Raw genomic sequence first — 56541 nt, forward strand, 5'->3', positions numbered from 1 at the left:
CGACGTCCGCGGGGGTGGACAGCGCCTCCTCCCACTGCGACAGCACGTGACCGTCGACGTAGTCCGTCCGCACGCCCCACTTCGCGAAGATCTCGTCGAAGATGACGAGGCTCGACCCGAAGAGCGCGCGCGCCGCGACGATGCGCGACCCGGACCGCACCAGCGCCGCGAGCGCCGTGAACACGGCAGACATGCCGGACGCCGTCGCGTAGCACGCCTCCGCGCCCTCCAGGAGGCGCAGACGCTCCTCGAACGTGTGCACGGTGGGGTTGCCGTACCGCGAGTAGACGAACCGGTCGAGCTCTCCCTGGAACGCGGCCTCGGCGTCCGCCGCGCGGTCGTACGTGTAGCCCTGGGTGAGGAACAGCGCCTCGGACGTCTCCTGGAACTCGGTGCGCGCGTGACCGCCGCGCACGGCGAGCGTCGCGGGGCGGGCGCTCGCGGGCAGGGGCTTGCGGCCGGAGCCGCCGGGCACGCTCCCGGGCACGGCCGCGCTCACCGGGCGGCCTCGTCGAACGTCGTGGTGGGCAGCCCGCGGACCTTCCAGCCTTCGACGTCCCGCAGGCCCGAGAATCCCTGGGCCCCCTCGAAGCCCTCGAGCACGTTGTACGACGGCCCGAGCCCGGCGGCCGTGGCCGCGCGCGCCGCGCCGATCGACCGCTGGCCCGAGCGGCACAGGAACACGACGGGACGCTCGTCGCCGGGCGTCAGGCCCGCCTCGACGAGCTGGTCCAGGAACCGCGGGTTGGGGCCCGTCGGGGTCACCCACTCGTCGAACACGACGTCGCGACCGAGCTCCGTGGCGTCGGGCACGCCGATGGTGCGCCACTCGCCCTCCGTGCGGACGTCCACGAGCACGGCGCGCTCGTCGTGCGCGAGCAGGTCCCACGCCTGCTGCGGGGTGAGGTCGCCGGCGTAGCCGACGGCGGGTCGCGCGTCGGGCAGCGCCGACCCCGCTGCCGACGCCTGCTGGGACTGGTCGCTCATGAGAGTCCTCCTCCATCGATCGTGGCAGTAGCACCCTGCGCCCGGCCGCCGAGGCGGTCCGGGGGGTTGCTGCGGCGTCGACGTGCCACGTCACTCGGCCGCTCCGGATGGTTGGCTCGGATCGTACGCCACGCGTCCGACGCGCGGAACGCCCGTCTCGGGGACCGGCGTCGGGGCGGGGGTGCCCGACGCCGCGCGGCCCCGGCCGCAGCCCCCGGCGTTGCATGCCACGTCCCGCCATCCGAGACGCCGTGACCACCGGTTGACACGCTGCGGTGCTCACGGACATCCTGGTCGACAGGTCATGAGTGCCAGCGCGAAACCCCGGTTTGCTGGCCGGCAACCCTCCTCTCGCGGCGGGGTGCCCCGGGTGACGACCAGGCCGCACGCCGACCGGCGGGTGGCAAGCGCGGGGAGGTTCTCCCCGGACGACCCTGGAGGACTGTGCCATGACTGCTCTCGCGGACGTCTCGTGTCCCACCGACGCCCCGGCCCCTGTCCTCACGGCGCTCGCCGACGCGCCCGCGCTCCTGCCCGTCGTCGGCGGGGACACGCTCGTCCCGCTCGTCGACGGCCGCAGCGTCCCGTACGCGAACCTCGACGTCGCGGCGTCGGCCCCGGCGCTGCGCTCGGTGGCCGACCGCGTGACCGAGGTGCTGCCGCTCTACGCGAGCGTGCACCGCGGCGCGGGCTACCTGTCGCAGGTCTCCACGGCGCTCTACGAGGCGTCGCGGCGCACGATCGGCGCGTTCGTCGGCGCGCGCGAGGACGACGTCACGGTCGTCACGCGCAACACGACCGACTCGCTCAACCTGCTCGCGGGCTGCGTCCCGGCGAACGCGGACGGCACGCCCGGGCGCGTGCTCGTCCTCGACGTAGAGCACCACGCGAACCTGCTGCCGTGGCAGCGCACGGGCGGCGCGACGGTCCTCGCGGGCGGCGCGTCCGTCGCGGAGACGCTCTCGGGCCTGCGCACCGAGCTCGCGCGCTTCCCGTACGCGCTCGTCGCCGTGACCGGCGCGTCCAACGTCACGGGCGAGTCCCTGCCGATCACCGAGGTCGTCCGCGCCGCGCACGACGCCGGCGCGCGCGTCGTGCTCGACGGCGCCCAGCTCGTCCCGCACCGCGGGTTCTCGCTCGCCGCGTCGGGCGCCGACTACGTCGCCTTCTCGGGGCACAAGACCTACGCGCCGTTCGGCGCGGGCGCGCTCGTCGGGCGTCGTGACTGGCTCGACGCGGGCACGCCCTACCTCGCGGGCGGCGGCGCCGTGCGTCACGTCGCGGTGACCGGGACCCAGTGGCAGACGGCGCCCGCGCGCCACGAGGCCGGCTCGCCGAACGTGGTGGGCGCCGCGGCGCTCGCGGCGGCGTGCGACGCGCTCGCCGCGCTCGACCCGGCCGACCTGCACGCGCACGAGGCGGCGCTGCGCACGGCCCTCGTCGCGGGCCTCGAGGCCGTCCCCGGTGTCCGGGTCGTGCGCGTCTGGGACGACGCCGTCGACCCGGTCGGCGTCGTGACGTTCGCCGTCGAGGGCCACGATCCGGGCCTCGTCGCCGCCTACCTCTCGGCCGAGCACGGCATCGGCGTGCGCGACGGGCGGTTCTGCGCGCACCCGCTGCTCGCGCGCCTCGGTTACGACGCGGGCGCGATCCGCGCCTCGGTGGGCGTCGGGACGACGGGCGCGGACGTCGTGCGCCTCGTCGAGGCCGTGCGCGCGTACGTCGAGCAGGGCCCGGCGACCCGGTACGAGGTCGTCGACGGCTGCTGGGCCGTCGTGGACGACCCCCGCCCGGTCCCCGCGGGGTCCGGCCTGGAGGGTCTCTTCGCGACCGCCGCGGCGGGCTTCCTCGCCGACGCCGCGGGCTGCGGACCGGCCGTCTGACCGGCGTCGGCGGCCGACGGGGGAGCCCGTTCACCGGGCCGTCGCCGAGCGTTGTCCACCGCGTCGCCGGACCCTCTTGGCGCGGTGTTCCGCGTGTGCTCTGATATGCGCTGTGCTGCACGACGTCGTCCTCTCGGGGCACGGTTTCCGCCTGGAACCGCTGGCCCTGGAGCACGCTGAGACGCTGGCCGGCCTCGTCGACGAGGCGATGTGGTCAGGCATGAGCATCCCCCTGCCCTACGGGGTCGCGGGGATGGCCGATCTCGTGGCCGCGACGCGCGCGGCCCCGGACCTCACGGGCTTCGTCGTGCGCACCGTCGACCCCGACGGCGCGCCCGGCGCCGTGCTCGGCAGCACGGCGTTCCGCGACCTGTCGCTCGTCGACCGCCGCGTGGAGGTGGGCCGCACGTTCTACGCGCGCTCCACGTGGGGGAGCCTCGTCAACCCCGTGACGAAGTGGCTCCTGCTGCGCCACGCGTTCGAGACGTGGGACGTGCACCGGGTCGGCTTCCGCGTCGACACGCGCAACGAGCGCTCGCTGGGCGCGATGCGCCGTCTCGGCGCCCACGAGGAGGGCGTCATGCGCGGCCACCGCACCGCGCCCGACGGGACGCGCGCCGACTCCGTGCTCTTCTCGATCCTCGCGCCCGAGTGGCCCGGGGTCGAGGTGGGCCTCCTCGCGCGGATCACCGCCCCGCGCGTCGTCCCGGTGCTCGCGCCGGCGGCGCCGGCGGACGTCCGGCCGCTCGCCGCGTCCTGACCCACCCCGCCCGGGCGGTCCTGCCCTGAGCGTTCCGCCCCGATCGCCGCGAGCGCACGGTCCCGGAGACGCCGCGAGGGCCCCGCCGAAGCGGAGCCCTCGTGGTCGAACGGTGGAGCATCTCAGCGGTCGAACGCGTCCTTGACGTCGTCGCCCGCCTGCTTGACGTTGGCCTTGGCCTGGTCGCCCTGGCCCTCGGCCTCGAGCCGCTCGTTGTCCGTGAGCTTGCCCGCGCCTTCCTTGAGCTTGCCACCCGCCTCTTCAGCGGCGTGCTTGGCCTTGTCTCCGAGTCCCATGGGTGCTCCTCTCGTCGGTACCTCTCGACCGTAACCACGGTCGGCCGGGCTCGCACGCCGTCGGGGCACGGGCGGTGTGGTGGGATGTGCGGGTGCAGCACGACACCGTCCTCGAAGGCTTCGGCGTCCGTCTCGAACCGCTCGCCGCGACCCACGCGCCCGCGCTCGGCGCCCTCGTCGACGACGGCATCTGGGCGGGCATGTCCAGCGCCGTGCCGCGCGGCACGGAGGCGATGGAGGGCTACGTGCGCGACGCGGTCGCCGCGCCGGGCCGGCTCGCGTTCGCGGTCCTGGGCGCTCCCGGCGCTCCCGGTGCTCCCGGTGCTCCGGGTGCGGACGGCGAGGCCGCCGACGCCGCGGTCCGCGGCTCGACGTCGCTCTACGAGTGGGTGCCGTCCCAGGGCCGTATCGAGCTCGGGTCCACGTTCTACGCGCGCGAGTGGTGGGGCGGGACGACGAACCCGGCGTGCAAGTACCTCCTGCTGCGGCACGCGTTCGAGGACCTCGGGGTCGCGCGCCTCGCGCTCCGCGCCGACGCCCGCAACAGCCGGTCCCTCGGGGCGATCCGGCGCCTGGGCGCGGTGCCCGAGGGCGTGCTGCGCAGCCACCGCGTGGCGCCCGACGGCTCCCGCCAGGACACCGCCTACTTCTCCATCCTCCGTGACGAGTGGCTGACCGTCCGCGACGGGCTGCTCGCCCGCATGTCCTGACCGGCCGGCGCGTCGACCACGAGCCTGCGCGGCGTCGAGCACGGGGTCGGTGTCGTCATGCGCTCGAGAACGACACCGACCCCGTGCTCGGCAGCGGGACCGTCAGGGGCGCGGGGTGACGCGGCCCGCGAGGTGGAGGCGGCCCTTGCCGTCCCACGCCTGGTAGGCGATGCCCATGCCGGGGTCGCCCGCGCCGTCGGGCACGGCCGCCGCGACCTGCCCGACGGCGTCCCGCACCTCGGCGGGCACGTCGCCCGCCGGGCGGAGCGCGACGTCGACCGTGCCGGGCAACAGCACCGGCTTGGCGAACGTGACGGTCCAGTCGTAAGCGTCGCCGCGACCGGGGCCCGCCTCGGCGAGCGCCCGCGCGGCGGTGTACATGCCGTGCGCGATGGCCCGCGGGAACCCGAACGCCTTGGCGCCCAGCGCCGAGGTGTGGATCGGGTTGCGGTCGCCGGACACGGCCGCGTACGCGCGGCCGGTCCCCGCGCCGAGCGCCCACCGCGCGGTGGGCAGGGGCGGGACGAACGCGGCCGGTCCCTCGGTGTCGGCCGGGGCGGGGCCGCCCGGGAGGGACGCGCCCTTCGCGAGGTACGTCGAGACGCCCCGGTAGGCGAGCGTCGTCGCGGCCAGCCCGCTGCCCGCGGCGCGCTCGTCGTCCGTGCGCAGCACCGAGATCTCCGTGACGAGGTCCACCTGGACACCGCGGCGGTGCGGGCGCAGGTCCTGCGCCCACGCGCGGACCTCGAGCGCGTCCCCGAGCCGCACCGGACGCAGCACGGACACCGAGTTCGCGAGGTGCACCATGCCGAGCAGCGGGAGCGGGAAGTCGGCCCGCACCATGACGGCCGTCGCGAGCGGGAACCCCAGCACGTGCAGGTACCCGGCGGGCAGCACGTCCGACGGCGCCTCGCCCACGAGCCGCGCGTACCGCGCGAGGTGCGCGGCGCTGCCCACGTGGCCCGGCGCCGCGTCGTCGCCCGTCGGGACGGCCGCGACCCGGTACGTGACGTCCGGGAGGGCGAGCTCCGTGGGGCCGCCCCGGACGGGGAGCCGGTGCGCCGCCGCGATCCGGCCGGACGCCGCGAGCCCGCGCACGTACAGGCCGCCCAGCCCCGGGACGGCGGGCAGCGTCTCGACGCGCGCCGGGGCGCCCGCGGGCGCCGTCACCGGCCCACCACGTTCTGCCCGCACACGCGCAGCACCTGCCCGTTGACGCCCCCGGCCGCGGGCGACGCGAGGAACGCGATCGCCTCGGCCACGTCGACGGGCTGGCCGCCCTGCTGGAGCGACGCGACGCGGCGCGCGACCTCGCGCTGCACGAACGGGATCGACGCCGTCATGTCCGTCTCGATGAAGCCCGGCGCGACGGCGTTCGCCGTCCCGCCCGGACCGTCGGGTGCCGCGAGCAGGCGGGCGAACGCGCGCGTGTGCCCGATGACGCCCGCCTTCGAGAACGCGTAGTTCGCCTGGCCGCGGTTGCCCGCGATGCCGCTCGTCGAGGCGAGCGACACGACGCGCGGCGCGGAGGAGAACCCGTTCGCGCCGAGCAGGTACTCCGTGATCCGCAGCTGCGCGGCGAGGTTCACCGCGACCACCGCGTCCCACTTGTCGGGGGACATGTTGGCGAGCAGCTTGTCCCGCAGGATGCCGGCGTTGTGCACGAGGACGTCGAGCCCGCCGTGCCGTGCGCGGGCGTGCTCGAGGATCCGGGCGCCCGCGTCGTCGGCGGTCACGTCGAGCTGCAGCGCCGTGCCCTTGATCTCGTTCGCGACCCGGGCGAGCGCCTCGCCCGCAGCGGGCACGTCCACCACGACGACCTTCGCGCCGTCGCGCGCGAGCGTCCGGGCGACCTGCGCCCCGATGCCGCGGGCCGCGCCCGTGACGACGGCGACCTTGCCGGCGAGCGGCTGGTCGAGGTCGGCGGAGCCGCTGCCGGAGGCGCTGTCGGACGCGCTCGGGCCCACCCGGAGGAGCTGGCCGTCGACGAACGCGGACTTCGCCGAGAGGAAGAACCGGAGGGTCGCGAGGACGCTCGGGCTGTCGACGGGGGCGTCGTCGGTCACCTGGACGCCGTTGGCGGTCGCCCCGTAGCGCAGCTCCTTGGCGACGGACCGCAGGAACCCGTCGACGCCCTCGCGGGCGGCGGCGAGCTCGGGGGAGTCGGTGTCGGCGGGGGCGCGCGAGATCGTCACGACGCGGCCGTTCGGCGCGAGGCGGCGGAGCGTCGCGGAGAGCGCCATGACGGGCGCGGACGCGTCCTGCGGCCGCTCGATCCCGCTGAGCACGACGACGACCGCGCCCCAGCGGGTCGTGTCGTCCGGGGTCTGGCGGACGTCGAGGTCCCAGGCGAGCAGGGCCTCGGCGACGAGGTCGGCGTCGTCGCGCACGCCGGGCGTGCCGCCGAGCACGAGCACGGGCCCGACGGTGAGCGGGTCGCCCGCGCGGAAGCGGCGCAGGACCGCCGGGCGCGGGAGGCCCAGCTTCTTGGCGAGCGTCTTCGTGAAGCCGGAGTTGACGGCCTGGACGTAGGAGTCGGTCACGGTGGTTCCTCTCGGGTCGTCGGGGGCCGTCAGGCGGGGGCGTCGGTCGCGGGGACGGACTCGAGGATCGCGGCGACGCCGAGCCCGCCCGCGGCGCACACGGAGATCAGCGCACGCGCGGGTGCCCCGGTCTCGGCGGTGCGCTGCGCGAGGAGCTTGGCCGCCGTCGCGACGATGCGCCCGCCGGTCGCGGCGAACGGGTGGCCCGCAGCGAGCGAGGAGCCGTTGACGTTGAGCCGCGAGCGGTCGATCGAGCCGAGCGCGCCGTCGAGCCCGAGCTCGGTGCGGCAGTACTCGTCGTCCTCCCAGGCCTTGAGGGTCGTGAGCACGGTGGACGCGAACGCCTCGTGGATCTCGTAGAGGTCGAAGTCGCCGAGCGCGAGCCCGTTGCGCGCGAGCAGGCGCGGGACGGCGTGCGCGGGGGCCATGAGCAGGCCCTCGTGGCCGTGCACGAAGTCGACGGCCGCGGTCTCCGCGTCCACGACGCGTGCGAGCAGCGGCAGGTCGCGCTCGCGCGCCCACTCGGCCGAGGCGAGGAGGACGGTCGACGCGCCGTCGGTGAGCGGGGTCGAGTTGCCCGCCGTCATGGTCGGCGTGACGCCCTCGAGGCGCTTGCCGTACACGGGCTTGAGCGCGGCGAGCTTCTCGAGCGACGAGTCGGCGCGCAGGTTGTCGTCGCGCACGAGACCGCGGAACGGGGTGACGAGGTCGTCGAAGAACCCGGCGTCCCACGCGGCCGCGAGGTGCTCGTGGCTCGCGAGCGCGAGCTCGTCCTGCGCCTCGCGCGAGATGCCCCAGCGGGCCGTCGTGATGGCCTGGTGCTCGCCCATCGACAGGCCGGTGCGCGGCTCGTCGGTCGCGGGCGTGAGGGGCGCGAGGTCGGCGGGGCGGACCTTCGCGAACGCCTTGACGCGCTGGCCGAAGGTCTTGGCGTGGCTCGCCTCGAGCAGGGCCCGGCGCAGACCCTCGCTCACGGCGATCGGGGCGTCGGACACGGTGTCGGAGCCGCCCGCGACGCCCGACTCGACCTGGCCGAGACGGATCTTGTTCGCGACGGCGATGGTCGCCTCGAGCCCGGTCGCGCACGCCTGCTGGAGGTCGTAGGCGGGGGTCTGCGGGGAGAGCGACGACCCGAGCACGGACTCGCGCACGAGGTTGAAGTCACGGGAGTGCTTGAGCACGGCGCCGCCGACGACCTCCCCCAGCCGCTCGCCCTGGAGACCGAAGCGTGCGACGAGCCCTTCGAGCGCGGCGGTGAACATCTCCTGGTTGCTCGCAGATGCGTACCTCTTGCCCGCGCGGGCGAACGGGATGCGGTTCCCGCCGACCACCCATGCATCGCGGGGCGTGCCCGCGGGGGCGCTCTCTCGGGGGGACTGCTCGGGGGTCGGGCGGGGGCTGGTGCTGGTGGCCACTGTGCCTCACTTCCTGTCCGTGCTCGCTGCGCTGCGTTCGGTCCCGGCCCGGGAGGGCGTCTCGGCACGGCGTGCGCGAGACGGGGGGAGAGGGCCGGCTGGTGTCCAATACCAAGAGTACCTGATACTCTCAGTTTCGTGAGTCGGGTCACAGGGCCGTGCCCTGCCCCGGCTCGGCACCCGTGACGAGGTGCCGACGACAGCGAGGTCGGGCGCAACGGAGGACGACGTGAACGCAGGTGCCGACGCGCGACCGGTCACCCGAGGGCGGGTGCAGCCGGTCGCGGCGGTGGACGGTCGGTCGACCCGCTGGGACGAGCACCGGGCGGCCCGCCGCGCGGAGCTCATCCGGGCGGCGAGCAAGGCGGTGCACCGGGGAGGCCCCGGGGTCTCCATGGACGAGATCGCGGCGGCGTCGGGCACGTCGAAGTCGATCATCTACCGCTACTTCGACGACAAGACCGGGCTCCAGGTCGCCCTGGGCTCCGCCGTCGTGGGGCAGATGCACGACGCCCTGACCCAGGCGGCCGAGGCTGCCGAGACCCCCAAGCGCGCGCTGCGCGCGATGGTCGGCGTCTACCTCGAGATGATCGAGAGCTCGCCCAACGTGTACTACTTCGTCACCCGCACGAGCGCCGTCGCGGGTACGGAGGAGCCCGCCGCCCAGCTCGCGGCGAACGGCCTCACCCAGGGCGCGGGCGGCGCCGACCGCGCCCCGCTCGCCGCGTTCCTCGACTCGGTGATCGAGCTCGTCGCCGAGCCCTTCGCCCGGGTCACCGACGTCTCCCCGGCCGACGCCGCGGCGTGGGCCGCGGGCGCCGTCGGGTTCGTCCGGGGCGCCGGCGAGTGGTGGCTCGCCCACCGCGACCGCGCCGACGTCCCCGACCGCGAGCAGCTCACCGAGCGCGTCGCCGCCTGGCTGTGGGCCGGCCCCGTCGGCGTCCTCTCGCACAACCCGGGCACGACCCGCCCCGACGCCGTCCGCGTCCCCACCGACCGCCCTCCGCACCCGGCGACCGCCTCAGACCTCAAGGAGAAGCCATGACCGCCACGTCCGACCGTCCCGCGCTCGCACCGCGCACGACGAGCACCGGCGACGCGGGCCCGACGCCGCACGGCGACACCCGCGTCGACGTCGCCGCCCTCGAGAAGCTCCTGCTCGGCCGGTGGGCCGACCTGCGCGCGGCGGCGCGCGCGACCGCGGGCGAGGAGGCGTTCCAGCGCATCGAGGGGCAGAGCCTGCGCGAGCACCGCGAGCGCGTGCTGGAGCAGATGCACCTGCTCGTGGGCAAGCGCCAGGTGTGGCGCGGGTACCCGGAGCGCCTCGGCGGCGCGGACGACGCGGGCGGCAACCTCGCCGGGTTCGAGGAGCTCGTCGCGGCCGACCCGTCGCTGCAGATCAAGGCGGGCGTGCAGTGGGGGCTGTTCGGCTCGGCGATCCTGCACCTCGGTACCCCCGAGCAGCAGGACCGTCTCCTGCCGGGCGCCATGGACCTCTCCGTGCCCGGCGCGTTCGCGATGACGGAGATCGGCCACGGGTCCGACGTCGCGAGCATCGCCACCACGGCGACCTACGACCCGGAGACCGAGGAGTTCGTCATCCACACCCCGTTCCGCGGGGCATGGAAGGACTACCTCGGGAACGCGGGCGTGCACGGCGTGGCCGCCGTCGTGTTCGCGCAGCTGATCACGAAGAACGTCAACCACGGCGTGCACGCGTTCTACGTGCCCATCCGCGACACCGCGGGCGAGCGCGACGAGCTCGGCCGGCTGCCCTTCCTGCCCGGCGTGGGCGGCGAGGACGACGGCCAGAAGGGCGGGCTCAACGGCATCGACAACGGGCGCCTGCACTTCGACCACGTGCGGGTTCCGCGCACCGACCTGCTCGCGCGCTACGGCTCGGTCGACGCCGACGGCACGTACTCCAGCCCCATCGACAGCCCCGGGCGCCGCTTCTTCACGATGCTGGGCTCGCTCGTCCAGGGTCGCGTGTCGCTCGACGGCGCCGCGGTGACCGCGGCGAAGCTCGGCCTCGCGATCGCGGTGCGGTACGCGAACGAGCGCCGCCAGTTCACGGGTGCGACGCCGACGGAGGAGGTCGTGCTCCTCGACTACGGCACGCACAAGCGCCGCCTCATCGTGCCCGTCGCGGAGACGTACGCCGCGCACTTCGCGCACGACCGCCTGCTCGACCTCTTCCACTCGGTGTTCTCGGGCGAGGAGGACACCCCGGAGCAGCGCGAGGACCTCGAGACGACGGCGGCCGCGCTCAAGGCGACGAGCACGCGGTTCGCGCTCGACGTGCTCCAGGAGACGCGCGAGGCGTGCGGCGGGGCCGGGTTCCTCACGACCAACCGCATCACGAGCCTGCGCGCGGACCTCGACGTGTACGCGACGTTCGAGGGCGACAACACCGTCCTGCTCCAGCTCGTCGCGAAGCGTCTGCTCGCCGACTACGGCAAGCAGTTCAAGGGCATCACCCCGGGCCAGATGGCGCGCGTCGTCGTCGAGCGCGCGGGCGACATGGCGCTGCACCGCACGCCGCTCAAGCGGGCCGCGCAGGCGCTCGCGGACGTCGGCGACCCGCGCCGCGCCGCCGGCCACCTGCGCGACCCCGAGACGCAGCGCGCGCTGCTCACCGACCGGGTCGAGACGATGGTCGCCGACGTCGCGCAGGCCCTGCGCCCCGCGCAGAAGGCCGACCCCGAGACGGCGACGAACCTGTTCAACGCCCACCAGGTCGAGCTCGTGGAGGCGGCCCGCGCCCACGCGGAGCTGCTGCGCTGGGAGGCGTTCACGCAGGCTCTCGAGACGATCGAGGACGCGGGCACGCGCGAGGTCCTCACCACGGTGCGCGACCTGTTCGGGCTGAGCCTCGTCGAGCGACACCTCGCCTGGTACCTGCTCAACGGCCGCCTCTCGACGCAGCGTGCGCGCACGGTGACGAGCTACCTGGACCGCCTCATCGACCGGCTGCGTCCGCACGCGCAGGACCTCGTGGACGCCTGGGGCTACGGCCCCGAGCACCTGCGCGCGACGATCGCGACGGGCATCGAGAAGGAGCGCCAGGACGAGGCGCGCGACTACTACCGGCGCCTGCGCGCGAGCGGTGACGAGCCGCGGAGCGAGAAGTCGCTGCGCAAGGCCGCGAAGGGCGGCCCGCAGGCTCGCTGACCACCCCGGCGCCGTCCTCGGCGCCACCCCGGAACGTCCTCGGCGCTGCAGGCGGAGCGGTACCGCTGCCGAGGGTCAGGCCCGGGCGGCACGACGTCCACCAGCCGTCGTGCCGCCCGGGCCGTTGCCGTCTCGGTCTCCGTCTCGGACGCCGACCACGGGGTTCCTGGCGTTCCGAGGCCCAGACCGAGAGGAACCTCGTGCTCGACGGGGAGGGACGCCGTGCTCGGCGGCCGAGCCGGTGTCGGCCGAGCGGGGGGCGGGCCCACGGTGGAGGTCAGGCGGGGTTGCAGCGCGCGGACATCGTGGCGAGGAGCCCGACGTCGGGCCGCCAGGGCTCGAGGTTCCACGTCGCCTTGTCCGGGGCGCCGACGGCGTGGCACACGAGCTGGTCGTGCATCGTCGGGGTGTCGGCCTCCGGCTCGGCCGCGACGACCTGCGCCCACACGAGCTCCCGGCCCGCCTGCCCCGCGGCGCGGGCCCACGCGGTCGGGTCGACGGCGAGCGACCGCCCGCCCTCGCGCTCGCCCCAGTCGGTGCTGCGCACCGCACGCGTTCCGAGCGGGACGACGACGTCCCACGCCGCGGCGTCGTCCGTCGTCGCGGTCTCGTCCGCGTCCTCGGCAGGAGCGCCCGGCGCGCCGGTCGCGCCCGCCGCCGTGCCCGCTGTCCCTACGAGCGCCACCTCTGCGCGGTGGGCGTCGACGAGCGCGACCCGGACGCGCGGGGTCCCGGGCGCGGGGGCGCCCGCCGTGGGGTCGGCGTCCGCGCCGTCGACCGCCCCGCTCTCTGCCTCGCTCGCCTCGCTCGCCCCGCTCGCGCCGTCCGCGCCCGGCGCGCCGTGCCGACCGACGACGCGCGGGGCGCCGAGCCCGCCGACGGGCGTGCCGCCGTCGTCCAGGACGGTGAGCGTGCCGTCCGCGTGGCGCGCGAGCGAGCCGCCCTCCACCGAGACCACGGCCGGGGCACCCGCGAGGGCGAGCGTGACGTCGGACGCACCCTCGGCGTCGGGCGCGACCCGGGGAGGCGTCGCCTCGCCCGACGTCGGCGGGGGCACGGCGATCTCGACCGTCGCGCTCCCCACGGGCACGCGGACGGCCGTGGGCTCGGCGTCGCCGCTCGGGTGGCCGCTCGGGTCGCCCGCCGCGCCGCCGTCCTCCGTGCTGGCGCCGGGACCGGGGGACGGGACGTGCGCCGGTGCGGATGTCACCGCGTCGGGGCCCGGTGACGGGGTGTCGGGCGTGCACGCGGCGAGCACGACCGGGACCAGGACGCCGACGGCGAGCGCGCCCAGCACCGTCGCCCCGCGCCGCCCGCCGGCCGCCCGGCGCGAGCGGGTCACGACGGCACGGGGAGCAGGCCGGCCGAGCGACGGGCCACGTCCACGAGGCCGACGCGGTCGAGCGCGTCGACCTCGTGGGGCGTGAACCAGCCGACGTCGTCGGTCGACTCGTCCTCCTCGACGCGGGTCTGCATGGACCCATCATGCGCGACGGCGGTCACCGCCCCGGGCCGTCGTCGTCGATGTCGTCCTCCAGACGGGACACGTCGGAGAACGCGATCGGACGGTGGCGCACCGAGCGGTTGTAGAGCCACGTGACGAACGAGAGCACGACCCCGAGGGCCACGAGCGCGCCCGCGATGACGTACTGCTCCTGCTGCTCGGCGCTGCGGGCCCACGGCCCGGCGAGGTACGCGCACGTCAGGGCGCCGAGCACCGCGAGCCAGGTGCGGGTACGGAAGTGCTCGTGGTCGACGCGGTCGCGGCGCAGCACGAGGAGCGCGATGTTGACGATCGTGAACACGACGAGCAGGAGCAGCGACGTCGTCCCGCCCAGCAGGGCGACCGCGTTGGTGCCCGCGGCGGTCCCGGACTGCCGCACGACGTACACGATGAGCGCGAACGCGATGGCCGTCGTCACGAGGATCGCGACCCACGGCGTGCGGCGGAACGGGTGCACCTGGCCGAACGCGCGCGGCAGCACGCCCTGGTTGGCCATGCCGTAGAGCAGGCGGGACGCCATGAGCATGTTGATGAGCGCCGAGTTCGCGACGGCGAACATCCCGATGAACGGGAAGATCGTGTCGAACGGGAGGTCGGGCGCGCCCGCCGCGACGACCTGGGTGAGCGCCGACCCCTTGGCGTCGTCCGTGAGGTCGCCCACGGGGACGAGCGCGACGGCGGTGATCGCGACGAGCACGTAGATCGCGCCCGTGATCGAGAGCCCGGTGAGCATCATGCGCGGGAAGTCCCGCACGGGGTTCTTGCACTCCTCCGCCATGTTCACGGAGTCCTCGAACCCGACCATCGCGAAGAACGCGAGCGTCGTCGCGGCGGTGACGGCGAGGAACACGCTCTTGTCGTCGGCGCTCTCGAACACGACGACGCGCGAGAAGTCGGCGCGGCCCTGGGTCGTCGCCCACAGCCCCACGAAGATGACGAGCAGCAGGCCGGACAGCTCGACGAGCGACAGCACGACGTTCGCCTTGACGCTCTCCCCGACCCCGCGCAGGTTGACGAGCGCGACGAGGGCCATGAAGGCGAGGGCGATGAGCAGGCGGCCGTCGCCGCCCGTCGGCAGCTCGAGCCCGAACCCGTCGGAGACGAAGCCCGCGAACGCGTTGGACGCCGTGGAGGCCGACGTGATCCCGGAGCTCATGACCATGAACGCGACGACGAACGTCACGAGGTGGATGCCGAACGCCTTGTGCGTGTAGAGCGCGGCGCCCGCCGCGCTCGGGTACTTCGTGACGAGCTCGAGGTAGGAGAACGCGGTGATCGTCGCGACGACGAACGCGAGCAGGAACGGCAGCCACGCCGCCCCGCCCACCTCCCCCGCGACCTGCCCGGTGAGCGCGTATATGCCCGTGCCGAGGATGTCCCCGACGATGAACAGGAGCAGCAGCCTGGGCCCCATGACGCGCTTGAGCTCGGGTTGCTGACGTTCCTCCGTGCGGCCCGCGGTCTCGCTCATGAGAGGCTCCCTCGCGTCTCGGACGTCCCGGACTCCCATGGAACCCCCGCGCGGGCGTCCTGTCAGCGCGAGCGCGCGCGTGTCGCGGTCGGGCCGCCGGTCGCGGTCGCGTCGGGGTGGTCGGGTGCGGGCGTCGGGCCCGCCGCGACGGAGGGCGCCACCGCGTCGGGACGGACGGCCGCCGCGCCCGGTGAGCGCTGCCGGCCGAGGACTCCCGTCGTCGTCGCGACGCCCAGCAGGAGCACGACGCCGCCCACCACCTCGGCCGCGTTCGGCACCTCGTCGAGCACGAGCCACGCGGCGAGCATCCCGACCGGGGGCACGAGCATCGTGAACGGCACGACCGCCGACGCCGGGTACCGCGCGAGGAGCGTGTTCCAGATCCCGTAGCCCACGAGGCTCGCGAGCCAGGCGGTGTACAGGGTCGACAGGACCGGCGCGAGCGTGAGGTGGGTGAGCGCGTGCCCGACGGCGTCCGGCCCGTCGAGCGCGAGCGACAGCCCGAGCATGGGGACCGGCACGACGAGCGCCGACCACACCGTCATCGACAGCCCCTCCAGCCCGGGCCGCGGGGAAGAACGCCGCCCCGCCGAGGCAGACCCCTGGTCGCGCGAGGTAGAGCCCAGGTCGCGCGAGGGAGAGCCCTGGGTGCGCGAGGTAGAGCCGTGGTCACGGCGGCTCCCGGCGCGTCGGGCGACGACGTTCCCGACCGCCCACGACGCCGCGGCGGCGAGCGTCACGACGAACGCGAGGGCGGGCGTCGAGGCGCTGCGGCCCACGCCGACGACGACGAGCCCCGCCGCCCCGACCAGCACGCCGACGAGCTGCGCGCGCGTCGGGACCTCGCGCAGCGCCGCGGCGGCGAACAGCACGGTGAGCCCGACCTGGGCCTGGAGCACGAGCGACGCGAGCCCTGCGGGCATGCCGAGCGCGAGCGCGGTGTACAGCAGGCCGAACTGTCCCAGGCTCATGAACGTGCCGACGAGCAGCACGTCCCGCCGCCGGGCGCGCGGCCGGGGGACGAGGAAGACCGCCGGGACCAGGACGACGAGGAAGCGCAGGGCGACGAACAGCGTCGGGGGCACGTCGCCGAGCCCGAGGTCGATGACGACGAAGTTCACGCCCCAGACGACGGCGACGAGGACGGCGAGGAGGGACGGGCGCAGCGGCATGGCATCGAGGGTGCGCCCAGCGAACCGTGCACGTCCAGCGCACAGTGATGAACGGTTCTCAGTAGCGATGCTTCCGATTAGCATCGGACGCATGATCGACCTCGCCGCCGTGGACGCCCTGCTCGCCGTCGAGCGCACCGGCACCGTGCACGCCGCGGCGCGCGACCTCGGGTACACGCCGTCCGCCGTCTCGCAGCAGGTGAAGCGCCTGGAGCGCGACCTCGGCGCGCGCCTGCTCGACCGCGAGGGGCGCGGCGTCGTGCTCACGGCCGCGGGGCGGCGCGTCGTCGAGGAGGGTCGCGCGCTGCGCGAGCAGGTCGAGTCGCTCCGGGCTCGCCTGCACGACGCCGGGGCGCGCCCCACGGGGACCGTGCGCCTCGGGTCGTTCTCGACGGCGGTGCGCGGCGTCGTCGCCCCGCTCCTCGCGCGGGTGCGCGACGACGTGCCGGACCTGCGCCTCGTCGTCGAGGAGACCGAGCCGTGGGACGCCGTCGCGGCCGTCGCGGCGGGCACCCTGGACCTCGCGCTCGTGCACCACTGGGAGGGCGTCGGCCTCGCGCTCCCGCCGAGCCTGCGCGCCGAGGAGCTGTTCCGCGACGAGGCGGACGTGCTCGTGCACGCGTCGAGCCCGCTCGCGGGGCGGGCCGCGCTCACGCCGTCGGACCTGCTCGACGAGACCTGGGTCTGCACGCCCGACGGCACCATCTGCTACGAGTGGTTCTGCCACATGTTCGCGCGCGAGCCGCGCGTCCCGCGCATCGACTTCCGGTGCCTCGAGTTCGCGTCGCAGGTCGAGGTCGTGGCCCAGGGCCTCGCCGTCGCGCTCGTGCCGCGTCTCGGGCGCGGCTCGCTGCCGACCGACGTCGTCGCCGTGCCCGTGCGCGAGCCCGTCCCGACCCGCCCGGTCACGGTCGTGTGGCGCGCGACCATGACCGACGCCCCGGCGGTGCGCTACCTGCGCGAACGCCTGCGCACCGCAGGAACTCGACACGGTCGCGGGCCGTTAGGAACCCCGAGCACACCTGCCGACGAAGGGGCACGATGACCGAGCACGCGCCGACCCGACGGGTCGCCGACCCGCGCACCGTGGCGATCGCGGGGCTGTCCACCGTGGCGTGGTACGCCGTGCCCGACGCCGTCCGCCCGCGCTGGGCGCGCGCGCTCGCCAAGACCGCGGTCGCGACGGCCGCCGTCGCGCTGACGTTCACCTCGACGACCGAGGGGACCGAGGCGCGCGAGGGCCTGCGCTCCCTGCGCGACGCCGCCCGCGACGCGGACGCGGGCGGGACGGACGTGACGCCCGGGACCACGACCGCCGACGGCGCCCCGCGGGAGGACAACACCTGGGCGACGGCCGACGACGACACCACGCCGGTGCCGGCCGGCGTCGCCGTCGCGGGCACGGCGGCCGGGCTCGCGCTCGCGACGACCCTCGTGGTCGTGGGGGAGAAGTGGGTCTACCGGCGCGGGGAGCGGCTGCGCGACCGCGGCGTGCGCCTGCCGCACACGCGCGTCGGGCTCGCGGTCGGCGCGTTGGCCGTGGCGCTCGCGGCGGCGGAGCCGCTCCTGTGGAACGCTGGGGAGCGCTGAGGCAGCGACACCCGGTCGGCACGCCGGGGTCCGCGCACCGTGCGGCCTCGGGGACCGGGAGGGGCCGACGATGATCGGGTTCGGGCTGGCGCTCGCGGGGGTCGCTGCGGCGATCCACGTGTACATCTTCGTCATGGAGTCGCTCACGTGGACGAGCGCCCGCACGCGCGCCACGTTCGGCACGTCGCCGGAGGAGGCGGCGGCCACGCGCGAGATGGCCTTCAACCAGGGGTTCTACAACCTGTTCCTCGCGGTGCTCGTCGTGCTCGGCATCGTCCTGTACGCGGCGGACCGGCAGGACGTCGGCCTGACGCTCGTGGTCGCGGGGGCCGGGTCGATGGTCGCGGCGGGGCTCGTGCTGATCCTGTCGTCGCCGTCGAAGGCGCGCGCGGCGCTCGTCCAGCTCGTGCCGCCCGCTCTCGGCGTGCTGGGCGTCGTGCTGGGGCTGACGCTCTGAGCCGTCCCGCGCCCCGCGGTGGCCGCGCTCGGAGTCGAGGTCGGGGTCGTGGTCAGCAGGACGCGGCGACGCGCATGGCGCTGAGCATCTCGAGGCGCGACAGGATGCGCTCGCGCTCGGCCTCGAGCTCGTCCCGGTAGCGTCCTTCCGCCGGCTCGACGGTCTCGACCGCCCCGTGGCCCACGTAGGAGCCGGTGCGCCGGGAGTAGCCGTTGAGCTGGCGCTCGACGAGCGTGAGCTCGTGGCCGAGCCGCTCCAGGTGCGGGTCGAGGAGGTCGCTGGTGGTGCTGCGCGCGGTGCCGGACGTCGGTTCGAGAAGGGTGGTCACCTCTCCATCGGAACCCGGAAACGGAGTTTCCGCACGGCGAGACGCTCGTCTCAGTTCTCGGCCGCCCGCGACACGAGACGCCCGGACGGCCTCTCCGCAGGCGCCGGTAGACTGGCCGCGCGCCGTCGTGCGCTCCCCGCTCAGCGCCCACCCGAGGGAAACGATGACCGCCCCCGCACCCCAGGCTTCCGCACGCTCCGAGGCTCGTCCCGCCGCGCCGACGCTCGACACCGTCGAGCGCGCCGCCGCCACGCCCGACGAGGTCCAGCCGTTCGCCGAGCTCGGCCTCAAGCCGGACGAGTACCAGCGCATCCGCGACATCCTGGGGCGCCGCCCCACGGCCGCGGAGCTCGCGATGTACTCCGTCATGTGGTCCGAGCACTGCTCGTACAAGTCCTCCAAGGTCCACCTGTCGAAGTTCGGCGCGGCGACCACCGACGAGATGAAGAAGCACCTGCTCGTCGGCATCGGCGAGAACGCGGGCGTCGTCGACATCGGTGACGGCTGGGCCGTGACGTTCAAGGTCGAGTCGCACAACCACCCGTCGTTCGTCGAGCCCTACCAGGGCGCCGCGACCGGCGTCGGCGGGATCGTGCGCGACATCATCTCCATGGGCGCGCGCCCCGTCGCCGTCATGGACCAGCTCCGCTTCGGCGCCGTCGACCACCCGGACACGGCGCGCGTCGTGCACGGCGTCGTGAGCGGCGTCGGCGGGTACGGCAACAGCCTCGGCCTGCCGAACATCGGCGGCGAGCTCGTCTTCGACTCCTCGTACCAGGGCAACCCCCTCGTCAACGCGCTGTGCCTCGGCGTGCTGCGCCACGAGGACATCCACCTCGCCAACGCCTCGGGCGTCGGCAACAAGGTCGTGCTGTTCGGCGCCCGCACGGGCGGCGACGGCATCGGCGGCGCCTCGATCCTCGCCTCGGAGACGTTCGAGGACGGCGTGCCCGCCAAGCGCCCGAGCGTCCAGGTGGGCGACCCCTTCATGGAGAAGGTCCTCATCGAGTGCTGCCTCGAGCTCTACGCGGCGCAGGTCGTGGAGGGCATCCAGGACCTCGGCGCCGCCGGCATCTCGTGCGCGACGTCGGAGCTCGCCTCGAACGGCGACGGCGGCATGCACGTGTGGCTCGACGACGTCCTGCTGCGCGACCCGACGCTCAACGCGGGCGAGATCCTCATGTCGGAGTCGCAGGAGCGCATGATGGCGGTCGTCGCGCCGGAGAAGCTCGACGAGTTCCTCGCCATCACCGCCAAGTGGGACGTCGAGACCGCCGTCATCGGCGAGGTCAACGACTCCGGGCGCCTGACGATCGACCACCACGGCGAGCGCATCGTCGACGTCGACCCGCGGACCGTCGCGCACGAGGGCCCGGTGTACCACCGCCCGTACGCGCGCCCGTCGTGGCAGGACGGGCTCAACGCCCGCACCGTGGACGCCGACGCTCTCGCCCGACCCGAGAGCTGCGACGAGCTCCGCGCGACGGCGCTGCGTCTCCTCGCGTCGCCGAACCTCGCGTCCAAGGAGTGGGTGACGAACCAGTACGACCGGTTCGTCCAGGGCAATACCGCGCTCGCGCAGCCCGACGACTCGGGCGTCGTCCGCGTCGACGAGAGCACGGGCCTCGGCGTCGCGCTCGCGACGGACGCGAACGGCCGCTACGGCAAGCTCGACCCGCGCACGGGCGCGCGCCTCGCGCTCGCCGAGGCGTACCGCAACGTCGCGACGACGGGCGCCCGCCCGCTCGCCGTGACCGACTGCCTCAACTTCGGCTCGCCCGAGGACCCCGACTCGATGTGGCAGCTCGTCGAGGCGATCGAGGGCCTCGCGGACGCGTGCCGCGAGCTCGGCGTCCCCGTGACGGGCGGCAACGTGTCGCTCTACAACGGCACCGGCGAGCCGGGCCAGATCGACTCCTCGATCCACCCGACCCCGGTCGTGGGCGTGCTCGGCGTGCTCGACGACGTCGCGCACGCCACGCCGTCGGGCTGGCGCGAGACGGGCGAGAGCATCTACCTCCTCGGCACCACGCGTGCGGAGCTCGACGGCTCGGCGTGGGCCGACGTCGAGCACGGCCACCTGGGCGGCGTGCCCCCGCAGGTCGACCTCGCGGCCGAGAAGGCGCTCGCCGGCGTGCTCGTCAACGCGAGCCGCGACGATCTCGTGTCGGCCGCGCACGACCTCTCCGAGGGCGGCCTCGCGCAGGCGCTCCTCGAGGCGTCGCTGCGGTTCGGCGTCGGGGCCACCGTGTCGCTCGACGCGCTGGCCGAGCGCGACGGCGTCACCCCGTTCGAGGCGCTGTTCTCCGAGTCGACGGCCCGCGCGCTCGTCGCGGTGCCCCGCGGCGAGGAGTCCAAGCTCGTCGACGCGTGCGTCGCGCGCGGCGTCCCCGTCCTGAAGATCGGCGAGACCGGCACGGAGCCCGGGCCCGCCGCCGAGTCCGGCGAGGCGCTCGAGGTCGCGGGCCTGTTCACCGTCCCGCTCAGCGAGGCGGACGCGGCCTTCCGCGGCACGCTGCCGGCCATCTTCGGCTGACACCCGCTCCACGGACGCCCCGGTCACCACGTGGTGACCGGGGCGTCGTCGTCCCGTCTCCCGGTCCAGCGCCCGGTCGAGCACGAGGTTGCCGTCGGCATGGACCCCAGAACGACGGCAACCTCGTGCTCGGCGGACGGGCGGGACGGGCGGGACGGGCGGGTGGGCGGGTTCGGTGGAGATCGCCGGCGGGCCGGTGGGGCGGGTCGCGGCGGCAGGGTGGGCGCTGCGAGAGTCCGGGCATGACCTCGGCCACCACGCGCCTCCCGCCCGCGCGCGTCACGACGCGGCGCCGACCGGGCGGGCGGCCCCTCACGGCCGTCCTCGCCACGGGTGCCGTCGCGGTGCTCCTCCTCACGCTCGTGCGCACGCTGCCCGACGACGCGTGGACGCCCGTCGCGCAGCTCGTCGGGTTCACGCCGTTCGTCGCCCTGGGCGCCGTCGTCGGGCTCGTGCTCACCCTGCTCGCGCGCCGGTGGCTGCTCGCGGCGCTGCTCGCCGTCTGCGTCACCGTCCAGGCGGTGTGGCTCGTCCCGGCGTTCGTGCCCGGCCCCGCCCCGCCCGACGACGCGGTGACGCTGCGCGTGATGGGTGCCAACACCTGGTACGGCGCGGCGGACGCGGACGCGCTCGTCGACCTCGTCCGCACCGAGCACGTGCAGGTGCTCGCCGTGCTGGAGCTCACGACGGACCTGCGCGAGCGGCTCGTCGCGGCGGGCATCGAGGACGTGCTGCCGTACAGCGCGGACGGCAAGGTCGGGCGCGGCGCCATGGGCAGCGGGCTGTGGAGCGCGCTGCCGCTCCGCGACGTCGACGTCGAGCCGTTCTCGAACGACGCGATGCCGTCGGCGACGGTGGAGGTCGACGGCGTGCCGGTGCGCGTCACCGCGGTGCACCCGATCCCGCCGATCCCGGAGTACGTCGACATCTGGCACGAGGAGACGGACGCCCTCGCCGAGCGCGCCCACGGCGACCCGCTGCCCCAGGTGCTCGTCGGGGACTTCAACTCCACCCACGACCACGCGACGTTCCGCCGGCTGCTGGGCGACCGGTTCCACGACGCGACGCGCGCCTCGGGCGGCGGGCTCGACCTGTCGTGGTCGCCGCGCCCCGGCGTCGTGCCGCCGGTGCTGAACCTCGACCACGTGGTGACCGACCGCGAGAACGTCGTGACCGACGTCGGCTCCCTGCACGTCGTGGGCAGCGACCACCGCGCGATCGTCGCGACGGTGCACGTGCCCCGCCCCTGACGACGGCGGACCCGGCGCCCCCGGCCGACGAGCGAGTGCGCTCGTCGACCCGTGGCGCCGGGTCCGGTGCGGGGGCTCCGCGGCGTCAGCCGCGCGCGGGCTCCGGCGCCGCCGGGTCCGGGGCGGTCGTGCCCGGGTCGCTGCCGTCGTCGGGCGCGGCGCCCTCGGCAGCCGGGTCGGCCGGCCCGTCGAGGTGGTGCGGGTGCCGACGCTCGAGCGCGGCGCCCTCCACGTCGACGTCGGGCAGGACGCGGTCGAGCCAGCGGGGGAGCCACCACGCCTTGTCGCCCACGAGGTGCATGAGCGCCGGGACGAGCAGCATCCGCACCACGAACGCGTCGACGAGCACGCCGAACGCGAGCGCGAACCCGATGGGCCGGATCATCGCGCTGTGCGAGAAGACGAACCCGCCGAAGACGGAGATCATGATGATCGCCGCGGCCGTCACCACGGCCCGGCCCGCGCGGACGCCCTGCACGATCGCGACGCGCGCGGGGGCGCCGTGCGCGTACGCCTCGCGCATCCCCGAGCCGAGGAAGAGCTGGTAGTCCATCGCGAGGCCGAAGAGGATGCCGACGAGGATCGTGGGCAGGAAGTTGAGGATCGGGCCCGGCGTCTCGACGCCGAACACCCCCGCGAGCCAGCCCCACTGGTAGATCGCGACGACCCCGCCGAGCGCGGCGAAGTACGACAGGATGAACCCGAGCGTCGCGACGACCGGCACGAAGATCGACCGGAACACGAGCACGAGGATGACGAGCGACAGCCCGACGACGACCGCGAGGTAGATCGGCAGGGCCTGCGCGAGCTTCTCCGAGATGTCGATGTTGCCGCTGGCCGAGCCCGCGACGCCGAGCGTCACGTCCCCGTCGAGCGGTTCGAGCGCGCGCAGTGCGTGCACGAGCTCCTCGGTCGACTCGCTCGTCGGACCCTCGGCCGGGATCACCTGGAACGCCGCGACCGTGCGGTCCTCGGACGTCCCGATCGGCGCGACGGCCACGACGTCGTCCTGCGCGAACAGCTCCTCGGCCACGCCCACCTGGTACTCGAGCGCCTCGGCCTCGGTCGGCTCGCCCGGGAGGTCGGCGACGACGAGCAGCGGCCCGTTCGTGCCCTCGCCGAACTCCTCGGCGATCGTCGAGTACGCGCGGTACTGCGTGGAGTCGTGCGCCTCGGACGAGCCGTCGGGCAGGTTGGTCCGCAGGTCGAGCGCGGGCAGGGCGATCACGCCGAGCGCGACGACGGCGAGCAGCGCCGTGCCCACTGCGCGCACGGTCGACATGGGCCGCACGGGCTCCGCGGCGGGCAGGCCGCCCGCGGTGCCCGGCTCCGACGCCGCGCTCCCGGCCAACGAGCCTGCCGCCGAGCCGGCGGCCGCACCGGTCGAGGCGACACCCGTCGACGCGGCGGGACCGGCGAGCGCGGCGCGCTCGCGGCGGCTGAGGATCCGCGGGCCGATCATGCCGAGCAGGGCCGGCGTGAGCGTGACGGCGATGAGCACGGCGATCGCGACGCACAGCGCACCGACGGTGCCCATGAGGCCGAGGAACGGGATGCCGGTGACGTTGAGCGCGAGCAGCGCGATGAGCACCGTCGCCCCGGCGAACACGACCGCGTTGCCCGACGTGCCGTTCGCGAGCGCGATCGACTCGTGCAGCTCGTCGCCCTGCTTGACCTGGCGCCGGTGCCGGTTGACGATGAACAGCGAGTAGTCGATCCCGACGGCGAGCCCCAGCATGAGGCCGAGGACCGGCGTCACCGACGACATCTCCACGACCCCGGACAGCGACATCGCGGCGAGCGCGCCGATCCCGACCCCGATGAGAGCCGTGAGGATCGGCAGGCCGGCGCCCACGAGCGTCCCGAGCATGACGACGAGCACGATCGCCGCGACGACGAGGCCGACGGCCTCGCCCACGCCGAACACCTGCGGCACGCCCTGGGCGATGTCGGACGAGAAGTCGGTCTGGACGCCGTCGACCGGGTCGTCGGCGAAGACGGCCACGAGGTCGTCCTTCGTCTGCTGGTCGATGCTCATGTTCGGCTCGGTGAACGTCACGTTCGCGACCGCCGCGCTCCCGTCCGTGGACACGAGCCGGATGTCGGACGCCATGTCGAGCAGGGGAGCGGAGAGCTCGAGCTGCGCGGACTGCTCCTCGAGCGTCGCGCTCTGGTCCTCTAGCGCGGTGACCTGCTGGTCGAGCGTCGCGGCCTGCGACTCGAGCGTGGCGCGGCCCGCGTCGAGCTCGGCCTGCTGCGCGTCGAGCTGCGGCGCGGCCTGCTCCAGCGCGCCCGCGGCCTCGGCCTGGGCGCGCGCCGTGTCGAGCTGGGCCTGGCCTGCGTCGAGCTGGGCGCGGGCGGTGTCGACCTGCTCCTGCGCGGCGGCGAGCTGCGCGCGGCCGTCCTCGATCTGCTCGCGTCCCGCGGCGATCTGGGTGCGGCCGTCCTCGATCTGCTTCCGTTGGTCGGCGAGCTCCTCCTGCGTCGCGAACGGGTCGACGACCGACGCGACGCCGTCGACCTCCTCCGCCGCGGCGAAGCGGTCCGCGATCGCCGCCTCCTGCGCGGGCGTGAACGGCGCGCCGTCCTCCGTCGCGAGGACGATCGTGCCGCTCCCGCCCGACGCCTCGGGCAGCGCGGTCTGGAGGCGCTCGGTGACGTCGGCGGTCGGGGTGCCGGGGATCGAGAAGCTGCTCGCGAGCGTGCCGCCGAACGCGACGAACGCCGCCCCGGCGAGCACGAGCACCGCGAGCCACGCAGCGAGGACGGTCCGCGCGCGGCGCGCGCACGCGCGGCCGAGGCGGTAGAGGAGTTCAGCCATGAGGATCCTTCGGTGGGAGTCCGGTCCGGGTCCGACGGGTGCGCCCGGGGTGGCGGGGGTGGCGTGGCGGGAGAGGTGGTCGCGGGGGCGGGGAGGGTGCGGGTCGCGTCAGGCCGGGTCCGCCCAGCCGGCGCGGATCCGTTCGACGAGGCGGTCGAGCAGGCCTGCCCAGACCTCGCGCGAGGCGTCGTCGTCGGCGGCACCGGTCTCGGCCCACCAGCGACGCTGGATGACGAGGACCCCGGCCATGAGCGCGCCCACGAGCATCTCGATCTCGAGCGGGTCGACGTCCGGGTGCCGGCGCGTGGTGGCCGCGACGAGGCGCTCGGCGAGGTGGGTGAAGGTGCGCACGACCATCGTCGTGACGCGCGGCGTGGGCTCGGTCGCGGTGCCGCCGAGGGCCCGCGTGAGGTAGGCCATGGGGCCGACGAGGTCCGTGCCGCGCAGCGCCGCGGTGACGTCGTCGAGGGGCGTGGGGCGGTCGGTGCCCGGCTCGGCCGCGCTCGCCCCGAGCGTCTCGACGACCGAGCCCAGCACGTCCTCGCAGACCTCGACGACGACGTCGTCGAGCGACGCGAAGTGGTTGAAGATCGTGCGGCGCGCGACGTCGGCCCGTGCCGCGAGCTCGTCGACGGTGAAGCGCGCACCGCCCTTCTCCTCCATGAGCGTCGCGGCGGCGGCGACGATCGCGCGGCGGTGGCGCGCGCGCAGGGCCGCGCGACGGTCGGGAGCCGCGGCGTCCGGAGCGGGGGCGTCCGGAGCGGGGGCGTCCGGAGCGGGGGCGTCCGGAGCGGGGGCGTCCGGAGCGGGGGCGTCCGGGCCGGGGCCGGCGAGGTCGGAGGCGTCCGTCGCGGGCGCGGTCGGGCGCTCGGGTCCGGGCAGGGGAGGCACCTCTTGACACTAGGTGCATCGATGCACTTGGTGCAAACAAGAGCGGTCGGCGCTCAAAGTTGACCGATCAGGTCCAGTATGTGGGAAGGTTCTGGCGGTGCGTTGACACCCTCCGTGCCCGCTCGTAAGTTCCCGCGCAACCGAGGTCCACGGACCTCGGCACAGGACATGGTCATGAGCTCCGACGCCAAGCCCCGGCTCGTCGGACGGCAACCCTCCCGCGCGGCGGGGTGCCCCGGGTGAGGACCAGGTCCCGCGACGCGCGACCCGCGCGGTGCGGGGCAACGACGCGGCGCCCGGCGACGGGCACGAAGGAGACGGACGATGGACCGGCGAGAGTCGAGCACCGCGGTGAGCACCCCGCACGCGCCGACGTGCCCCTGTCCGGTCCGCGGTGCGGCCGTCGTCTCCTGTCCGGTCGGCGCCCCCGCGCGCGTCACCTGTTGTCGCTGACGACGCCCCGCTCCTGACGCCGCGCGCGCCCGCGCGCACGCCGTGACGGGCCTCCCTCCGGCCTCCCCGGCCCCGCCCTGCCGCCCCGCGGCGGGGCGACCCTGCCCACCCCCTGGCACCCCGCCGCGCCCTGAGCGTGCGGTCGGCGCCTGTCCCAGAACGGATCCTCGCGATGCCCGACCCCCGCCCCGCCCGCCCCGCCCGCACCGTCCACCTGGGCGTCGACCTCACCGACGCCGGTGCGCACCCCGCCGCCTGGCGGACCGTGGGCTCCCAGGCCCGGCGCCTGTTCGACGCCAAGCGCCTCGTCGAGCTCGTCGCCACCGCCCAGCGCGGCCTGCTCGACCTCGTCACGCTCGACGACGCGTTCACCCTCCAGCCGGGCCGCAACGGGTCCGTGCGCGGCCGGCTCGACGCCGCGCTCGTCGCGTCCCGGCTCGCGCCGCGCAGCGCGGGCATCGGCCTCGTCCCGACCGTCACGACCACCCACACCGAGCCGTTCCACGTCTCCAAGGCGGTCGCGACGATCGACCACGTGAGCTCCGGCCGCGCGGGGTGGCAGGTCGGGTGGTCCACGACCCCGGCCGAGGCCGCGGCCTTCGGGCGCAAGGGCGCCCAGGACGAGCCCGACGCCGTCGCCGAGGCGGACGAGGCGGTCGACGTCGTCACGCGGCTCTGGGACTCGTGGGAGGACGACGCCGAGATCCGCGACGTCGCGACGGGCCGGTTCGTGGACCGCGAGAAGCTGCACCACGTCGACCACGAGGGCATCCGGTTCGCGGTCAAGGGGCCGTCGATCACCCCGCGCCCGCCGCAGGGCCAGCCGCCCGTCGTCGTGCGGGCAAGCACGCCGGCGTCGCTCGACCTCGCGGCCCGGCGGGCCGACGTCGTGCGGGTCCGCGCGGCGACGCGGGACGAGGCGGTCGCGCTGCGGGCGCAGGTGCGCGACGCCGCCGCGGGCGCCGGGCGCGACCCCGACGGGCTGCGGGTCCTCGTGGACGCGTACGTCGTCGTCGGGGACACGCGGGCGAGCGCCCAGGCGCGCCTCGACCTGCTCGAGGACCTCGAGGGCGTCTCGTGGGACACCGACTCGCTGACGCACGTCGGCACGGCGCGCGACCTCGCGGCGACGGTCGAGGAGTGGGCGCACGCCGGCGCCGCCGACGGCTTCCTGCTGCGGCCGTCGTCGCTGAGCACGGACCTGGACGCGATCGTCGACGGGGTCGTGCCGCTGCTCCAGGGCATGGGGCTGTTCCGCACCGCGTACCCGGGCACGACGCTGCGCGACACGCTCGGCCTCCCGCACCCCGCGAACCGCTACGCGGCGATCGCCTGAGCCCGGGCGGACCCGACATGAGCACCCGACCCCGCAAGCAGATCCACCTCGGCGCCCACTTCCCGGGCGTCAACAACACCACCGTGTGGAGCGACCCCCGCTCGCGCAGCCAGATCGACTTCGCGTCGTTCGAGCACCTCGCGCGCCGTGCCGAGGACGCGAGGCTCGACTTCTTCTTCCTCGCCGAGGGCCTGCGCCTGCGCGAGCACAAGGGCCGCATCCACGACCTCGACGTCGTCGGCCGCCCCGACACGCTGCCCGTCCTCGCCGCGCTCGCCGCCGTCACGGAGCGGCTCGGCCTCGCGGGCACGATCAACACGACGTTCAACGAGCCGTGGGAGCTCGCGAAGCAGTTCGCGACGCTCGACCTGCTCTCCGAGGGGCGCGCGGCGTGGAACCTCGTGACGAGCCCCGACGCCTTCACGGGCGCCAACTTCCGCCGCGGCGGCTACCTGCCCTACCCCGAGCGGTACGCGCGGGCGGCCGAGGTCGTCGAGGTCGCGCGCGCCCTGTGGGACTCGTGGGACGACGACGCCGTGCTGGCCGACCGGATCGCGGGCGAGTTCCTGCGGCCGGGTGCGGTGCGACCGGTCGCGCACCACGGGACGTACGCGGACGTCGTCGGGCTGTTCGAGACGCCGCGGGGCCCGCAGGGCCACCCCGTCCTGTTCCAGGCGGGCGACTCGGCCGACGGGCGCGACTTCGCCGCCGCGACCGCCGACGTCGTGTTCTCCGCGCACTCGACGTTCGACGCGGGGCGCGCGTTCTACGAGGACGTCAAGGGGCGGCTCGCGGCCCACGGGCGCGAGCGCGACTCCCTGAAGATCCTGCCCGCGACCGTCGTCGTGCTGGGCGACACGCCCGCCGAGGCGGAGGAGCGCGCCCGGGAGATCCGGCTCCAGCAGGTCTCGGGCCCGACGGCGATCGCGTTCCTCGAGCAGGTCTGGGGCCGCGACCTCGAGGCGTACGACCCCGAGGGTCCGCTGCCCGACGTCGACCCCGACACCGAGAACCTGTCGATCACGCGCGGCCGGGTGCGGCACGCGAAGGACCCGGCGGCGGTCGCCGCGGCGTGGCGCGAGCAGGCCGAGGCGAACGGGTGGTCGATCCGCGAGCTCGTCATCCAGGTGACGTCGCGCGGCGGGTTCGTCGGCACGCCGCAGCAGGTCGCGGACGACATCGACCGGCACGTCCAGGAGGACGCCTCCGACGGCTTCATCCTCGTGCCCCACCTCACGCCGGGCGGGCTCGACGACGTCTTCGACCAGGTCGTCCCGCTGCTCCAGGAGCGCGGCTCGTTCCGCACCGAGTACGCGGGCACGACCCTGCGCGAGCACCTCGGCCTCGCCCGCCCCGGCACGACGCGCGGCGACGGCGAGCCCACGACGGCGCACCCCGCCGAGCTCGTCGGCTGACCCTCGCAGCCCTCTCCCGCCACCACCCGCCCACCGCCCGTCACGAACCCCGGAGGACCCATGAGGACGAGCACACGCGAGGTCCGGTCCGTCGCCCTGCACGACCCGCTCGTGCGCCCGCTGCTCGACGAGCTCTCCCACGAGTACTGGACGCGGTACCAGCGCGTGCTCAGCGCCGAGGAGCTCCGCGCCGAGATGGAGCACTACCCCGCGCAGGACTTCGCGGCGCCGCACGGCGAGCTCGTGCTGGTGCTGGAGGACGGCGAGCCCGTCGCGGGCGGCGCGTTCCGCCGTCGGACCGAGCCGGAGCTCGGCGACCCGGCGCGCCTCGCCCGGCCGGCCGCGCGCCGCGCCGACGGGACGCCCGCCGTGCGCACCGCCGAGCTCAAGCGGATCTGGACGCACTCGGCGCACCGGCGCCGCGGGCTGGCGCGCCTCGTGCTCGTCGAGCTCGAGCGTCGCGCCGTCGAGCGCGGCTACCGGCGCGTGTACCTCACGACGGGCCCGCGCCAGCCCGAGGCCGCCGGCCTGTACCTCGCGACCGGTTACACGCCCCTGTTCGACACCGGGACCGATCCCGAGGAGATCGGCCCGCTCGCCTTCGAGAAGTGGTTGGAGGTCGCGCCATGAGCACCGTGTCGCTCCCGCAGGACGAGTCCCGGCAGCTCGCGCCGCCGTCGGGCCGGCACCCCGCCGACCCGCGCGGCGGCGTCGAGGACGCGCTGCCGCTCGAGAGCCTGCGCATCGTCCCCGCCCGGCACCCGGGCCGCTGGGTCGCGACGGCCGGCGTGGCCGTGCTGCTCGCCATGGTCGTCAGCTCGCTCGTGACGAACGACCGCTGGGAGTGGGGCGTCGTCGCGCAGTACCTCACCTGGCCCTCGATCCTCGAGGGCGCGTGGGCGACGATCCGGCTCACGCTCGTCGCGTCGGTCGTCGGGTTCGCGCTCGGCACCGTGCTCGCGCTCATGCGGCTGTCGCGCTCGCCGCTCCTGCAGTCGGTCTCGTGGACGTACACGTGGGTGTTCCGGTCCGTGCCGCTGCTGCTGCAGCTCCTGCTCTGGTACAACCTCGCCTACCTGTACCCGTACCTGAGCGTCGGCATCCCCTTCGGGCCCGAGTTCCTGTACTTCGACACGCTGTCCGTGATCGACAAGTTCTGGGCGGCGATCCTCGGCCTCGGGCTCCCGCAGGCCGCGTACTCGGCCGAGATCGTGCGCGCCGGGATCCTCTCGGTCGACCAGGGGCAGCAGGAGGCCGCCGCGTCGCTCGGCATCCCCAAGCGCCGCCAGGTGAGCCGCATCATCCTGCCGCAGGCGATGCGCTCCATCATCCCCACGGCGGTCAACGAGGTGATCGGGCTGCTCAAGGGCACGTCGATCGTCTACGTGCTGGCGTACGGCGAGCTGTTCTACATCGTCAGCGTCATCTACGGCCGCAACGGCCGCGTCGTGCCGTTGCTCATCGTCGCGTCGATCTGGTACCTCGTGCTCACCACGCTGATCACCGTCGTGCAGTACTACGTCGAGCGGCACTACGCGAAGGGCGCGGTGCGCACGCTGCCCCCGACCCCGCTGCAGAAGGCGCGGTGGACCGTGCTCGTCTGGGCCTCGCGGCTCTCCGGCCGCCCCGTGCCCGACGCCGTCCCGCCCGCGTACGCGGCTCGCGCCCGGGTGGGCGTCCTGACCCGCACGGCGCGCACGTCGGGAGGTGCGGCATGACCGCCGACGTCGCGACCGCCGGGCTCGTCGAGATCCACGGCGTCCACAAGAGCTTCGGCACGCTCGAGGTGCTGCGCGACGTGTCGCTCACCGTCCCGCCCGGGTCCGTGACGGTCGTGCTCGGCCCGTCCGGCTCCGGGAAGTCGACGCTGCTGCGCGCGATCAACCACCTGGAGAAGGTCGACAAGGGGTTCATCTCGATCGACGGCGAGCTCATCGGGTACCGCCGCAAGGGCAACACCCTGCGTGAGCTCAAGGAGCGCGAGATCCTCGGTCAGCGCACCCAGATCGGGTTCGTCTTCCAGAGCTTCAACCTCTTCCCGCACCTCACGGCGCTCGAGAACGTCGTCGAGGCGCCGGTCTCCGCGCAGCGCCGCCGTCGCGAGGACGTGGAGCCCGAGGCCCGCGCGCTGCTCGAGCGCGTCGGGCTCGCGGACAAGGCCGACGCGCGACCCCGCCAGCTCTCCGGCGGGCAGCAGCAGCGCGTCGCCATCGCCCGTGCGCTCGCGCTGCGGCCCAAGGTGCTCCTGTTCGACGAGCCCACCTCGGCGCTCGACCCGGAGCTCGTCGGGGAGGTGCTCGAGGTCATCAAGGACGTCGCGAGCACCGGCACGACGCTCGTCGTCGTCACGCACGAGATCGGCTTCGCCCGCGAGGTCGCCGACACCGTCGTGTTCATGGACGACGGCGTCGTCGTGGAGCAGGGCACGCCCGCCGAGGTGCTCGACCACCCGCGCCACGACCGCACCCGGACCTTCCTCCAGAAGGTCCTCTGAACCACCGACCTCCAGCGACGCCCACCGTCGTCACCCGCGACCGGCCGACCGGCCGTCCCGCACACCCGCACTCCCCGCGTCACCCCGACGCACCACCCGAGAGGTAGGTCTCCCGTGACCGCAACGACCACCCGCGCCCGCGCCCCCCGCGCGCTCGCCGCCCTCGCCGTCGTGCCCCTGCTGGCGCTCGCGGCCTGCTCCGGGGTGAGCACCGACGCCCCGGCCGCCGCGGACGAGGGCGCGGCGACCGACGAGAGCACGACGTCTGTCTCGGACGCCCTCGACGTGAGCACGAGCCCGGACCAGGACCGCATCCGCACCACCGAGTCGGCCGAGGCCGTCGCGCTCCTCCCGGACGCCTGGAAGGACAAGGACGAGCTCGTCGTCGCGATCTCCGCGGGCTCCGCGCCCCCGCTCGGCTTCCTCGCCGACGACGACGAGACGCCCATCGGCAACGAGACCGACATCGCGCAGCTCGTCGCCGACGCGCTCGGCAAGGACCTGCGCCTCGAGGTCAAGGCCTGGGCCGACTGGCCGCTCGCGCTCGGCTCGGGCGACGTCGACGCCGTGATCTCCAACGTCACGGTGACCGAGGAGCGCAAGGAGACCATCGACTTCTCCACGTACCGCAACGACGAGCTCGGCTGGCTCGTGGGCGCCGACTCCGACATCACGTCGATCACGAAACGCGAGGACATCGCGGGCAAGGTCGTCGCCGTCGGCTCCGGGACGAACCAGGAGAAGATCGTCCTCGAGTGGGACCGCCTCAACCAGGAGGACGGCCTCGAGCCCGTCCAGGGCCCCGAGTACTACGAGCAGTTCTCCGACGTCCTGCTCGCGCTCCAGTCCGGGCGCATCGAGACGTACGTCGGCCCCAACGCGTCGCTCGCGTACCAGGCGGCGATCTCCCCGCAGGACTTCAAGGTCGTCGGCACGCTCAACGGCGGCTGGCCCGACACGGCGCAGATCGCCGTCGCCACGAAGAAGGGCAACGAGGCGGCCCCGGCCATCACCGCCGCGATCAACCACGCCATCGAGGACGGCACGTACCTCGAGGTGCTCCAGCGGTGGGGCCTGGAGTCCGAGGCCGTCGAGGAGTCGCAGACCAACCCGCCCGGCCTGCCGAAGACGGAGTGACCCGCGCATGACCACCAGCACCCAGCACGTCGACCACCTCGTGGTCGGGGGCGGCGTCATGGGCTCGGCCGCCGCGTGGCAGCTCGCGCGGCGCGGGCGCGACGTCGTGCTGCTCGAGCGCTTCGCTCCCGGGCACGCGCACGGCGCCTCGCACGGGACGTCGCGCATCTACCGCACGACCTACGCCGAGCCCGAGTACCTCGACCTCGCGCAGGAGGCGCTGCGTCTCTGGCGCGAGATCGAGGACGAGACCGGGACCGCGCTCCTCGACGTCACCGGCGGCGTGAGCCACGGGCGTCGCGACGGCGCGGCCGAGCGTCGCGCCGACGCGATCGGCGCCGCGTTCGCGGCCCGGGGGATCGAGCACGAGTGGCTCGACCCCGCGGCCGCGGCCGAGCGCTGGCCGGGGCTGCGGTTCGAGGGCCGGGTGCTGCACGAGGTCGCGACGGCCGGCCGGCTCCACGCCGACCGCGCCGTCGCGGCCCTCCAGGGGGCCGCGGCCGCGCGGGGCGCCGACGTCCGGCACGAGGTCGCCGTCCGGCACGTCGAGCGCGTACCCGAGGGCGTGCGCGTCGTCACCGACGGCGCCGACGTCGTCGCGCGGGTCGTCGTCGTGACCGTCGGGGCGTGGAGCGCGGGTCTGCTCGGCTCCCCGGCGGGCGGCCTGCTGGGGCAGGAGCTCCCGCTCGTCGTCACGCAGGAGCAGCCCGCCCACTTCGCGCTCGCCCCCGGGACGTCACCCGCGGGGTGGCCTGCGTTCACGCACGACGTCGGTCCCGGCACCGCGTGGCCGAGCGGCGTCTACGGGCTCGCGACCCCGGGTGAGGGCGTCAAGGTCGGCTTCCACGGCGTCGGCCCCGTCGTCGACCCCGACCGGCGCTCCTACCGGCCCGAGCCGGGCCAGCTCGCCGCGCTGCGCGACTACGTGCGCACCTGGCTGCCCGGCCTCGACCCCGACGCCTACGTCCCCGTGAGCTGCACCTACACCACGACGCCCGACCACGACTTCGTGCTCGACCGCCGCGGCCCGGTCGTCGTCGGCGCCGGGTTCTCCGGCCACGGCTTCAAGTTCGCCCCGGCCGTCGGGCGCGTGCTCGCCGACCTCGCCACCGCCCCCGGCTCGCTGGCCGACGGCGGCACCGCCGCCGCGCGGTTCGCGCTCGCCCGCCTCGCCGCACTCCCCGAGAGGACCGCCTCATGACGATCGCTCCCGCACCCGCCGCCGGGGACGCCCCGGCTCCCGCCGCGGACCCCGGGACGCTCCCCGCGCCGTCCCGCGACACCGACGGCGCCCGCGCCGCGCTCGCGGCGCGATACGGCGTCGACTCCGCCGCGGTCGAGGACGTCGCGCCCGGCGCGACCGCGGGCCTGGAACCCGCCGCGGACCGTCCCGGCACCGTCCTCGCGACCCAGCTGGGCCACCGGACGGTGCGCCGCTACCGCCCCGACCTGCTGGCCCACCACGTCGTGCCGACGCTCGTCGCCGCCGCGCAGTCCGCCCCGACGTCGTCGAACCTCCAGCTCTGGAGCGTCGTCGCCGTCACCGACCCCGTGCGCAAGGCGCGGCTCGCGGCGCTCGCGGGCGACCAGGAGCACGTGCGCACCGCGCCGCTGCTGCTCGTCTGGCTCGCCGACGTCGCGCGGGCCCGCGCTCTCGGCGAGCGCGAGGGCGTCCGGCTCGAGGCGACCGACTACCTCGAGACGACGGTCGTCGCGTTCCTCGACGCCGCGCTCGCCGCGCAGAACGCCGTCGTCGCGGCGGAGTCGCTCGGCCTCGGCACCGTGTACATCGGCGCGCTGCGCAACCACCCCGCCCAGGTCGCGGCCGAGCTCGGCCTGCCCGAGGGCGTCGTCGCGGTCGTGGGGCTCGTCGTCGGGCACCCCGACCCCGCGGGCGGGGAACGGGTCAAGCCGCGGCTGCCGCAGGCCGCCGTCCTGCACGCCGAGCGCTACCGCGCCGTCGGGCAGGAGCAGCACGTCGCGGCGTACGAGGAGCGCATCGCGCCCTTCTACCGCGAGGAGGGGCTCGTCGGCGGCTGGCGCGACCGCGTCGTCGACCGCCTGCGCGTCCCCGGCGCCCTGCGCGGGCGCGCCCACCTGCGCACCACGCTCGCCGCGCTCGGGTTCCCGTCCAAGTAGCCCGGCGACCCCGTGCGCGACCGCGTCGCCCCGAGCCACCGCACCCCACCAGAGGAAGCCATGTCCCACCAGCACCCGCACCCGACCGCCGCCCCCGGCGGGACGCGACCGGCGTCCGGCCGCGTCCCGCTGTCCGTGCTCGACCTCGCGATCGTCCCCGAGGGGGCGACGGGCCAGGACGCGGTGCGCCGCGCCGTCGGGCTCGCGCGCGACCTCGACCGGCTCGGCTACCACCGCGTCTGGTACGCCGAGCACCACCTGTCGCCCGGCGTCGGCTCGGCGTCGCCCGCGGTGCTCGCCGCCGCCGTCGCGGCCCGGACCGAGCGCATCCGCGTCGGCAGCGGTGCCGTGCTGCTCAGCACGACGAGCCCGCTCGTCGCCGCCGAGCAGTTCGGGACGATCGCCGCGCTCCACCCGGGCCGCGTCGACCTCGGGCTCGGCCGGGCGTTCACGCCGCCGACGGGGGAGAAGGGGGCCGGGGCGCCGCCGCGGCGGGCCCGGCCCGCCGCCGGGCCCCGCGTCGTCGACGGGCTGTACGTGCCCGGTGCGCCGCCCGCCGACGTGAACGACTCCGTGCTGCGCGAGCGGATCCTCGCGCAGAAGCGGATCGTCGGGGCGTCGCGCACCCCGGCGAGCTTCCGCGACGAGCTCGAGCTCGTGCTCGGGCTGCGCGCCGGGACCTACCGTGACGAGCGCGGGACGCCGTACGTGAGCCCGCCCGTCGAGGGCGCCGACTGGGACCTGTGGGTCCTCGCGTCGAGCGCCGGCGAGAGCGCGCGCGTCGCGGGCGAGCTCGGGCTGCCGCTGGCCGCGAACTACCACGTCGCGCCGTCGGCGACGCTCGACACCGTCGCCGCGTACCGCGAGGCCTTCCGGCCGGGCGTGCTCGCCGAGCCCTACGTGGTCGTGTCCGCCGACGTGCTCGTCGCCGACACGATCGAACGGGCCCGCGAGCTCGCGACACCGTTCGCGGACTGGGTGCTCTCCATCCGCAGCGGCGCCGACGGCGCGATCGCCTACCCCGAGCCGGGCACGTCGCCCGCCTGGGAGGACCGCCCGGAGTCCGAGCGCGCGCTCGTCGCGGACCGGGTCGACACGCGCATCGTCGGTGACCCCGAGACGGTCGTGCGGCGGCTCGAGACCCTGCGCCGCGCGACCGGCGCCGACGAGCTGCTCGTCACCACCGCGACCCACGACGCCGACGACGCGCGCCGCTCGTTCGCGCTGCTCGCCGAGCACTGGTTCGCGGGCGGCGCCGACGCCGACGCTGCCGCACGCGCCGCCGTCACCCCCGACGTCGCACCCGCCCTCGCCACCACCCGCTGACGCGGGATCGACCCGCGCGTCTCCCGAGCGACCCGCGGAGGGTCGACCTCGGACGTGCGGGTCGATCTCGCGACCTCACCCGAAGGAGACACCCATGACCACGACCCCGCCCCTCCGGACCGCGGCCGACGCCGCCGCACAGGTCGCCGACGGCGCGCTGCTGATCGACGTGCGCTCGGCCGGAGGTCGCGCCGCGCACGGCGAGATCCCCGGCGCCACGCTCGCCGACCGGGACGACCTCGACGCGCTGTTCGGCCCCGCCGACGCCCCGGTGGTCTCGCTCGACACGCCGGTCGTCGTCGTGTGCGGGTCGCCGAACGGCTCCGGTCCCGTCGCGGAGGCCCTCGCCCGGCGCGGGTACACGAACGTCTCGCACGTCGACGGCGGGTTCCCGGCGTGGAAGGACGCCGGGCTCCCGGCGTCCGACCCGGTCGACGGGCCCGCTCCGTCCTCCGAGCCGACGGCGCCCGCCGCCCCCTGAGCCGACGCCCGCGCTGCGCCGAGCACGTCCGGTCCGCGAACCCGCACCCCGAACCACCCGCACCGACACCACGGAGACCCTCATGCCCGTCGAGTTCCTCGGCATCGCCACGACCAACGACGCGTCGGAGACCACCGACCGCACGACCGCTGCGTTCGACCCCGCCTACCTCGAGCGCCTCGTGCGCGCGCACGAGGACAACGGCTGGACGCGCGTCCTCTTCGCGTACGGATCCTCCGGCCCCGAGCCCGCCGCGCTCGCCGCCTACACCGCCGCGCGCCTGCAGTCGATCGAGCTGCTGCTCGCGCACCGGCCCAACGTGTCCTACCCGACGTACGCCGCCAAGACGTTCGCGACGCTCGACCAGCTCTCCGGCGGGCGGCTCTCCGTCCACTTCATCACCGGCGGCAACGACCACGAGCAGGGGCGCGAGGGCGACACGCTGACGAAGGACGAGCGGTACGCGCGCACCCAGGAGTACATCCAGATCGTCAAGCAGGCCTGGTCGAGCGCCGAGTCCTTCGACCACCAAGGCCCGTTCTACGACTTCGACGACTTCGTGCTCGACGCCAAGCCGTTCGAGGGCCGCACCCCGACCATCTCGTTCGGCGGGTCGTCGGACGCCGCGTTCCGCGTCGGCGCGGCCGAGGCCGACATCTACGCCGTCTGGGGCGAGCCGCTCGACCGCACCGCCGAGCAGATCGCGCGCGTGCACGCCGAGGCCGCCGCCGCGGGCCGCACGACGCCGCCGCGCATCCACGCCGCGTTCCGGCCGATCGTCGCGCCGACCGAGGAGCTCGCCTGGGAGAAGGCGCACCGCATCCTCGACCGGATCGAGGCGCGCAAGGCCGCCGCGGGGGGACAGCTCAGCCGTCGGCACCCGATCGACAAGCCCGAGAACGCGGGCTCGCAGCGGCTGCTCGAGATCGCCGCCCAGGGCGACCGCTTCGACACCGCGCTGTGGACCGCGACCGCGAAGGCCACCGGCGGCGCCGGCAACTCCAACGCGCTCGTCGGCACGCCCGAGCAGGTCGCCGAGGCGCTGCTCGCGTACTACGACCTCGGCGTCCGCGTGATCTCGGCCCGCGGCTACGACCTGCTCGACGACGCGGTCGACTTCGGTCGCTACGTCATCCCGGTCGTCCGCGAGGAGGTCGCGAAGCGCGACGCCGCTACCGCCGAGGCCGCCGCGGCCTGACAGGTCGGCAACCCCGTCCCGGGTCGGCAGCTCCGGTCGGGTTCGGCACCTGCGCGTGCCGATCTCGACCGGAGCTGCCGAACGCGGTGGCGCGCGCCGGGGCAGGCGGGACGGATCAGGCCTCGCGGTTCTCCGAGGAGAGGAACCAGGCCTGCTTCTCCAGGTCCGCGATGATCTCGTGCAGGATGTCGGCGCTCGTCGGGTCCTCGGCGTCGACGTCGTCGTGCACGGCGCGGACGACCTCGACCGTCTGCGCGATGCGCTCGACGACCGCGTCGACCGTGTCGCCGACCGACACGAGGCCGGCCGGGTACGGCGAGAGGTCCGTCGTCGTCGCGACGGTCTCGGTGCGGCCGTCGGGCACGACCTGGAGCGCGCGCATGCGCTCGGCGACGGTGTCGCTGTGCTCGCGCGCGGCGTCCACGACGTCGTCGAGCTGGAGGTGCAGGTCGCGGAACCCGCGGCCCGTGACGTTCCAGTGGGCCTGCTTGCCCTGGACGTGCAGGTCGACGAGCGCGACGAGCACGCGCTGCAGGTGGGCGCGGAGCTTCTCCGACGCCTCGAAGCGGGCCGTCGTGCGGTGGATGGTGGGTGCGGACATGGTGCTCCTCGCTCTCTCGGGGGTCGCCCGGAATCGTGCGGCGGTCACCCGGCTTCCGTCGGTGCCGTTCACTTGAACGATTCCAGACTAGGGGGCATTCCGCGCGCCCGCCAGCAAGGAGAGGCGTGCCTGACCTGCGGCGGGGCTCGTCACGCGCCGAGCCGCAGCGTGGCGCGTCACGTCCTCTCGCCAGGTGAGAGGACGGCGTCCGCCCTTGCCCCGGGCGGCGCACGGTGGTCCGCTGGGGCCATGACCGACACCTCCCGGACCCCCGCCCCCGGCACCCTCCCGTCGCGCACGCTCGGCACCGGCGGGGCGGCGCTCGCCGTCTCCGCCGTCGGGTTCGGCGGCATGTCCGTCACCGACGCCTACGGCCCCGCGGACGCCGTGGAGGCGGAGGCCGTGCTGCGCCGCGCGCTCGAGCTCGGCGTGACCCTCTTCGACACGGCCGACGTCTACGGCCACGGCCGCAACGAGGAGCTGTTCGGCCGGGTCCTCGGGCCGCACCGGGACGAGATCGTCCTCGCGTCGAAGTTCGGGCTCCCGCCCGCGGGCGGCCACCCCGACGGGCGTCCGGTCGACGGCCGCCCCGAGTACGTCCGTGCCGCGGTCGACGCGAGCCTGCGCCGCCTCGGCACCGACCGGCTCGACCTGTACTACCTGCACCGTGTCGACCCCCAGGTGCCGATCGAGGACACGGTCGGCGCGCTCGCTGGCCTCGTGGAGGCCGGGAAGGTCCGCGGCATCGGTCTCTCGGAGCCGTCCGCCGCGACCGTGCGCCGCGCGTACGCCGTGCACCCCGTGACGGCCGTGCAGAGCGAGTACTCGCTGTGGACGCGCGACCCGGAGGACGAGGTGCTGCCGACGCTGCGCGAGCTCGGGGTCGGCTTCGTGCCCTTCTCGCCGCTCGGCCGGGGCATCCTCACCGGGACCGTGGACGCCACCGACGGCTTCGCGGAGGACGACGTGCGCCGCGCCCACGCCCGGTACGCCGGCGAGGCGTTCGAGCACAACCGCGGCCTCGTGCGCTCCCTGGAGCAGCTCGCCGCGGAGCACGGCGTCACGACCGCACAGCTCGCGCTCGCGTGGCTCCTCGCGCAGGGCGACGACGTCGTCCCGATCCCGGGGACGAAGCGCGTCGCGTACCTGGAGCAGAACGTCGCGGCGGCCACGGTCGGGCTCACGCCGGACGACGTCGCGACGATCGGCGCGGCGATCCCGCGCGCCGCCGTCCAGGGCGTGCGGCACCCGCAGCCGGACCTCCTCGACGGCTGACCCGCCGCGCGGGCGGCGGCGAGGACAAGGGGCCGCCCACCCTGCCTCGCGGGGTTGGGGAGACCTAGACTGGAGAGGTCCTGTGGGTCTCCCCGCGCAGAGGTCGGCTCCGATGTCGTGGCTGCTCATGATCTGGTGCGCGACGGCGTGCACCGCCGCCGCCGCGTGGTGGGTGCTGCGCCGCGCCGGGCGACCTCCGAGCCACCGGGCGGGCGGTCGCCGTCGTGCCGCGGCGGCACCGGACCCGCTCACGACGCTCGCGCTGCAGGTGCGGCTCACCGCGCTCGCCGCGGAGCTCCGGCGCATCGAGGCCGACCCGGACGTCTACGCGCGCGCCCACCACTACCTCGCGGTCCAGGGCGCCTACGACGCGCTGCTGCGCGAGGCCTGCCGGCTCACGGGGCTCCCGGTCGCGGACGCACCCCTGCGCGCGGGCTTCCGTACCGGCGACGACGAGCGGTTCCGCGAGGAGCTCGAGCTCAGCGCGCGCGGCTGGAGCTGGTGACGGACCACCCGTGAGGGGCGGCACGGGACGGACGAGGGGCCCGACGGCGGGACGACCGCCGTCGGGCCCCTCGCCCGTCCGCCGCTCAGAGCGCGGAGTGGTCGCCGATCCGGTGGTAGGTGCGGTCGTGGTAGACGAGCGGCGACGCCGCCGACCCGCGCGGCGCCCCGGGCGCGGCGCCGACGCTCGACCCGAGCGCGCGCAGCGAGACGAGATAGGAGTCGCCCACCGGCGTGCGCTGGACGACCCGCCCGCGCACCCACGACAGCGCGCCGTCGATCACGGGCTCGCCCGTCGGCAGGCGCGACCAGCCGCCGTCCGCGAACCGGTCGATGGCGCTCGTCGCGAACCGGGCCGAGACATCGTCCTGGTGGTCGGCGAGGAAGCTCACGGTCAGCGTGCGCGCCGTCGAGACCGCGGGCCACGACGACGACGTGGACGCGAGCGAGAACGCGAGCAGCGGGGGCGCGGCCGAGACGGAGATGACCGACGTCGCGGTGAAGCCGACGAGGCGGTCGTCGTGCTCGAGCGCGACGACGGCGACGCCCGCGGGGTGGCCGCGGAACACGGCCTTGTACTCGTCGGGGGAGAGCTGGGGCTCGTCCTGCTCGGCCAGGAGGGCCTCCAGGTGGGTGAGCTCGGCGGTCATCGGGCCATCCCCGCGAACGCGTCCGCGACGGCCTCGTCGGTGCGGGCCGACGGGAGGTTCCCCGCCGGGGGGAGCGGTGCCGCGGCGCGGCGCAGGGCGTCGCCCTCGCGCGCGAGCCACGCGTCCACGACCGGTCCCAGGTCCGCGAGCTGCGGCTCGGTGACCGTGAGCGACCGGGTCGGGACGACGGCGCCGAGCTCGACGAGCACGGGTCGCAGGTGCACCTCCCCGACGAGCGCGTGCGCCGGGTTCCCGGACACGACGAGCGGGACCACGACGACGCCCGCGAGCCCGTCGGGGCCGTAGAGGTCGAGGAAGGCCTTGAGCAGCCCGGTGTACGACGCCTTGTAGACCGGGGTCGCCACGACGGCGACCGTCGCCCGGGCGAGCTGCGCGCGGGCGGCGTCGGCCGCCGGGTGGTCGGCGGCGAGCACCTCGCCGGCGAGCGGCGCCAGGTCGACCGTGGCGACGTCGGCCGTGCCGAGAAGGTCGGCGACGCGGCGCGCGACCGTCTCGGCGGCGCCGAGCGTGCGCGAGCCGGGCCGCGGGTTGCCCGAGACGGCGAGCACCGTCGGGTGGGTGGGGTGGTGGGTCATGTGCACCTCGCAGTAGTCGTCGATCACGCTTGCCGGGCGGGCCGTCCTCGCCGGTGGCGGGGCAGGCCGGGCCCGGCCTGGTCATCTCCCGGAGCACCCCGCCGTGACAGGGGGTTGCCGGCCAGCGAGCCGGGGCTTGGCGCTGGCGCTCGTGACCTGGGGACGGGTATAGCAACCGCCCCGAGAAACTGCACCGGATCGGTAGGGTTTCTCAGTGGGTGGACGGATGTGTCGTCGCCGGTGCCCCTCGTGCCGCCCGGTGCCGCCTCGTGCGGGCCGACCCGGCCCCGCGGCCGCCCGTGCCGGTGCGCGCGGAGTGAGACGGTGTGACGGGAGCTTCTGGCACAGGCGTACCGTCAGCAGGAGTTCCGCCCGCGTCAGACGAGGAGTACCCATGGACAGCCGACTGCAGTCCGTCTACGACGAGGTCCTGCGTCGCAACCCCGGCGAGGCCGAGTTTCACCAGGCCGTGCGCGAGGTCTTCGACTCGCTCGGCCCCGTGCTGCGCAAGCACCCGCGCTACGTCGAGGCCGCCGTCCTCGAGCGCGTGTGCGAGCCGGAGCGCCAGATCATCTTCCGGGTCCCGTGGGTGGACGACACCGGGCGCGTGCAGATCAACCGCGGCTTCCGCGTCGAGTTCAACTCGGCGCTCGGCCCGTACAAGGGTGGCCTGCGGTTCCACCCGTCGGTCTACCTCGGCATCGTGAAGTTCCTCGGCTTCGAGCAGATCTTCAAGAACTCGCTCACGGGCATGCCCATCGGCGGCGGCAAGGGCGGCTCCGACTTCGACCCGCGCGGGCGGTCCGACGGCGAGGTCATGCGGTTCTGCCAGTCGTTCATGACCGAGCTCTACCGGCACATCGGCGAGAACACGGACGTCCCCGCGGGCGACATCGGCGTGGGCGGCCGCGAGATCGGCTACCTCTTCGGGCAGTACAAGCGCATCACCAACCGGTACGAGTCCGGCGTCCTCACGGGCAAGGGCATCTCGTGGGGCGGCTCGCTCGTCCGCACGGAGGCCACGGGTTACGGCACGGTCCTCTTCGCGCAGAACATGCTGGAGACGCGCGGGCAGGAGCTCGACGGGCGCCGCGTCGTCGTCTCGGGCTCGGGCAACGTCGCGATCTACGCGACGGCCAAGGCACAGCAGCTCGGCGCGAACGTGGTCGCCTTCTCCGACTCGTCGGGCTACGTCGTCGACGAGGCCGGGGTCGACCTCGAGCTCCTGCGCCAGATCAAGGAGGTCGAGCGCGGGCGCGTCGCCGACTACGCCGCGCGCCGGCCCGGTGCCCGCGTCGTCACCGACGGGTCCATCTGGGACGTGCCGTGCGACGTCGCGCTCCCGTGCGCGACGCAGAACGAGCTCGACGAGGCGGCGGCCAAGCAGCTCGTCGCGAACGGCGTCGTCGCGGTCGCCGAGGGCGCGAACATGCCGACGACGCCGAGCGCCGTCGCGCTGCTCCAGGAGGCGGGCGTCCTCTTCGCACCGGGCAAGGCCGCCAACGCGGGTGGCGTCGCGACGTCGGCCCTCGAGATGCAGCAGAACGCGTCGCGCGACGCGTGGTCCTTCGAGTACACGGAGGACCGTCTCGCGCAGATCATGGCGGGCATCCACGACCGCTGCGTCGAGACGGCCGACGAGTACGGCACCCCCGGCAACTACGTGCTCGGCGCCAACATCGCGGGCTTCACCAAGGTCGCCGACGCGATCCTCGCGCTCGGCGTCATCTGACCCGAGCCGCACGACGACGGCCGCCGGTGCCCCGCGCAGAGCGGTGGCACCGGCGGCCGTCGTGCGCCCGCGAAAAGCCCTCCGGCCGAGAAGGGTCGGGCGACTAGGGTGGCCGGATGGCGACGGTCAGGCAGGTCCAGGTCACGTTCGACTGCGCGCAGCCACGGCGTGTCGCCCGGTTCTGGTGCGAGGTGCTGGGCTACGTCCCGGTGCCGCCCCCGGAGGGCTTCGCCACCTGGGACGACGCCGAGGCCGCGCTCCCGGCCGCGGAGCGGGACGCCTGGTCCGCGTGCAGCGACCCGACGGGGGTCGGGCCGCGCCTGTACTTCCAGCTCGTCCCCGAGGGCAAGGTCGTCAAGAACCGCGTGCACCTCGACGTGCGCGTCGGCACCGGACTGGTGGGGGCGGAGCGCCTCGCCGCGCTCGAGGCCGAGCGCGACCGGCTCGTGGCGCTCGGCGCGACGTGCGTGCGCGTGCTGGTCGCGGACGAGGAGAACGAGTCCTGCATCGTCATGCAGGACGTCGAGGGCAACGAGTTCTGCCTGGACTGAACCGCCGGCCCGACCCGCCGGCCCGACCCGCGGGGCCGGTACGCGGGACCGATCCGCGAGCCGGCCCCGGCGGGGTGCCGCGGGTGCGCTACGCGACGGTCGTGCGGACCGTGACGGGGATGTTGCCCCGGGTCGCGAGCGAGTACGGGCAGACGGCGTGCGCGGCCTCCGCGAGCTCCTCGGCGAGGTCCTGGGTGACGCCGCCCCCGAGCTCGACGTGCAGCGTCGCGCCGAGCGAGAAGCCGCCGTCGCCGTTCGGGACGAGGTCGACCTCGGCGACGACGGCCGAGTCCGTCACGGGGACCTTGCGCTGCGCCGCGACCATCTTCAGCGCCGAGTGGAAGCACGACGACCACCCGGCCGCGAACAGCTGCTCCGGGTTGGTCCCACCACCGGGGCCGCCCATCGCGCGCGGGACGGCGAGCGTGACGTCGAGCTGGCCGTCGTCGGACACGGCGCGGCCGTCTCCGGTCGCTGTGGCCACGGCGGTGTAGAGGGTGTCAGCCATCGAGGTGCCTTTCGAGAGTCGTGGTGCGACGTAGAGTTACTAGTACGTCTACATCGAAGAACCTAGACTGGCGGCCGACCGCGCGCAAGGGGCGGATAGAAGGAGGGGGCCATGGTCGACGACTCGCCGACGTCCGGGGCGACGGGCCGCGTCACCGCGGCGGACACGCGCCGCCGCATCCTCGAGGCCGCCTCGGCGCTCTTCTACGCCCAGGGCATCCGGGCGACGAGCGCCGACCGCATCATCGAGCAGGTCGGCATCACCAAGGTCACGTTCTACCGCCACTTCCGGACGAAGTCCGACCTCGTCGTCGCATACCTCGAGCAGCAGGCCGCGCGCGATCGCGCCGTCGTGGACGAGGCGCTGCGCGACACCGAGCCGCTCGACGCGCTGAGCGCCCTCGCGGGCGCCATCGGCGCCGTGAGCTGCGTGCCGGGCTTCCGCGGCTGCCCGTTCATCAACGCCGCGGCGGAGACGCCCGACCCGCAGGACCCGGTGCGCGTCGTCGTGGACCGCCACCGGCGCTGGACGCGGGACGTGTTCGCGCGGCTCGCGGCGGCGGTCGGCGTCGCGGACGCCGACGCGACCGCGGCGCAGCTCATGATGCTGCGCGACGGCGCGATGGTCGCGGGGTACCTCGGCGACCCGGACGAGGTGGCCGCGACCCTGCGGTCCGCGTGCCTCGCCGCCGTCGCGGCGGGACGGCCGACGTCGGCCTGAGCCCCGCGCCCGACGCGCTGCCCGGAGTCGTCTACCCTGGCCGACGGCCGCCGTCGTGCGGGTCGTGCGACGCGACGGCCGCCGGACCGGACGACGGGAGAGCGCCATGACGACCACCCACCTCGAGGGCACCGCGGCCCGCGACGTGGCCCTCGAGCTCGCTGTCCAGGACCCCGACGGCGTCCGCGTGGCCGCAGCCGTGCATGCCCGCCGGGTCGAGCTGTGCGTCGGTCTCGGCGCGACGGGCGGCCTCACGCCCAGCGCCGGCCTCGTCGAGGCCGCGGTCGCCGCGGCGGCGGAGGCCGGAGGCCCCGGTCCGCGCGTCGAGGTGCACGTGCTCGTCCGGCCGCGCCCGGGCGGCTTCGTCCTCACGCCCACCGACCTCGACGTCCAGGTGCGCGACGTCCGGGCCGCGGTGGCGGCCGGGGCGAGCGGCGTCGTCGTGGGTGCGCTCACCCCGGACGGACTGGTCGACGTCGCCGCGGTCCGCACCCTCGTGGAGGCGGCGGACGGGCGCGAGGTCACGTTCCACCGCGCGGTCGACGTCGTGGCCGACCCGCTCGCGGCGCTCGACGCGCTCGCGGGGGCCGGGGTCGTGCGCGTGCTCACCTCGGGCGGGGCGTCGCGCAGCATCGACGGCGTCGATCGGCTGCGCGCCATGGCGACCCACGCGCGCGACGCGCTCGGTGGGCGTCTCCAGGTCATGGCGGGTGGGGGAGTGCGGCCGCAGGACGTCGGGGCCCTCGTGGTCGCCGGCGTGGACGCCGTGCACCTCTCGGCCAAGCGCGTGGTGGCGGACGACGCCGGGCCGGGAGGCGGCGGCGACGCCGGCTACGAGGTCACCGACCCCGAGGTCGCCCGGGCCGCGCGCGCCGCGCTGGACGCCGCGCGCTGACGCCGTCGCTGACCTGCCGCAGGCGCTGCCGCTGACCTGCCGTAGAAGCCGCCGGCGACCTGCCGCTGATCCGCCGGAGACGCTGCCGGCGACCTGCCGCTGACCGCCGTCGCCCCTGTCCCCAGGCCGTGCTCGCCGCGTCGGCGGTCGCGCCGGGACCGGCCGACGCACTGCTCCCGCACCGCCCTGACCTCGCGCGGCACCTCGGCCGGGCCCCGCACCGCGGGGTCCGGCCGGACTCGTCCTCGGGCGGTTCTGGCATCGAGGTCTCAGTTAGGTAACTTTCCTGTCGTATTCGTAGGAGGGCTGGTGGCTATTAGTTAGTGTTCCTGCCACACGCCTGCGGGCGCCGAAGAACGACGTGAGGACGCGTCGTCCCTGCGAAAGGACCGAAGATGATTCGAAGCACGGCGCGCAAGCGTCTGCTCACGGCGGCGGCACTCGTCACGGGCGTCTCGCTGCTCGCGAGCGCCTGCACCGGCGGGGGCAACGGCGAGGGGGAGGGCGACGGCGGCGAGGCCCGCGTCCTCAACGTCTGGGCCGGGACCCAGACGCCCATGGTCGCGAACTTCAACCCGTACGCGCCCAACCCGCTGCACGTGACGAACGGCGGCATCTACGAGCCGCTGTTCTTCTACAACCGCGCCGAGGCCGGCGACCCGACGCCCCGCCTGGGCGAGTCCTACGAGTGGAGCGAGGACGGCACCGAGCTGACCGTCAAGATCCGCGAGGGCGTGAAGTGGTCGGACGGCGAAGACTTCACGGTCGAGGACGTCATCTTCTCGTACACGAACGACGCGGCGAAGCGCGACTACCTGAACACGATCGACAAGGTCGACGAGTCGACCGTCAAGTTCACGTTCAACGGCGCGCAGTTCACGAGCGCCGTGCAGATCCTCGGCACCACGCTCATGGTCCCCGAGCACCTCTTCAAGGAGGTGCCGGACCTCATCACGTACACGAACGAGGAGCCCGTCGGCACCGGTCCGTTCACGCTCGACACCATCACCAACGCGACCTACACCGTCGTCCCGAACGAGGACTACTGGGGCGGCGAGCCGAAGCTCGAGAAGGTCCGCTTCCTCGCTCTCGACAAGAACCAGAGCGCCCAGGACCTCCTCGCCACGGGCAAGATCGACTGGACCACGATGTTCATCGCGGACCCGGAGACGGTCACCGGGGCGGGCCAGGTCTCGCTGCTCAACACCCCGCAGGACCCGACCACGATCATGTCGTGCTCGAACGCGGCGCTCGGCTGCGCGGGCCCGCAGACGGACCTCGCCGTCCGTCAGGCGGTCAACCTGCTCGTCGACCGCGGCGAGATCAACGAGAAGGCGTTCTCGGGCCACGCGGCCGTCGCCTCGCCGTCGCTCGCGCTCGTCGGTCGTGACGACCGCTGGATCTCCTCGGAGATCGAGAAGGAGAGCCCGCAGGAGGGCGACCCGGCCGAGGCCGCCAAGGTCCTCGAGGCGGCCGGCTACACCAAGGGTGCCGACGGCATCTTCGAGAAGGACGGCCAGAAGCTCTCGGTCGACCTCATCTCGGTCGACGGCTGGAGCGACCACAACGCGGCCGGTGACCTCATCGCCCAGCAGGCGCTCGAGGCGGGCGTGGAGATCAACCACGTGAAGATCACGCAGCAGGAGATGTCCGACGCCCGGACGAGCGGCAACTACCAGATGATGATCAGCGGCATCACGGGCACCTCGCTCGACGACCCGTTCGCCATCTACCGCCAGTGGCTCACGACCGAGTACACGACGCCGGTGGGCGAGACGATCGAGGCCGGCCGCTTCAACTTCCCGCGCTACTCGAACCCGCTCGTCGACGAGGCCGTGGCCACCGCCGCCGGCACCAACGACGAGGACGCGAAGAAGGCCGCGTACGCCACGGTGCAGAAGGAGATCGCCCGCGACCTCCCCTACATCGCCCTCGTCGTGAACCCGACCATGTCGTTCGTCAACACGAAGAACTACACCGGCTGGCCGTCCGAGGGCGACATGTACGCCTTCCCGCCGTCGTGGGCCACGATCAGCAACGGCGTGATCCTCTCCCAGCTCGAGCCCGCGAGCTGATGTCGCACTGCCGAAGAGGAGCTCGGGTGAACGAGGAGTCAGTCGCATGAGGTACTACGCACGGCGGATCACGTTCTACGTGGTCACCTTCTGGGCCGCCGTCTCGCTCAACTTCCTCCTGCCGCGGGCGATCCCCGGAGACCCCAAGCAGATCTACCTCGACACCATGCTCCGGAAGAATGGCGAGCTGACCCCTGGTCTCATCCAGAGCGTCGACGTCCTCTTCGGCAGTGACGACGCCACCCTGTGGGAGCAGTACCTCACGTACTGGAAGAACATCTTCACGGGTGACCTCGGTACGTCGGTCCTGTACTTCCCGGCACCCGTCAGCCAGCTGCTCGGCGAGGCCCTCCCCTGGACGGTGGGCCTCGTCGGGCTGGCGACGATTATCGCGTTCCTCCTCGGCGTCGGCCTCGGCGCCTGGGTCGGCTGGAAGCGCGGCACCTGGGTCGACCACATCATCCCGGCGTCGACGTTCCTCCAGGCCGTGCCGTACTTCTGGCTCGCCCTGGTCCTCATCTCGATCTTCTCGGTGTCGCTCGGCTGGTTCCCCATCGTGGGCGCGTACGACATCTTCGAGTTCGACAGCGGTCCCGAGTGGTCGTGGGACTTCGTGGGCAGCGTGATCTACCACGGCACCCTCCCGGCGGTGACGATCATCCTGTCGGCGATGGGCGGCTGGCTCCTCGGGATGCGCAACATGATGGTCTCGACCATCGCCGAGGACTACGTCACGACGGCCGAGGCCAAGGGCCTGCGCCCGTTCCGGGTCGCGCTGACGTACGCGACGCGGAACGCGGTCCTGCCGTCGGTCACGGGCTTCGGCATCGCCCTCGGCTTCGTCGTCGCCGGGTCGGTGGTCATGGAGCAGGCCTTCAGCTACCCCGGCATCGGCAAGCTGCTCTTCACCGCGGTCCAGGCGAAGGACTACGCGCTCATGCAGGGCGCGTTCCTCGTGATCACCGTCGTGGTGCTCGCGGCGAACTTCCTCATGGACCTGATCAACGGCATCATCGACCCGAGGACGCGGAACAATGGCTGACCCCACCCGTGACGCCGAGACCGTGACGCCTGCGGCCGACGCCGCTCCTGCCGCCTCCGTGGTGGTGGACGGCCTCCCGCCCGAGAACCGGACCGCCGGCATCGTGCCGGACGTGCCCATCGCCCCGCCGGAGGCCGTCGTCGCGGGCGAGCCCGTCCCGGAGAGCACCGCGCCGAAGCGCGGCCTGCGGGCCATGCTCCCGCGCCGCTCGGGCAAGCTCGTCGTCGGCCTCGTGCTGACGCTCGGGATCGTGCTCTTCTCCGTCGTGACGCCGCTGTTCAGCCAGAGCCCGCGGGCGACGTCGAACCCGGCGTACCTGCCGCCGAGCACCGAGCACCTGCTCGGCACGAACAACATCGGCGTCGACATCTTCGCCCAGGTCGCGCACGGCGGCCTCGGCTCGCTGACGGTCGGCCTCCTCGCGGGCGTGATCGCGATGGTCCTCTCGCTCCTGTTCGGCATCCTCGCCGGCTACGTCGGGGGCTGGACCAACGAGATCCTGTCCTTCGTCACGAACATCATGCTCGTGATCCCCGGGCTCCCCCTGATCATCGTGATCTCGGCCTACCTGGAGTCCCGCTCGCTCTTCCTCGTCGCGCTGATCCTCGGCATCACCGGCTGGGCGGGCGCGGCGATCGTGCTGCGGGCCCAGGCCAAGTCGCTGCGGAGCCGCGACTACGTCTACGCGGCCAAGGTCGCGGGCGAGAAGGCGCCGCGCATCATCCTGGTCGAGATCCTGCCGAACCTGCTGCCGCTCCTCACCGCGAACTTCCTGGGCGCGGTGCTCCTCGCGATCCTCAGCGAGGCCGGCCTCTCGTACCTCGGCCTCGGGCCGTCGGGGTCGGTCACCTGGGGCACGATCCTCAACGAGGCCAGCACGCAGAACGCCATGGCCTACGGACGCTGGTGGTGGTTCGTGCCGCCGGGCCTCCTCATCGCGCTGTTCGGGTGCGGGCTCGCCCTCATCAACTTCAGCATCGACGAGATCATCAACCCGCGGCTGCGGACGGCGCCCGCCGCGGTCAAGAACGTCCGGCTCGCCCGCAAGCAGCGCGCGAAGCGTGCGGTGGTGACCACGTCCACCGCCGTCCCTTCCGCCCCGGCAGCCCCGGCGAGCACCCCGGCCCGCGACGACGAGAAGGTCCAGTCATGAGCACACCGACCCTCACCGCGAAGGCCGCGGGCGACTTCGGGGCCCCGCCCGGCGCGATCCCGGTGCTCACGGCACGGAACGTCTCGATCGAGTACCGCGTGAACCCGGTCGTGCAGGCCGTCAAGGACGTGTCCCTGACCCTGCACCGGGGTGAGATCCTCGGCCTCGCGGGCGAGTCCGGCTGCGGCAAGACGACGCTCGCGTACGGGCTCAACCAGCTCCTCAAGCCGCCCGCGCTGCGCACGAGCGGGGAGATCGTCCTCCACGACAAGGACGGCGAGGACATCGACGTCGCCGCCCTGTCGGGCGACTCGCTGCGGGCGTTCCGCTGGGACAAGGTCTCCATGGTCTTCCAGGGAGCGATGAACTCCCTCAACCCCGTGATCAGCATCAAGGCCCAGCTGTTCGACGTCTTCGCGACCCACCGCCCGGGGATGTCCACCAAGGACAAGCTCGCGCGCAGCCGGGAGCTGCTGGAGCTCGTCGGGGTCGACCCGAACCGGCTCGACAGCTACGCGCACGAGCTCTCCGGCGGCATGCGCCAGCGCGTCATGATCGCGATGGCCCTGGCGCTCCAGCCGCAGGTCATGATCATGGACGAGCCGACGACGGCGCTCGACGTCGTCGTCCAGCGCGGCATCCTGCGCGAGATCATGCGGCTGCGCGAGCAGTTCGACTTCGCCGTCGTGTTCATCACGCACGACCTGCCGCTCCTGCTGGAGATCAGCGACCGGATCGCGGTCATGCTCCGCGGCGAGATCGTCGAGCTCAACACGGCCGAGGAGATCTACCGCGCGCCCGCGCACGAGTACACGCGCCGGCTGCTCGGGTCGTTCCCGAGCCTCACGGGCGACCGTGGCGGGTTCGTCCGGTCCGGCGAGGACACCGCTGACAGCACGGGAGGGGTGGCCTGATGGGCACGCTCGAGATCCGGAACCTCACCAAGGACTTCGTCGTCCGCAACGGCTGGAAGCGGTCGCGGCTGCGCGCCGTGAACGACGTGTCGTTCACGCTCGAGCCGGGCAAGACGATCGCCATCGTCGGTGAGTCGGGCTCCGGGAAGTCGACCGTCGCGCGCATGATCGCGAAGCTCGAGACGCCGTCGTCCGGCGACATCCTGCTCGACGGCGTCCCGTCCGCCCGGCGCGGCCGCGCCCTGTCCGCGTACCGGCACGACGTCCAGATGGTGTTCCAGGACCCGTTCGCGTCGCTCAACCCGTTCCACTCGATCCGCCACCACCTGGAGCGGCCGCTGCGGATCCACGGGCTCGCGAAGACGGAAGCCGAGCTCGACGCGGCCGTCGACGAGCTCCTCACGCGCGTCAACCTCACGCCCCCGGCGACGTTCGCGGAGAAGCGTCCGCACGAGATGTCGGGCGGCCAGCGCCAGCGCGTCGCGATCGCCCGCGCGCTCGCGCCCGGCTCGCGGTTCCTCGTCGCGGACGAGCCCGTGTCGATGCTCGACGTGTCGATCCGGCTCGGGGTGCTCAACCTGCTCGCACGCCTGCAGCGCGAGGAGAACCTCGGTGTCCTCTACATCACGCACGACCTCGCGACGGCCCGGCACTTCAGCGACGAGATCCTCGTGATGTTCCGCGGGAACGTCGTCGAGCGCGGGCCGTCGGACCAGGTCATCCTCGACCCGCAGCACGAGTACACGAAGCTGCTCCTCGGGGCGGCGCCGGAGCCGCAGAACCATGGCCGCCTCCGCGAGGAGGTGCGCCGCGAGCTCGCGGCGGCCGCGGCGGGCGAGGGCGACGCCGTCGCCCGCGACCGCTTCGGTACGCGCGGCATGTGAGACGGGCGTCGCCCGTCCCCTCACCGTCCGGGCAGCGGGGGTTGCCCGGCGGCACGCGTCGGTGGTGACGCGTGCGCGTCGCGCGGGCCAGGTCAGTCGGACGCCCTGGCCCGCGCGCTCGCCCCGTGCGTCGTCGACCGTCCCGCCACGCGGGACGGCCCCGGCGACGGGTGGGTAGGGTCGGGCTCGTGCCCGCCCGTCACCTGCGCCTCGCGCGACCCGAACCCTCCGCCCCGAGCCCGACCGATCTGGTCACCGACGCGCTCGCTGCGCTGCGCCGCGAGATGGAGGTGCCGGAGAGCTTCCCGGACGCTGTGCTCGCCGAGGCCGAGGAGGTCGTGCGCGAGGACCGCGCGGTGCCCGGTCCGGGGCGCGTCGACCTGCGCGACGTCCCGTTCCTCACGATCGACCCGCCGGGCTCGATGGACCTCGACCAGGCGCTGCACCTCGAGCGGGCCGGAGGAGCGCCGGACGACCCGGCGGGCGCCGCGTTCGTCGTGCACTACGCGATCGCCGACGTCGGCGCGTTCGTCGTGCCGGGCGGTGCGATCGACGCCGAGGTCCACGAGCGCGGCACGACCCTCTACGCGCCCGACGGCCGGACCCCGCTGCACCCGGCCGTGCTGTCCGAGGGCGCGGCGAGCCTCCTGCCGGGCGAGGACCGCCCGGCCGCGGCGTGGCGCGTGGTGCTCGACACGCGGGGCGAGATCCTCGATGCGACGGTGCGGCGCGCCGTCGTGCGGTCGACGCAGCGCCTCACCTACGACGAGGCGCAGGCCCGGATCGATGCTCGTCCCGCCGGGGACGACACCGGCGACTCGCTCCTGCTGCTCCGCGAGGTGGGCGAGCTGCGGCTCGCGCGCGAGCGCGAGCGCGGCGGCGTCTCGCTCGAGGTGCCCGAGCAGGAGATCGTCACGCGCGACGACGGCTCGTTCGACCTCGAGTTCCGCTCGACCCTCCCGGCGGAGGCGTGGAACGCCCAGGTGTCGCTGCTCACGGGCATCGCAGCGGCACGGCTCATGCGCGCGGGAGGCGTCGGCGTCTTCCGCGCGCTGCCCGAGGCCGACCCGCGGGACCTCGCGCGCCTGCGCCGCACGGCCCGCGCGCTCGGCATCGACTGGCCGCGCGAGACGCCGTACGCCGACCTCGTCCCCACGCTCGACTCGCGCATCCCGCGCCACGCCGCGTTCCTCAACGAGGCCACGTCGTTGTTCCGGGGGGCGTCGTACGAGGCGTTCGGCGGCACGGGCCAGGAGCCCGGCGTGCCCGACGACGCCGCGCACGCCGCGATCGGCGCGGAGTATGCGCACGTCACCGCGCCCCTGCGCCGGCTCGTGGACCGCTACGGCACCGAGGTGTGCCTCGCGCTGTGCGCGGGGGAGGACGTGCCGGGGTGGGTGCTCGACGCCCTGCCCGGCCTGCCGCGCACCATGGCCCGCACGGGCCAGCGCGCGAGCGCGTACGAGCGCGCGATCGTCGACGTCGTCGAGGCCGCGCTGCTCAGCGGGCGCGCGGGCGAGGAGTTCGCCGGCGTCGTGGTCGACGTCGAGGACGACCGCGAGCGCGAACGCCGCCTCGAGCGCGACGGCGGGGACGGCGCGGGCGGGACGCGGCGCGGCCAGGTGGTCCTCGCCGACCCCGCGGTGCGCGCCCCTGTCGAGGGTGCGGACCTCCCGCTCGGCGACCCGGTCCGCGCCACGCTGCGCGAGGCGTCGGTCCCCGAGCGCCGTGTCCGGTTCACCGTCGGCTGAGGCCGCACCACCCGGCCTAGGCTGGTCCCCGTGCCTGCCCGACGCCGTACCGACCCCGCCGCCGGCCGCCTCGCCCTGGCGACGTGGCGCGACGACCCCACCGACCGCCGTGCCGTGACGACCGCGGTGCGGTTCACGCTCGAGGAGCTCGCCGACGTCGCGCCCGGGCACGCGGTCGAGGTGCGCGTGCCGCCCGCGGGCGCGGTCCAGGCGGTCGAGGGCCCGCGGCACACGCGGGGGACGCCGCCGAACGTCGTCGAGACGGACCCGCAGACGTGGCTGGGCCTCGTGACGGGGGCCGTCGCCTGGGCCGACGCCGTCGCGGACGGGCGGGTCCGCGCGTCGGGCGAGCGCTCCGACATCTCGTTCCTGCTGCCGCTCCAGGCGGCCCGGCCCCGCTGAGCCTTCCGGGGCCGACCTCGGCGCCCCTTCGCGGGCGGGGGCGTGTTACCGGTGGGTAACGTTCTCGGCGTCAGGTCTGGCGGAGCGCCGGACGGAGGACTAGCGTCCCAGGATGACCGGCCGCCGTCCGCGCGGGCGCTCGCGGCACGACGACGTGCGCTGGCGTTCTCGTGGCGGTGACACGGCAGCAACCGCCCGTTCATCCAGGTGGGGTGCGATGTCCCGCGGAGGCAGGGCGTCGTGCCGTCCGAGGCTCGTCCCCGACCCCCGGGAACGCGCGAGCTGCTGCCCGGCCGTCCGCACGAGATGAAGGAGTCAGCGTGACCGACCACCAGCACCTGCGGCGACGGAGGGTGGTGGCGGGCACGTTGACCGTGGCCCTCGCCGTGCCGTTCTCCGTCGCGGCGGCCACCGCCGCGAGCGCGGCGCCCGACGGGTCGGGCCTCGTCATCAACGAGGCCTACCTCAGCGGCGGCAGCGCCAACGCCCCGTACACCCACAAGTTCGTCGAGCTGTACAACCCCACGCAGGCGTCGATCGACCTCTCCGGGATGTCGCTGCAGTACCGCTCGGCGACGAGCACGGGCACCTTCACGGGCGTGACCGCGCTGACCGGCTCGGTCGCCCCCGGGGGCTACTACCTGGTGCAGGGCGGTTCGAACGGCTCGAACGGCGCCGCGCTGCCCACGCCCGACGCGACGGGCGGTCTCAACCCGTCGGGCACGACGGGCACCCTCGCGCTCGTGCGGTCGACCTCCCCGGTGACGCTGCCGGCGGGGAACGCCGCGGGCGCCGCGAACGTCGTCGACCTGATCGGGTACGGCACCTCGAACACGTTCGAGACGGCCGTGGGCCCCGCGCCGTCGGCCAACAACGTGCCGGCCTCGATCAACCGGACCGGGTACGCCGACACGGACGACAACAGCAAGGACCTCACGCTCTCCAGCACCGTGACGCCGCAGAACAGCGGCGACGACGGCGGCGGTCCGGGCCCCGAGCCGGGCGAGGTCGTCCCGATCGCGGAGATCCAGGGCACGGGGGCGGCGAGCCCGCTCGTCGGGCAGACGGTCACCACGCGTGGTGTCGTCACCGCGACGTACCCCACGGGCGGCTACGACGGCTTCTACCTCCAGACCGAGGGCACGGGTGGCGACCTCGACGCGTCGCACACGGCGTCGGACGCGATCTTCGTCTACTCGAAGGCCGGCGCGGCCGCGGTGGAGGTCGGCGACCACGTCGAGGTGACCGGCGCGGTCTCCGAGTACTTCACGCTCACCCAGATCACGCCCGCGGCGGGCGGCTGGACCGTCCTCGACGAGGCGGCGCAGGACGTCAAGCCCGCGAACGTCGCGTTCCCGGCGACCGACGCCGAGCGCGAGGTCCTCGAGGGCATGCTCGTGCAGCCGGCGGGCGACTACGTCGTCGCCGACAACTACGACACGAACTACTACGGGTCGTTCGTGCTCGCGGCAGGGACGGACCCGTTCCTCCAGCCGACGACGGCCGGGCGCCCGGGCAGCGCGGAGGCGGCGGCCGCCGTCGCGGACCGCGCCGCGCGTGCCGTGATGCTCGACGACGGCGCCACGACGAACTTCAACAACACCGCGAACAAGGGCGTCCCGCTCCCGTACCTCACGGGCGGGGCACCGGCACGCGTGGGCGCGGCCGTGTCGTTCACGACGCCGGTCATCTTCGACTACCGGTTCGACGCCTGGACGTTCCAGCCGCGCACGCAGCTCACCGCGGGCGACGGCGGCAACGCCGCCACGGTGCAGCCGGTCACGTTCGAGAACACGCGGGAGGACGCGCCGGCCGAGGTCGGGGGCGACCTCTCCGTCGCGACGTTCAACGTGCTCAACTACTTCACGACCACGGGTGACCAGGTCGCGGGCTGCCAGTTCTACACGGACCGCGCCGGGAACCCGATCACGGTCCGCACGGGCTGCGACGCGCGCGGCGCGGCGGACGCCGCGAACCTCGAGCGGCAGCAGACGAAGATCGTCGCGGCGATCGACGCCCTCGACGCGGACGTCGTCGCGCTCATGGAGATCGAGAACTCGGAGCCGTTCGGCAAGGACCGCGACCAGGCGCTGTCGGACCTCGTGGACGCGCTCAACGCGGCCGCGGGCGCCGAGGAGTGGGCGTTCGTCCCGTCGCCGGCCGCCGTGCCGACGGACGAGGACGTCATCCGCCTCGCGTACATCTACCAGGTGGCCGAGGCCGAGCCGGTCGGCGACTCCGTGATCCTGCTCGACGACCCGGCGTTCTCGAACGCGCGCGAGCCGCTCGCCCAGGTCTTCCAGCCCGCGGGCGGGATCAGCGAGGGCGACGACGCGGCGAGCGACGACGTGCTCGTCGTGGCGAACCACCTCAAGTCGAAGGGCGGCAACGACACCGCGCCCGCCGACCAGAAGGACACGGGCGACGGCCAGGGCGCGTACAACAAGGCGCGCGTGGGCCAGGCGACGGCGCTCGTCGCCTTCGCCGAGGACGTCGCGGCCGACGCCGGGACGGACAAGGT

Annotated in this window: 52 protein-coding genes and 3 riboswitches (2 of these 55 running past the window's edge); of the genes, 35 read left to right on the forward strand and 17 right to left on the reverse strand. The window is 74.6% G+C overall.

Annotation, left to right across the window (positions count from 1 at the left end):
• Both ACZ4MO_RS02255 and ACZ4MO_RS02260 read right to left on the reverse strand, forming a co-directional pair.
• Positions 1-499, reverse strand: partial view of an O-succinylhomoserine sulfhydrylase gene (locus ACZ4MO_RS02255; RefSeq protein WP_186810316.1) — the 5' end (the start) only. It extends 752 nt beyond the left edge of the window; only the first 499 of its 1251 coding nucleotides appear in the window; its start codon is at positions 497-499; its stop codon lies beyond the left edge, outside the window.
• Entirely contained in the window at positions 496-987 is a 492-nt protein-coding gene (locus tag ACZ4MO_RS02260) for a rhodanese-like domain-containing protein (protein WP_175007517.1), read from the reverse strand. Before ACZ4MO_RS02260 ends, ACZ4MO_RS02255 begins: the two co-directional genes overlap by 4 nt.
• A 300-nt stretch (positions 988-1287) precedes the next feature.
• Positions 1288-1403: riboswitch (SAM riboswitch) on the forward strand.
• A 33-nt stretch (positions 1404-1436) separates the two neighbouring features.
• On the opposite strand from ACZ4MO_RS02260, the gene ACZ4MO_RS02265 reads away from it, so the two are divergent.
• On the forward strand, positions 1437-2870 hold the full coding sequence (locus ACZ4MO_RS02265; RefSeq protein WP_175007518.1) for an aminotransferase class V-fold PLP-dependent enzyme: 1434 nt from the start codon (positions 1437-1439) through the stop codon (positions 2868-2870).
• Positions 2871-2982: 112 nt separating this feature from the next.
• On the forward strand, positions 2983-3630 hold the full coding sequence (locus ACZ4MO_RS02270; protein ID WP_175007519.1) for a GNAT family N-acetyltransferase: 648 nt from the start codon (positions 2983-2985) through the stop codon (positions 3628-3630).
• Between the two features lie 122 nt (positions 3631-3752).
• Here ACZ4MO_RS02270 and ACZ4MO_RS02275 read toward each other — a convergent pair whose 3' ends face one another.
• A complete protein-coding gene (locus ACZ4MO_RS02275; RefSeq protein WP_034652831.1) occupies positions 3753-3926 on the reverse strand; it encodes a CsbD family protein in 174 nt (57 codons plus the stop codon).
• A 92-nt stretch (positions 3927-4018) separates the two neighbouring features.
• On the opposite strand from ACZ4MO_RS02275, the gene ACZ4MO_RS02280 reads away from it, so the two are divergent.
• Positions 4019-4636 carry a GNAT family N-acetyltransferase gene (locus ACZ4MO_RS02280; protein WP_175007520.1) on the forward strand — a complete coding sequence of 206 codons (618 nt, stop codon included), beginning with the start codon at positions 4019-4021 and terminating at the stop codon, positions 4634-4636.
• Positions 4637-4738: 102 nt separating this feature from the next.
• On the opposite strand, the gene ACZ4MO_RS02285 is transcribed toward ACZ4MO_RS02280, so the two are convergent.
• Genes ACZ4MO_RS02285 through ACZ4MO_RS02295 form a run of 3 tightly spaced genes read right to left on the reverse strand, consistent with a single transcriptional unit; the run spans position 4739 to position 8594 of the window.
• Positions 4739-5806, reverse strand: a complete 1068-nt coding sequence (locus ACZ4MO_RS02285; protein ID WP_175007521.1) for a MaoC/PaaZ C-terminal domain-containing protein — start codon at positions 5804-5806, stop codon at positions 4739-4741.
• Positions 5803-7179, reverse strand: a complete 1377-nt coding sequence (locus ACZ4MO_RS02290) for a 3-oxoacyl-ACP reductase (RefSeq protein WP_175007522.1) — start codon at positions 7177-7179, stop codon at positions 5803-5805. The genes ACZ4MO_RS02285 and ACZ4MO_RS02290 overlap by 4 nt, the downstream gene beginning before the upstream one ends.
• 29 nt (positions 7180-7208) lie before the next feature.
• Complete coding sequence (locus ACZ4MO_RS02295; protein ID WP_175007523.1) at positions 7209-8594, reverse strand: acetyl-CoA C-acetyltransferase; 1386 nt, start codon at positions 8592-8594, stop codon at positions 7209-7211.
• Between the two features lie 229 nt (positions 8595-8823).
• Between ACZ4MO_RS02295 and ACZ4MO_RS02300 the strand changes: the two genes are divergently transcribed.
• Both ACZ4MO_RS02300 and ACZ4MO_RS02305 read left to right on the forward strand, forming a co-directional pair.
• On the forward strand, positions 8824-9639 hold the full coding sequence (locus ACZ4MO_RS02300; RefSeq protein ID WP_074805409.1) for a TetR/AcrR family transcriptional regulator: 816 nt from the start codon (positions 8824-8826) through the stop codon (positions 9637-9639).
• A complete protein-coding gene (locus ACZ4MO_RS02305) occupies positions 9636-11768 on the forward strand; it encodes an acyl-CoA dehydrogenase family protein (protein ID WP_175007524.1) in 2133 nt (710 codons plus the stop codon). Before ACZ4MO_RS02300 ends, ACZ4MO_RS02305 begins: the two co-directional genes overlap by 4 nt.
• Before the next feature lie 277 nt (positions 11769-12045).
• Here ACZ4MO_RS02305 and ACZ4MO_RS02310 read toward each other — a convergent pair whose 3' ends face one another.
• The 4 genes from ACZ4MO_RS02310 to ACZ4MO_RS02325 all read right to left on the reverse strand — a co-directional run bounded on the left by ACZ4MO_RS02310 (position 12046) and on the right by ACZ4MO_RS02325 (position 15915).
• Complete coding sequence (locus ACZ4MO_RS02310) at positions 12046-13110, reverse strand: DUF2599 domain-containing protein (protein ID WP_255436937.1); 1065 nt, start codon at positions 13108-13110, stop codon at positions 12046-12048.
• A complete protein-coding gene (locus ACZ4MO_RS02315; protein WP_186810317.1) occupies positions 13107-13244 on the reverse strand; it encodes a hypothetical protein in 138 nt (45 codons plus the stop codon). Before ACZ4MO_RS02315 ends, ACZ4MO_RS02310 begins: the two co-directional genes overlap by 4 nt.
• Before the next feature lie 23 nt (positions 13245-13267).
• On the reverse strand, positions 13268-14743 hold the full coding sequence (locus ACZ4MO_RS02320) for an amino acid permease (protein WP_175007525.1): 1476 nt from the start codon (positions 14741-14743) through the stop codon (positions 13268-13270).
• A 62-nt stretch (positions 14744-14805) separates the two neighbouring features.
• Complete coding sequence (locus ACZ4MO_RS02325; protein WP_175007526.1) at positions 14806-15915, reverse strand: EamA family transporter; 1110 nt, start codon at positions 15913-15915, stop codon at positions 14806-14808.
• A gap of 91 nt (positions 15916-16006) precedes the next feature.
• Here ACZ4MO_RS02325 and ACZ4MO_RS02330 point away from each other — a divergent pair, with 91 nt between their 5' ends.
• The 3 genes from ACZ4MO_RS02330 (at position 16007) to ACZ4MO_RS02340 (ending at position 17962) form a co-directional block, all read left to right on the forward strand.
• The gene (locus tag ACZ4MO_RS02330; protein WP_175007527.1) at positions 16007-16960 is read left to right on the forward strand and encodes a LysR substrate-binding domain-containing protein; all 954 of its coding nucleotides are present in this window, start codon (positions 16007-16009) and stop codon (positions 16958-16960) included.
• Positions 16957-17505 (forward strand): hypothetical protein, encoded by a 549-nt coding sequence (locus tag ACZ4MO_RS02335; protein WP_175007528.1) that lies wholly within the window; start codon positions 16957-16959, stop codon positions 17503-17505. Before ACZ4MO_RS02330 ends, ACZ4MO_RS02335 begins: the two co-directional genes overlap by 4 nt.
• 70 nt (positions 17506-17575) lie before the next feature.
• Entirely contained in the window at positions 17576-17962 is a 387-nt protein-coding gene (locus ACZ4MO_RS02340) for a DUF1304 domain-containing protein (RefSeq protein WP_074805433.1), read from the forward strand.
• A 52-nt stretch (positions 17963-18014) separates the two neighbouring features.
• On the opposite strand, the gene ACZ4MO_RS02345 is transcribed toward ACZ4MO_RS02340, so the two are convergent.
• Positions 18015-18290, reverse strand: coding sequence for a hypothetical protein (locus ACZ4MO_RS02345; protein WP_074805434.1), 276 nt, complete (start codon positions 18288-18290; stop codon positions 18015-18017).
• 163 nt (positions 18291-18453) lie between these two features.
• Here ACZ4MO_RS02345 and purL point away from each other — a divergent pair, with 163 nt between their 5' ends.
• Both purL and ACZ4MO_RS02355 read left to right on the forward strand, forming a co-directional pair.
• Positions 18454-20826 (forward strand): phosphoribosylformylglycinamidine synthase subunit PurL, encoded by a 2373-nt coding sequence (gene purL, locus ACZ4MO_RS02350; RefSeq protein WP_175007529.1) that lies wholly within the window; start codon positions 18454-18456, stop codon positions 20824-20826.
• Positions 20827-21068: 242 nt separating this feature from the next.
• Positions 21069-22076: an endonuclease/exonuclease/phosphatase family protein gene (locus ACZ4MO_RS02355; RefSeq protein ID WP_175007530.1), complete on the forward strand. Its 1008-nt coding sequence runs from the start codon at positions 21069-21071 to the stop codon at positions 22074-22076.
• Positions 22077-22161: 85 nt separating this feature from the next.
• Here the strand turns inward: ACZ4MO_RS02355 and ACZ4MO_RS02360 are convergent, their stop codons facing one another.
• Together ACZ4MO_RS02360 and ACZ4MO_RS02365 are read right to left on the reverse strand one after the other, a co-directional pair.
• On the reverse strand, positions 22162-24897 hold the full coding sequence (locus ACZ4MO_RS02360) for an MMPL family transporter (protein ID WP_175007531.1): 2736 nt from the start codon (positions 24895-24897) through the stop codon (positions 22162-22164).
• Positions 24898-25005: 108 nt separating this feature from the next.
• Positions 25006-25788, reverse strand: coding sequence for a TetR/AcrR family transcriptional regulator (locus ACZ4MO_RS02365; RefSeq protein ID WP_255436938.1), 783 nt, complete (start codon positions 25786-25788; stop codon positions 25006-25008).
• Positions 25789-25958: 170 nt separating this feature from the next.
• A riboswitch (SAM riboswitch) is annotated at positions 25959-26066 on the forward strand.
• Positions 26067-26413: 347 nt separating this feature from the next.
• On the opposite strand from ACZ4MO_RS02365, the gene ACZ4MO_RS02370 reads away from it, so the two are divergent.
• The 11 genes from ACZ4MO_RS02370 (at position 26414) to ACZ4MO_RS02420 (ending at position 37767) form a co-directional block, all read left to right on the forward strand.
• The gene (locus ACZ4MO_RS02370; protein ID WP_175007533.1) at positions 26414-27577 is read left to right on the forward strand and encodes an LLM class flavin-dependent oxidoreductase; all 1164 of its coding nucleotides are present in this window, start codon (positions 26414-26416) and stop codon (positions 27575-27577) included.
• Positions 27578-27594: 17 nt separating this feature from the next.
• Positions 27595-28992 (forward strand): NtaA/DmoA family FMN-dependent monooxygenase, encoded by a 1398-nt coding sequence (locus ACZ4MO_RS02375; RefSeq protein WP_175007534.1) that lies wholly within the window; start codon positions 27595-27597, stop codon positions 28990-28992.
• 60 nt (positions 28993-29052) lie between these two features.
• Positions 29053-29622, forward strand: a complete 570-nt coding sequence (locus ACZ4MO_RS02380) for a GNAT family N-acetyltransferase (RefSeq protein WP_175007535.1) — start codon at positions 29053-29055, stop codon at positions 29620-29622.
• Entirely contained in the window at positions 29619-30710 is a 1092-nt protein-coding gene (locus ACZ4MO_RS02385; RefSeq protein WP_175007536.1) for an ABC transporter permease subunit, read from the forward strand. Before ACZ4MO_RS02380 ends, ACZ4MO_RS02385 begins: the two co-directional genes overlap by 4 nt.
• Positions 30707-31486 (forward strand): ATP-binding cassette domain-containing protein, encoded by a 780-nt coding sequence (locus ACZ4MO_RS02390; RefSeq protein WP_175007537.1) that lies wholly within the window; start codon positions 30707-30709, stop codon positions 31484-31486. Before ACZ4MO_RS02385 ends, ACZ4MO_RS02390 begins: the two co-directional genes overlap by 4 nt.
• 114 nt (positions 31487-31600) lie before the next feature.
• Complete coding sequence (locus ACZ4MO_RS02395; protein ID WP_175007538.1) at positions 31601-32623, forward strand: transporter substrate-binding domain-containing protein; 1023 nt, start codon at positions 31601-31603, stop codon at positions 32621-32623.
• Positions 32624-32630: 7 nt separating this feature from the next.
• Entirely contained in the window at positions 32631-33824 is a 1194-nt protein-coding gene (locus ACZ4MO_RS02400) for an FAD-dependent oxidoreductase (protein ID WP_175007539.1), read from the forward strand.
• Positions 33821-34762, forward strand: a complete 942-nt coding sequence (locus ACZ4MO_RS02405; protein ID WP_175007540.1) for a nitroreductase family protein — start codon at positions 33821-33823, stop codon at positions 34760-34762. The genes ACZ4MO_RS02400 and ACZ4MO_RS02405 overlap by 4 nt, the downstream gene beginning before the upstream one ends.
• Before the next feature lie 60 nt (positions 34763-34822).
• On the forward strand, positions 34823-36088 hold the full coding sequence (locus ACZ4MO_RS02410) for an LLM class flavin-dependent oxidoreductase (RefSeq protein ID WP_175007541.1): 1266 nt from the start codon (positions 34823-34825) through the stop codon (positions 36086-36088).
• Between the two features lie 94 nt (positions 36089-36182).
• Positions 36183-36569, forward strand: coding sequence for a rhodanese-like domain-containing protein (locus ACZ4MO_RS02415; protein WP_175007542.1), 387 nt, complete (start codon positions 36183-36185; stop codon positions 36567-36569).
• Between the two features lie 82 nt (positions 36570-36651).
• Complete coding sequence (locus tag ACZ4MO_RS02420) at positions 36652-37767, forward strand: LLM class flavin-dependent oxidoreductase (protein ID WP_175007543.1); 1116 nt, start codon at positions 36652-36654, stop codon at positions 37765-37767.
• Positions 37768-37882: 115 nt separating this feature from the next.
• Here ACZ4MO_RS02420 and ACZ4MO_RS02425 read toward each other — a convergent pair whose 3' ends face one another.
• On the reverse strand, positions 37883-38368 hold the full coding sequence (locus ACZ4MO_RS02425; RefSeq protein ID WP_051028364.1) for a Dps family protein: 486 nt from the start codon (positions 38366-38368) through the stop codon (positions 37883-37885).
• A 249-nt stretch (positions 38369-38617) separates the two neighbouring features.
• On the opposite strand from ACZ4MO_RS02425, the gene ACZ4MO_RS02430 reads away from it, so the two are divergent.
• Together ACZ4MO_RS02430 and ACZ4MO_RS02435 are read left to right on the forward strand one after the other, a co-directional pair.
• Positions 38618-39643: an aldo/keto reductase gene (locus tag ACZ4MO_RS02430; RefSeq protein ID WP_175007544.1), complete on the forward strand. Its 1026-nt coding sequence runs from the start codon at positions 38618-38620 to the stop codon at positions 39641-39643.
• A gap of 112 nt (positions 39644-39755) precedes the next feature.
• The gene (locus ACZ4MO_RS02435) at positions 39756-40148 is read left to right on the forward strand and encodes a hypothetical protein (protein WP_228074943.1); all 393 of its coding nucleotides are present in this window, start codon (positions 39756-39758) and stop codon (positions 40146-40148) included.
• An 85-nt stretch (positions 40149-40233) separates the two neighbouring features.
• Here ACZ4MO_RS02435 and ACZ4MO_RS02440 read toward each other — a convergent pair whose 3' ends face one another.
• Together ACZ4MO_RS02440 and ACZ4MO_RS02445 are read right to left on the reverse strand one after the other, a co-directional pair.
• Complete coding sequence (locus ACZ4MO_RS02440) at positions 40234-40797, reverse strand: flavin reductase (RefSeq protein WP_175007545.1); 564 nt, start codon at positions 40795-40797, stop codon at positions 40234-40236.
• A complete protein-coding gene (locus ACZ4MO_RS02445) occupies positions 40794-41393 on the reverse strand; it encodes an NAD(P)H-dependent oxidoreductase (protein WP_175007546.1) in 600 nt (199 codons plus the stop codon). The genes ACZ4MO_RS02440 and ACZ4MO_RS02445 overlap by 4 nt, the downstream gene beginning before the upstream one ends.
• Before the next feature lie 54 nt (positions 41394-41447).
• A riboswitch (SAM riboswitch) is annotated at positions 41448-41550 on the reverse strand.
• A 237-nt stretch (positions 41551-41787) separates the two neighbouring features.
• Here ACZ4MO_RS02445 and gdhA point away from each other — a divergent pair.
• Both gdhA and ACZ4MO_RS02455 read left to right on the forward strand, forming a co-directional pair.
• On the forward strand, positions 41788-43125 hold the full coding sequence (gene gdhA, locus ACZ4MO_RS02450) for an NADP-specific glutamate dehydrogenase (RefSeq protein WP_021482903.1): 1338 nt from the start codon (positions 41788-41790) through the stop codon (positions 43123-43125).
• A gap of 116 nt (positions 43126-43241) precedes the next feature.
• Positions 43242-43676, forward strand: coding sequence for a VOC family protein (locus ACZ4MO_RS02455; protein WP_175007547.1), 435 nt, complete (start codon positions 43242-43244; stop codon positions 43674-43676).
• Between the two features lie 88 nt (positions 43677-43764).
• On the opposite strand, the gene ACZ4MO_RS02460 is transcribed toward ACZ4MO_RS02455, so the two are convergent.
• Entirely contained in the window at positions 43765-44184 is a 420-nt protein-coding gene (locus tag ACZ4MO_RS02460) for an organic hydroperoxide resistance protein (protein WP_499278585.1), read from the reverse strand.
• Between the two features lie 111 nt (positions 44185-44295).
• On the opposite strand from ACZ4MO_RS02460, the gene ACZ4MO_RS02465 reads away from it, so the two are divergent.
• The 10 genes from ACZ4MO_RS02465 to ACZ4MO_RS02510 form a co-directional block, all read left to right on the forward strand.
• Complete coding sequence (locus ACZ4MO_RS02465; protein ID WP_175007548.1) at positions 44296-44904, forward strand: TetR family transcriptional regulator; 609 nt, start codon at positions 44296-44298, stop codon at positions 44902-44904.
• A gap of 106 nt (positions 44905-45010) precedes the next feature.
• Positions 45011-45799 (forward strand): copper homeostasis protein CutC, encoded by a 789-nt coding sequence (locus ACZ4MO_RS02470; RefSeq protein WP_175007549.1) that lies wholly within the window; start codon positions 45011-45013, stop codon positions 45797-45799.
• Between the two features lie 395 nt (positions 45800-46194).
• Positions 46195-47874 (forward strand): ABC transporter substrate-binding protein, encoded by a 1680-nt coding sequence (locus ACZ4MO_RS02475; RefSeq protein ID WP_175007550.1) that lies wholly within the window; start codon positions 46195-46197, stop codon positions 47872-47874.
• A gap of 46 nt (positions 47875-47920) precedes the next feature.
• Positions 47921-48916 (forward strand): ABC transporter permease, encoded by a 996-nt coding sequence (locus ACZ4MO_RS02480; protein WP_074805498.1) that lies wholly within the window; start codon positions 47921-47923, stop codon positions 48914-48916.
• Complete coding sequence (locus tag ACZ4MO_RS02485; protein ID WP_175007551.1) at positions 48909-50069, forward strand: ABC transporter permease subunit; 1161 nt, start codon at positions 48909-48911, stop codon at positions 50067-50069. Before ACZ4MO_RS02480 ends, ACZ4MO_RS02485 begins: the two co-directional genes overlap by 8 nt.
• Positions 50066-50983 carry an ATP-binding cassette domain-containing protein gene (locus ACZ4MO_RS02490; protein WP_175007552.1) on the forward strand — a complete coding sequence of 306 codons (918 nt, stop codon included), beginning with the start codon at positions 50066-50068 and terminating at the stop codon, positions 50981-50983. Before ACZ4MO_RS02485 ends, ACZ4MO_RS02490 begins: the two co-directional genes overlap by 4 nt.
• Positions 50983-51867, forward strand: a complete 885-nt coding sequence (locus tag ACZ4MO_RS02495; RefSeq protein WP_175007553.1) for an ATP-binding cassette domain-containing protein — start codon at positions 50983-50985, stop codon at positions 51865-51867. Before ACZ4MO_RS02490 ends, ACZ4MO_RS02495 begins: the two co-directional genes overlap by 1 nt.
• A gap of 188 nt (positions 51868-52055) precedes the next feature.
• Positions 52056-53618, forward strand: coding sequence for an RNB domain-containing ribonuclease (locus ACZ4MO_RS02500; protein WP_222592331.1), 1563 nt, complete (start codon positions 52056-52058; stop codon positions 53616-53618).
• Positions 53619-53648: 30 nt separating this feature from the next.
• A complete protein-coding gene (locus ACZ4MO_RS02505) occupies positions 53649-54020 on the forward strand; it encodes a sterol carrier family protein (RefSeq protein WP_175007554.1) in 372 nt (123 codons plus the stop codon).
• Positions 54021-54340: 320 nt separating this feature from the next.
• Positions 54341-56541, forward strand: partial view of an ExeM/NucH family extracellular endonuclease gene (locus ACZ4MO_RS02510; RefSeq protein WP_255436942.1) — the 5' end (the start) only. The gene runs 2560 nt beyond the window's last position; the window shows 2201 of its 4761 coding nt (coding positions 1-2201); the start codon lies at positions 54341-54343; its stop codon lies off the right edge, out of view.

This window comes from Sphaerisporangium cinnabarinum (assembly GCF_055567015.1).

Coding starts and splice junctions, on each gene's coding strand:
- ACZ4MO_RS02260 (WP_175007517.1), bottom strand. CDS start 987: ATGAGCGACCAGTCCCAGCAGGCGTCGGCAGCGGGGTCGGCGCTGCCC.
- ACZ4MO_RS02265 (WP_175007518.1), top strand. CDS start 1,437: ATGACTGCTCTCGCGGACGTCTCGTGTCCCACCGACGCCCCGGCCCCT.
- ACZ4MO_RS02275 (WP_034652831.1), bottom strand. CDS start 3,926: ATGGGACTCGGAGACAAGGCCAAGCACGCCGCTGAAGAGGCGGGTGGC.
- ACZ4MO_RS02305 (WP_175007524.1), top strand. CDS start 9,636: ATGACCGCCACGTCCGACCGTCCCGCGCTCGCACCGCGCACGACGAGC.
- ACZ4MO_RS02315 (WP_186810317.1), bottom strand. CDS start 13,244: ATGCAGACCCGCGTCGAGGAGGACGAGTCGACCGACGACGTCGGCTGG.
- ACZ4MO_RS02320 (WP_175007525.1), bottom strand. CDS start 14,743: ATGAGCGAGACCGCGGGCCGCACGGAGGAACGTCAGCAACCCGAGCTC.
- ACZ4MO_RS02325 (WP_175007526.1), bottom strand. CDS start 15,915: ATGCCGCTGCGCCCGTCCCTCCTCGCCGTCCTCGTCGCCGTCGTCTGG.
- ACZ4MO_RS02330 (WP_175007527.1), top strand. CDS start 16,007: ATGATCGACCTCGCCGCCGTGGACGCCCTGCTCGCCGTCGAGCGCACC.
- ACZ4MO_RS02335 (WP_175007528.1), top strand. CDS start 16,957: ATGACCGAGCACGCGCCGACCCGACGGGTCGCCGACCCGCGCACCGTG.
- ACZ4MO_RS02340 (WP_074805433.1), top strand. CDS start 17,576: ATGATCGGGTTCGGGCTGGCGCTCGCGGGGGTCGCTGCGGCGATCCAC.
- purL (WP_175007529.1), top strand. CDS start 18,454: ATGACCGCCCCCGCACCCCAGGCTTCCGCACGCTCCGAGGCTCGTCCC.
- ACZ4MO_RS02355 (WP_175007530.1), top strand. CDS start 21,069: ATGACCTCGGCCACCACGCGCCTCCCGCCCGCGCGCGTCACGACGCGG.
- ACZ4MO_RS02360 (WP_175007531.1), bottom strand. CDS start 24,897: ATGGCTGAACTCCTCTACCGCCTCGGCCGCGCGTGCGCGCGCCGCGCG.
- ACZ4MO_RS02370 (WP_175007533.1), top strand. CDS start 26,414: ATGCCCGACCCCCGCCCCGCCCGCCCCGCCCGCACCGTCCACCTGGGC.
- ACZ4MO_RS02375 (WP_175007534.1), top strand. CDS start 27,595: ATGAGCACCCGACCCCGCAAGCAGATCCACCTCGGCGCCCACTTCCCG.
- ACZ4MO_RS02380 (WP_175007535.1), top strand. CDS start 29,053: ATGAGGACGAGCACACGCGAGGTCCGGTCCGTCGCCCTGCACGACCCG.
- ACZ4MO_RS02385 (WP_175007536.1), top strand. CDS start 29,619: ATGAGCACCGTGTCGCTCCCGCAGGACGAGTCCCGGCAGCTCGCGCCG.
- ACZ4MO_RS02390 (WP_175007537.1), top strand. CDS start 30,707: ATGACCGCCGACGTCGCGACCGCCGGGCTCGTCGAGATCCACGGCGTC.
- ACZ4MO_RS02400 (WP_175007539.1), top strand. CDS start 32,631: ATGACCACCAGCACCCAGCACGTCGACCACCTCGTGGTCGGGGGCGGC.
- ACZ4MO_RS02405 (WP_175007540.1), top strand. CDS start 33,821: ATGACGATCGCTCCCGCACCCGCCGCCGGGGACGCCCCGGCTCCCGCC.
- ACZ4MO_RS02410 (WP_175007541.1), top strand. CDS start 34,823: ATGTCCCACCAGCACCCGCACCCGACCGCCGCCCCCGGCGGGACGCGA.
- ACZ4MO_RS02415 (WP_175007542.1), top strand. CDS start 36,183: ATGACCACGACCCCGCCCCTCCGGACCGCGGCCGACGCCGCCGCACAG.
- ACZ4MO_RS02420 (WP_175007543.1), top strand. CDS start 36,652: ATGCCCGTCGAGTTCCTCGGCATCGCCACGACCAACGACGCGTCGGAG.
- ACZ4MO_RS02425 (WP_051028364.1), bottom strand. CDS start 38,368: ATGTCCGCACCCACCATCCACCGCACGACGGCCCGCTTCGAGGCGTCG.
- ACZ4MO_RS02430 (WP_175007544.1), top strand. CDS start 38,618: ATGACCGACACCTCCCGGACCCCCGCCCCCGGCACCCTCCCGTCGCGC.
- ACZ4MO_RS02435 (WP_228074943.1), top strand. CDS start 39,756: ATGTCGTGGCTGCTCATGATCTGGTGCGCGACGGCGTGCACCGCCGCC.
- ACZ4MO_RS02440 (WP_175007545.1), bottom strand. CDS start 40,797: ATGACCGCCGAGCTCACCCACCTGGAGGCCCTCCTGGCCGAGCAGGAC.
- ACZ4MO_RS02445 (WP_175007546.1), bottom strand. CDS start 41,393: ATGACCCACCACCCCACCCACCCGACGGTGCTCGCCGTCTCGGGCAAC.
- gdhA (WP_021482903.1), top strand. CDS start 41,788: ATGGACAGCCGACTGCAGTCCGTCTACGACGAGGTCCTGCGTCGCAAC.
- ACZ4MO_RS02455 (WP_175007547.1), top strand. CDS start 43,242: ATGGCGACGGTCAGGCAGGTCCAGGTCACGTTCGACTGCGCGCAGCCA.
- ACZ4MO_RS02460 (WP_499278585.1), bottom strand. CDS start 44,184: ATGGCTGACACCCTCTACACCGCCGTGGCCACAGCGACCGGAGACGGC.
- ACZ4MO_RS02465 (WP_175007548.1), top strand. CDS start 44,296: ATGGTCGACGACTCGCCGACGTCCGGGGCGACGGGCCGCGTCACCGCG.
- ACZ4MO_RS02470 (WP_175007549.1), top strand. CDS start 45,011: ATGACGACCACCCACCTCGAGGGCACCGCGGCCCGCGACGTGGCCCTC.
- ACZ4MO_RS02475 (WP_175007550.1), top strand. CDS start 46,195: ATGATTCGAAGCACGGCGCGCAAGCGTCTGCTCACGGCGGCGGCACTC.
- ACZ4MO_RS02480 (WP_074805498.1), top strand. CDS start 47,921: ATGAGGTACTACGCACGGCGGATCACGTTCTACGTGGTCACCTTCTGG.
- ACZ4MO_RS02485 (WP_175007551.1), top strand. CDS start 48,909: ATGGCTGACCCCACCCGTGACGCCGAGACCGTGACGCCTGCGGCCGAC.
- ACZ4MO_RS02490 (WP_175007552.1), top strand. CDS start 50,066: ATGAGCACACCGACCCTCACCGCGAAGGCCGCGGGCGACTTCGGGGCC.
- ACZ4MO_RS02495 (WP_175007553.1), top strand. CDS start 50,983: ATGGGCACGCTCGAGATCCGGAACCTCACCAAGGACTTCGTCGTCCGC.